Raw genomic sequence first — 57,671 nt, 5'->3', positions numbered from 1 at the left:
AATTACTTGGGTCAGTTTGATATTGGTATGGCTCAGTCCGAACTCTTAGCGATCGCTCCTGAGTCCATCGGCTCAGTTCAAAGTCCTCTGGCAATTCGTTCCTATCTAATTGAAATTGACTGTTTGATTACTAACAACCAACTTCAGATGGATTGGACTTATAGCAAAGCCATACATCGCCAAAGTACGGTGGAGAATTTAGCCCAAGGGTTTGTGGAGGTATTGCGATCGCTAATTGCTTCCTGTAAATCTGCCGATTCTGGTAGTTACACTCCTTCAGATTTTTCAGCCGCCAAAATCGGCCAAAAAGATTTTGACAAATTACTAGCTAAACTCAACCAAGTCGGTCGGAGGTCGGCTCTATGAATGTAGCAAATCTAAAAGATATCTACGAACTTTCACACCTACAGCAAGGTTTGCTGTTCCATACAATCTATGCTCCCCAATCAGGGGTCTACTTTGAGCAGTTTAGTTGGACTCTCCAAGGTGAATTGAATGTTTTGGCATTTCAACAAGCTTGGAAACAGGTGGTTGACCGACATCCAATTTTGCGGACTGGATTCTTTTGGCAAGATTTAGAAAAACCATATCAAGTTGTGTACGAGGATGTGCAACTTCCTTGGGAAGAGCAGGATTTGCGAGAATTCTGTTCACAGGAACAACAAAAGCGGCTGGAAGCTTTTTTACAAACAGATCGCCAGCACGGTTTTGAACTGTCCCAAGCGCCGCTAATTCGGTTAAATTTGTTCCGTCTCAGTGAAGATACTTATCAGTTTGTTTGGAGTAGTCACCATCTGCTATTAGATGGCTGGTCTGAGTCATTGGTTTTTAAGGAAGTTTATGCCTTTTATCCGGCATTTTGTCAAGGGCAAAATTTATACTTAGAACAACCACGTCCTTATCGGGATTACATTACTTGGTTGCAGCAGCAGGATCTAAAGCAAGCTGAGGCGTTCTGGCGAAAGACACTCAAGGGCTTTAGTAAACCGACTATTTTGCAAGTTGACCGCGCTCCTGGTATCTTGCCCAGCCAAGATGAAGACTACGATCGCCAACAAATTGAGCTATCAACAGAAACTACAGCCGCCTTACAGTCACTAGCTCGACAGCACCAGTTAACTATTAATACGTTGGTGCAGGGGGCTTGGGCGTTGCTTTTGAGTCGCTACAGTGGCGAGTCAGATATTATTTTTGGCAGCACCTCTTCTGGTCGCCCTGCTACCTTGCCGGGGGTAGAGTCGATGGTAGGATTATTTGTCAATACTCTGCCATTCCGTGTGCAGATATTGCCAGATGCTTTGTTGTTACCTTGGCTTTTAGAGTTGCAAAATCACCAGATAGAAATCATCCAGTATGAGTACAGCCCACTGGTACAGGTGCAAGGGTGGAGTGAGGTGAGCCGGGGTTTACCTTTGTTCGAGATTGGCTATGTACTGGAAAACTATCCAGTTGATGCGGCGATCGCTCTGGGAGTAGATAGCCTGAAAGTGCAAAGCAGCCAGTCTTTTGAAAAAACCAATGAGACTTTGAGTTTGTTGGTGATACCAGATCAAGCCCTGAGATTAGAACTGTGGTATGATATCCGCCGATTTGAGCATGAGGCGATCGCTCGGATGTTAGGGCATTTACAAACTTTGCTGACGGGTATGATAACTCATCCCACAGCCCGTTTAGCAGAGTTACCCATGCTCACACCAGCAGAACAACATCAATTGTTGGTGGAATTTAATCAAAATTCTTCTAGAGAAAATTCTCAATCTCAGACTGAGCAATGTATTCACCAGTTATTCGAGCAACAGGCAATTCGTACCCCAGATGCGATCGCTGTGGTTTTTGCTGACCAGCAACTTACCTATGCACAGTTATTAGATAAAGTCAATAAACTTACTGTTTATTTACAAACTCTGGGAGTTGCACCCGGAAAACTGGTAGGGATTTGCATTGAGCGTTCCTTGAATATGATCATTGCACCCTTGGCAGTCCTGAAAGCTGGAGGAGCATACTTACCCCTTGATTCTGCTTATCCCCAAGAGCGTTTAGCATTTATGCTCGAAGACGCTCAAGTGCAGGTGTTGTTGACTCAGGAAAAACTGTTAAACTCTCTTCCTGTGCATAGCGCCAAAGTTTTGTGTTTGGATACAGATTGGGAAACTCTACCAGTTTTAAATCAAATCTCACAGCCAGAGCCTTCTGATTTGGCTTACGTTATTTACACTTCCGGTTCCACGGGAAAATCTAAGGGCGTAAAGATTCAGCATAGCAGCCTAGTCAATGCCTATCTAGCTTGGGAGGATGCTTACCAACTGCGTTCTAGTGCTAGTTGTCATTTGCAGATGGCTAGCTTCGCCTTCGATGTATTTGCCGGAGATTTGATTCGCGCTTTGTGTTCTGGGGGAAAACTGGTTTTATGTCCCCGTGAATTTCTGCTAGAACCCCAGAAACTTTATGCGTTGATGCTTCAGGAAAAAGTAGACTGTGCGGAATTTGTACCGGCTGTGTTGCGAAACTTGGTGCAATATCTAGAGCAAAGCGGACAGCACCTCGAATTTATGCAGCTGCTTATCTGCGGTTCTGATAGCTGGTACGGATCAGAATACTCTAAATTCCGCAGCTTTTGCGGTTCCCAAACCAGGCTGATTAATTCCTTTGGCTTAACTGAAGCTACTATTGATAGTTCCTATTTTGAAACTATAGGAGATTTAGCGAGCGATCGCTTAGTACCGATTGGTCGTCCTTTTGCCAATACGCAGTTTTATATTTTAGACTCCCACTTGCAACCCGTGCCGATTGGGGTTCCTGGTGAATTATACATTGGCGGCGCTGGTTTAGCTCAAGGCTACCTGAACCGTCCCGATTTAACCGCACAACGATTCATTATCAACCCTTTTGAGAAGATAGAAAGTCGCCTTTACAAAACCGGAGACTTAACTTGCTGGCTACCTGATGGCAACGTGGAATTTCTCGGTCGAATTGACTACCAAGAGAAAATTCGCGGCTATCGAGTGGAATTAGGGGAAATTGAAGCTACTCTTAATCAACACCCAGCAGTGCAAACAGCTGCGGTGGTGGCGCAAGCGGATGCGTTTGATCAGAAGCGCTTGGTAAGTTATGTGGTACAAAATACCCAATATCAAGGTACGGGGGAACAATCACAAAAGTCACAATGGGAAACTGAGCAGATATCCCAGTGGCAGATAGTTTATGATTCTGAGGCAGATAGTTATCAACGAATCTCCTTAAACCAAAATCCCACGTTTAATATTACTGGCTGGAACAGCAGTTACACTGATTTGCCCATTCCAGCCGAGGAAATGCAAGTTTGGCTAAACAACACAGTTGAGCGTATCCTCTCACTCAAACCAAATCGAGTATTAGAAATCGGTTGCGGTACTGGTTTAATCTTATTTCGGATTGCACCTAGCTGTACCCAATACCAAGGCACGGATTTTTCTCAAGCTGCTTTACACTACATCCAAAAAGTCCTCGAAATACCGGAGCATCATCTATCGCAGGTAACTCTAAGTCAAAGAATGGCAGATAACTTTGCAGGTTTGTCAGCAGCAACTTACGACACAATAATTATTAACTCAGTTATCCAGTACTTTCCTAGCATCGATTATTTGTTACGTGCGATCGCAGGTGCAGTGGAGGTAGTAAAACCAGGGGGAGCTATCTTCGTCGGGGATGTACGTAGTCTACCGCTACTAGAAGCATTTCACACGGCAGTTATCCTGCATTCAGCTAGCGATTCCTTATCTACTGCCCAAGTGCAACAGCAGGTGCAAAAACGCCTCGCTCAAGAGGAAGAATTGGTAATTGATCCCGCCTTTTTCCTGGCATTGTCTCAATATCTACCGCAGATTACAAATGTAGAAATTCTACCTAAGCAGGGGCGCTACAATAACGAACTAAGCAAGTTCCGTTATGATGTGATTCTTCATGTTGGCAGTCGAGTTAGCACTCCAACAGATGTGACTTGGTTAGACTGGCAGCAGCAAGGCTTAACGCTAAATGCTCTCATCGAGTTACTAGAATCAACCCAGCCAGAAATATTGAGGCTGTGTCGCGTACCTAATGCACGATTAGTAACAGAAGTCAAGTCTGTAGAATTGCTCAAGCTGGAGACAGCATATACAACAGTCGGTGAACTCCGTTCGGTTTTAAGGGCGATCGCTCTTAATATGGGAGTTGAACCAGAAGATTTTTGGACATTAAGCGAAATCTTACCTTACTCTGTGGACATCAGTTGGTCAGCAGCTCACGCAGATGGCAGCTATGACGTTCTGTTGCAACAAAAACAGAGCATTTCCACAGAAATGCATGACCCCTCTCCAAACCTCTCCCCGAAGCGGAGAGAGGCTTTAATTCCCCCTTCCCTTGTAGGGAAGGGGGGTAGGGGGGTTAGGTCTGCGCGTGAATTTAAGGTTTCTAAATCTTTTCCAGAGATGTCTATTCTAAAGCAACTTGATTCTCCCCGTCCTTGGCAGACTTACGCCAATAATCCCCTACAAGGGAAAGTGGCTCGTGAATTAGTACCACAACTACGCCACTATTTACAGTCAAAATTGCCAGAATACATGGTGCCATCGGCTTTTGTATTGCTGGATGCTTTACCCCTGACACCCAACGGCAAAATAGATCGCCTATCTCTACCAGCACTTGAAACAATTCGAGCCGACGAGCCAGCAGCCAAAGATGTAACTGCACAAACTCCTATCCAAGAGATGCTCATCGGAATTTGGACTCAGGTTTTAGGAGTAGACAAGATTGGTATTAGCAACAATTTCTTTGAGTTAGGAGGGCATTCTCTACTAGCAACACAGGTAATCTCTCGTGTGCGCGAAGCATTCCAGATTGAATTGCCCCTGCGCTGTTTGTTTGAGTCTCCTACCATTGCCAGCTTGTCTGAAGCTATCGACAAAGAAATCAAGACACAGCAAGGTTTACAGACTCCAACATTTTTAAGCGTGTCACGAGATGAGAAATTACCTCTCTCTTTTGCTCAACAACGACTATGGTTTTTGTGTCAGCTAGCACCAGACAACTCTATATACAATGACGCAGAAGCCTTAAAAGTCACAGGTGATCTGGATATTGCTGCCCTTGAACAAAGCATTAATGAAATAGTGCGGCGACATGAAGCTTTGCGGATGACATTTCCTGTAATACTAGGGGAACCGACAATAGCGATCGCTCCTACCCTAACTATTAACTTACCAGTAATAGACCTACGCCGCATAGATGAACAGCAACGAAAGGTAAAAGCCTTACAAATAGCCACTGAAGAAGCAAAATCCCCCTTCGACTTAACTCAAGGGCCATTATTGCGAACCACCTTACTATGGTTAGATCAAACAGAGTACATACTGCTGTTAAGTCTGCATCACATAGTCTCCGATGGTTGGTCGATGGGTGTGTGGTTGGAGGAACTTGCCGGACTGTACACAGCCTTTTGTGCAGGGAAGCCCTCACCACTACCACCATTGCCGATTCAGTATGTTGATTTTGCGGTTTGGCAGCGTCAATGGTTGCAAGGAGAAGTGTTACAAAAACAACTGACTTATTGGGAAAACCAACTAGGTCAAAATCTGCCGCCTTTACAGTTACCCATAGACCGACCTCGCCCTGCACAACAAAGCTATCAAGCTAAAGTGGAAAACTTTTTGCTACCGCTAGATTTGACCAAACAGTTACAACTGCTGAGTCAACAAGAGGGAGTAACTTTGTTTATGACACTGTTGGCAGCTTTTAAAACCTTATTATATTGCTATTCAAGGCAAGTTGATATCCGAGTTGGTTCTCCCATCGCTAACCGCAATCGCGCTGAAATTGAAAAATTGATTGGTTTCTTTGTTAACACGCTAGTTTTACGCACTGACTTATCCGAAAATCCGAGCTTTTGTGAATTATTAAGACGGGTACGGGAAGTTACTTTAGGCGCTTACGCTCATCAAGACTTGCCATTTGAAAAAATTGTTGAGCAACTGCGACCAGAACGGCAGCAAAATCATTTACCTTTATTTCAAGTATGGTTTGTTCTCCAAAATGCTCCATTAGGAACTTTAGAATTACCGAGTTTAACATTGCAATCTTTAGATATTCATAACGGAACATCTGAGTATGATTTGGGGCTTTTCTTAGTAGAGACACCAGAAGGAATTAGCGGCTGTTTTGAGTACAGTACAGACTTATTTTTTGCTGACACAATTACTCGCATGGTCGGTCATTGGCAAGAACTTCTGAAAGAAATTGTGACTACAGCCGACCTGAAAATTGATGCGATCGCAGCCAACTTTGCTCAAGCTGAAAAACTCCATAAAACAGTTAAAGCTAAAGAAATAGAAGTAGCTAATATCCAAATGTTAAAGAACATTAAACGTCAGTCTGCCCATCGTTCATAATCATCAAGGAGAAACTTCTGATGAACAATCATAAAATCGAACAATTAAGTTTAAAAAAGTTAGAAATTAACCGTAAAGCTGTCAAAATTTCACCAGTAGAATTAATTCGGACAAGCTATTTTTCTAATAGCAAACATATTCCTTTAATAGTTCAGCCTGCTGTAGCAAATGTCAATCTTATAGAGTGGGCAAGCAAAAATCAAGAGATAATCGAGGAGCTTTTACTTAAAAATAGAGCCTTACTCTTTCGAGATTTTAATATCAACACAGCAGATCAATTAGACCAGTTTATTAAAGTAACTGCCAAGGGAGAACCGATGAGTTATTGCGATCGCTCATCGCCACGTCACGAGGTAGATACTAAAATATACACTTCCACCGATTATCCTGCTGAAGAAAGTATTTTTCTCCATAATGAAAGTACATATTGTTTAACTTGGCCACAAAAAATATACTTTTGTTGTCTGACAGTAGCCCAGCAGGGAGGAGAAACACCAATTGCTGATTGTCAAAAGACTTTTGAGCGTCTTTCTCCTCAGATTTGCGAACAATTTATCAAAAAACAAGTATTATATGTTCGCAATTATAACGATGGATTTGGACTACCTTGGCAAAACGTATTTCAAACTACAGAGAAAACTGTTGTAGAACAGTATTGCCGTAGCAATGCTATTGAATTTGAATGGAAAGATAGCAACCGCCTCAGAACTCGCCAAGTTCGTCCAGCCGTCGTTAAACATCCAGTTACAAGTGTAACATCTTGGTTTAATCATGCTGCTTTCTTTCATGTCACAAGTTTAGAAACTACAATCCGTAAAGCATTATTAGCAGAGTTTTTAGAAGAAGATTTACCTCACAATACTTATTATGGTGATGGCTGTACGATTGAAACTTCAGTATTAGAAGAAATTCGTGCAGCTTATGCCCAAGAAACAGTAGTTTTTCCTTGGAAATCAGGTGATATTTTACTACTCGACAATATTTTAGTTGCTCACGGACGCAACCCATTTCAGGGCAGTAGAAAAGTAATAGTAGGCATGGCTGAACCATTCAACCACAAACTGATTAACCAGTAAGTAAGTTGGCATGGATAATTAAAGGTTTGTAGTAAGGGCTTTAGCCCTACTTTTAAGGGCTAAAGCCCTTACTACGAGCCAATTGAATTAATTTTATATTGCGTAATATAGTTTGATTTATTCTTGCCCACGTACTTAAAGTTTTTTCTTTTCTCTGCGTAAGCTTTTTATCAGACAGAATTCTGACTTCTGACTTCTTCTTCAAAAAATTATGTCAAGGCTAAAAATATGCAAGAAACACTTGAAGGTTATCAACTATCTCCACAACAAAAATATCTATGGCAGTTGCAGCAAATTGATAATCCTCAAACTTACCGTATTCAATTAGCTGTAATGATTCAAGGTAATCTCAACCGCAAAATTCTTAAAGTAGCGATTGAGCAAGTTGTTAATCGCCATGAAATACTCCGCACAAATTTTAAAACATTGCCTGGGCTAACAATACCTCTGCAAATAATTGGCGAAGGAAATATATCATGGCATAGTGAATTAGATTTAAGCCAGTTGAGTTTACAAGCACGACAAACAAAGGTTGACGAGGTTTTTCAACAATTAAAAGTTAAATCTTTTAATTTTGAACAAGGGTCGCTGTTACATATATCTTTGTTATTACTATCGGCCAATCAACAAATCATGCTGCTCTGCTTACCTGCGCTTTGTTCTGATGTTACATCGGTACAAAATTTAGTTGATGAAATCAGCCGTTCTTATAGAGCTTGTTTACAATCAGAGGAGATAGCTAAAGAACCGTTGCAATATGTAGATATTGCTGAATGGCAAAATGAATTACTGACAACAGCAGATGGAGAAATTGGTAAAACTTATTGGCAGCAACAAAATGTTAGTATTGGGATAAATGTTAAGCTAGCTTGGGAAAAAGAAATTATTAAATTCAAGGAATATCAACCGCAAATTATTAGTATAAAGATGAATCCAACTCTAGAAGAAAGTATTAACAAGTTTGTTGAAAAACATGAATTTTCTTTAGAAAAGCTTTTACTTGCTTGTTGGCAAACTCTGCTTTGGAGACTAACAGGTAATGCAGAATTCATAATTGGTACGGCTTTTGATGGTAGGAGATATCAAGATTTACAACCAAGCATTGGATTATTAACTAAATACTTGCCATTTCAGGTTAAATTAGACAATAAACAAACAATTAGTCAGGTAACACAACAAATAATAGATAATAGTAGAGAGGCTAATCAATGGCAGGAATATTATCACTGGGAACAAATTAAGAATTTTAATGAGCAATCAGTTTTTCAGCCATTACCGTTTGGTTTTGATTTTTACCAAATAAGTATTGAACAAGTTAGCAAAAATATTATTTGGTCTATTTCCCAAATTAATTTTTATTTAGATAAGTTTAAACTGAACTTATCTTGTATTTACAAAGATGATCTTCAACTAGATTTTTATTATGATGCTCATCTATTTACGGCTGAAAATATTCAGAGTTTGGCAGCACAATTTGAGAGATTGTTAGAAAGCGCGATCGCTAATCCCGATATGAGCATTAGTCAGTTGGATATTCTCACTGCAAGAGAACGCCAGCAACTACTGTATGGATTCAACAACACCCAAACAGATTTTGAGCGAGACAAACTCATCCACCAACTATTTGAAGCAGAAGTAGAAAGCTACCCGAATCACATCGCCGTTGTCTATGAAAGTCAACAACTCACCTACACCGAACTGAATCAACGAGCTAACCAACTAGCACACTATCTGCAACAGTTGGGAGTCAAACCCGAAACAGTTGTTGCTATCTGCTTAGAACGCTCACTAGAGGCAATTATAGCCATTCTTGGTATACTCAAAGCAGGTGGTGCATATCTACCATTAGACCCTAATTTTCCCACAGCCAGTTTGATAGAGCGGTTACAGGATGCTCAGGCACAGGTATTGTTAACTAATAGTGCTATTCAACAGCAGCACTCCGCACTCAGCACACCTATAGTACTTTGTTTAGACACAGCTGAGGAAAAAATTACCAGCCAAAGTCATGAAAATCTACTAAGCAACGTCACAACAGAAAACTTAGCTTACATTATCTACACCTCTGGCTCCACAGGCAAGCCCAAGGGAATAACAATTGAACATCAGCAAATTCTCAATTACCTGCACAGTATTCAACAAAGGTTAAAATTGCCAACAGGTGCAAGCTTTGCATTGGTTTCCACCTTGGCGGCAGATTTGGGCAATACAGCTATTTTCCCGGCTTTGTGTAGTGGTGGTTGTTTGCATATCATCTCAGGTGAGTGTGCAACTAATGGACAAGCATTAGCTGATTACTGCCGTCAACATCCGATTGATTGTCTGAAGATTGTACCTTCACACCTAGAAGTACTCCTAACTTCCCCATCTACTTCAGATTTATTACCCAAGGCGCGATTGATTTTAGGAGGGGAGACTTGCAGTTGGGAGTTAATTAAAAAGGTACAACAATTTGCTCCTGATTGCATGATTTTCAATCATTACGGACCTACAGAAACAACAGTAGGGGTATTAACTTATCGGGTTGAGCAGATTGATTTGAGTTCTCAGACTGTACCACTGGGTAAAGCGATCGCCAATACGCAAGTTTATGTTTTAGATTCGCAGTTGCAGGTTGTACCAATTGGTGTGCCCGGTGAACTGTATATTGGTGGTGCTGGATTAGCTAGGGGTTATATAAATCAGCCAGAATTGACAGCCGAGAAGTTTATTGATAATCCCTTTGACAAGTTGCGATCGCCACGCCTATATAAAACTGGAGATTTAGCCCGCTATTTACCCAACGGAAATATTGAATATTTGGGAAGAATCGATCATCAAGTTAAAATTCGTGGCTTCCGTGTAGAACTAGGAGAAATAGAGGCTGTTTTGAGCCGACATCCAGCTATTTATAACAGTGTAGTTGTGGCTCATGAGGATGAATCTGGTAATCAACACCTTATCGGTTATGTAGTTCCCAATTCAAAATTAGAAATTCCCAAATCCAGTAATTTACGTGACTTCCTCAAACAAAAGTTACCTGATTATATGGTGCCAGCAGTCTTTGTGATGCTGAAGACCCTACCCATAACATCTAACGGTAAAGTTGACCGTAAAGCCTTACCTGCACCGGAACAAGTCAGACCAGAATTAGAAGCAACATTTGTACCACCTCGTACTGAAGTTGAGCAAATGGTAGCAGTAATTTGGAGTGAGGTTTTGGGATTAGAGAAAATTGGCATCCACGACAACTTTTTTGATTTAGGGGGACATTCTCTGCTGTTAACCCAGGTTACTTCTCGGCTTTATAACGCTTTTGGGTTGGAACTATCTTTACGCCAAATGTTAGCAACTCCTACAATCGCCGAGTTAGCAATAATTATTGCTGAAAAACAGCTAGAGCAGGCAGATAACGAATTACTAGAGCAGATGTTAGCAGAACTAGAACAAATGCCAGAAGACCAAATCCCATCTATTCTCAGTGCTGAAAATATTGGCGTTGCTGAATTAAGGGATGAAATATTAAGTATTGAAATCTAAAATTTAAATTCTTCGCGTCTTTGCGCCTTTGCGCGAAACAAAATTCATACTGCAATCAGCAACGAGGGAGAACGAAAACCATGACAGACCTTACTAACCGAATTGCGGCTCTTTCTCCTGAAAAGCGCGAACTACTACTCCAACGCCTGAACCAGCAAACAGAAAAAGTTGCACCCACAATTATCCCAGCCCAAAGTCGAGAATCTAACTCTTTTCCTTTATCTTTCGCTCAAGAGAGGCTATGGTTAATCGAACAACTGCAACCAGGGAACCCCTTTTATAACATTTCTGGTGCTGTGCGATCGCAAGGTAAGCTAAACGTAACGGCACTAGAACAAAGCATCAATGAAATTATTAGACGGCATGAAGCTCTACGAACTACATTTACTTCTGTAGATGGCAAACCAGTTCAAATCATTGCTTCATCTTTGAGCTTGAAAGTATCTGTGGTTGATTTGTGCGGCATACCATCGTTAACGCAAGAGCAAGAAGTAAATCAGTTAATTAATCAAGAGTCGCTTCTTCCCTTTGACTTGGTGCAGGGGTCGTTATTACGGGTGAGATTATTACATCTGAGTCAGACAGAATATGTGATGTTGTTTACAATGCATCACATAATCTCTGATGCTTGGTCGATGGGGGTGCTAGTAGATGAATTAGCTGCACTCTATCCAGCTTTTTCTAATGCCAAACAGTCGCCTCTACCAGAATTGTCAATTCAATACCCCGACTTTGCAGTTTGGCAACGACAGCGCCTACAAGGTCAGGTTTGGGATACTCAGCTAGCTTACTGGAAGCAGCAACTAGATAATCTTTCCATGCTGCGCCTACCTACTGACCGACCACGACCAGCAATTCCCAGTTTTCGAGGTGCGACTCAATCGTTTGTTTTACCACAAGATTTAACTAAGGCGTTACATTCCCTAAGTCGCAGTGAAGGGGTAACTCTGTTTATGACCTTGCTAGCGGCTTTTAAAGTTTTATTGCACCGCTACACGGGTCAAGATGATATATGCATTGGTTCGCCTATTGCCAATCGTAACCGAGGCGAGATTGAAAAACTCATTGGTTTTTTTGTCAACTCTTTGGTGTTGCGTACTGAGCTAAGTGGAAACCCAACATTTCGAGAGTTGCTAGTTAAAGTACGCGAGGTGACATTAGGAGCTTATGCCCACCAAGATTTTCCTTTTGAAAAATTAGTAGAAGAAATTAAACCAGAGCGCAACCTCAGCTACAACCCTCTGTTTCAGGTTGTTTTTCAACTCCAGAATACACCTATGCAAGCTCTGGAGTTACCTGATTTAACTTTAAGCATGGTGGATGACGAAAATCAAACAGCTGCATTTGATTTACATCTTTCCTTGGCAGAAACCGATGGCGAAATTATTGGGAGTTTAGAGTACAGTACTGAATTATTTGAGCCAGCTACAATTGCACGAATGATCAAGCATTTCCAGAACTTGCTTTCTGGTATTGTTGCTAATCCTCAAGCCAAGCTCTCTGAGTTACCATTATTAACCGCATCTGAACAACATCAACTGCTTGTGGAGTGGAATGATACTCAAACAGACTGGACAGAGAATTTGTGTATTCATCAGTTAATTGAACTACAAGCAGAAAAAACACCTGATGCGATCGCTATAATATTTGAACAGCAGCAGTTAACTTACCGCGAATTAAATCAACAAGCTAACCAACTAGCACACTATTTGCAAACTCTGGGGGTAAAACCAGAAGTATTAGTTGGGATTTGCATAGAGCGATCGCTAGAAATGGTGGTAGGTTTATTGGGTATTCTCAAAGCTGGTGGTGCTTACGTTCCCCTAGACCCTACCTATCCCCAAGAACGCCTAGCTTTCATGGTGGAAGATGCCCAAGTACAGGTATTATTAACCCAAAAGCACCTATTAAAAAAACTTCCCGCCCATCAAGCCAAAGTTCTCTGCCTTGATGCAGATTGGGAAATTATTCAATCTCATATCTCAAATTATAAATCTCAAACTTTCAATTCTTCCCACCTTGCCTACGTCATCTACACCTCTGGCTCAACAGGTAAACCCAAGGGCGTTTTAGTCAATCACTCTAATGTAGTACGTCTGTTTGCAGCGACAAACTCTTGGTATCACTTCAATCAAGATGATGTGTGGACACTGTTCCATTCATACGCCTTCGACTTCTCCGTATGGGAAATTTGGGGTGCATTGCTGTATGGTGGACGACTAGTGGTAGTGCCATACTTAGTGACGCGATCGCCCAAATCCTTTTATGAATTATTGTGTCAAGAAAAAGTCACAATTCTCAATCAAACTCCTTCAGCCTTCCGTCAGTTAATTAAAGTAGAACAGGCGATCAGCTACGCTGGGCGGAACGCCATCGCGACTATTGACAACTTGAACTTACGCCTAGTAATTTTCGGTGGAGAAGCCTTAGAACTCAAGAGTTTGCAGCCTTGGTTTGAACGCCACGGCGACCAGATGCCCCAATTGGTAAATATGTACGGGATTACGGAAACCACTGTACACGTTACCTATCGCCCCTTGAGTAAAGCCGATTTGCATGGTACGGCAAGTGTAATAGGTCGTCCAATTCCCGACTTACAAGTGTATGTGCTAGATGAACATAAACAGCCAGTACCAATTGGCGTTTCTGGTGAGATGTACGTTGGTGGTGCTGGGGTAGCGCGTGGTTATCTAAATCGTCCCGAATTGACACAACAACGGTTTATCTCTAATCCTTTTAGCAAGAACCCCCAAGCACGACTGTACAAAACAGGAGATAAGGCACGTTATCTGCCCAATGGCGAGTTAGAGTATTTAGGACGCATAGATAACCAAGTCAAGATTCGGGGCTTTCGCATTGAGTTGGGAGAAATTGAGGCATTACTGGCGCAACACCCAGGCGTGTGGGAAAAGGTGGTGGTAGTAAGAGAGGATGAACCGGGCGACAAACGTTTAGTGGCTTATATAGTGTCAAAGGTGGAACAATCTCCCACAGTCTCAGAACTGCGTCACTTTCTGAAGGCAAAGCTACCAGAGTACATGATACCAAGTGCTATTGTACTGCTGGAATCCTTACCCCTGACTCCCAACGGTAAAATAGACCACCGCATCCTGCCAAAACCAGAGTTAGACAGCACTCTGCTAGAAAAATTTGTTGCCCCACGCACACCCATTGAGGAAATGCTGGCGCAAATTTGGTCGCAAGTGCTGAAAATAGAGCGAGTTGGTATTTACGATAATTTCTTTGAACTCGGAGGACACTCGCTGCTAGCAACTCAAGTGATGTCACGGGTAAGAGACGCATTCAATTCGGAAGTGCCGTTAAGTTGGTTATTTGCATCACCCACTATTGCTGAGTTAGCCCAAAGCATCAATACACAGTTGCAGACTGCACAAATTATTAAATATCCTCCTATTGAACCTGTTTCTCGGAATAGAGATTTACCCCTCTCCTTCGCTCAACAACGGCTGTGGTTTGTCAGTCAGCTAATGCCAAACAGCCCTCTTTACAATATGTCTGCGCCTGTTCACCTCATTGGTGTACTTGATATAGCCGCCTTAGAAAGTAGTTTCAATGAAGTTGTCCAACGGCATGAAGTTTTGCGAACTTATTTTGTTGCTGTAGAAGGGCAACCAATTCAAGTTATTACTCCTAGCTTGAATTTGCCATTGCCAATTGTAGATTTGCAAGCACTCGAACCTATAGAGCAAGCAGCCCAAGTGCAACTATTAGCAACTGAGGAAGAATTGCAGCCTTTTGACTTAAGTTGTTGCCCGTTGCTACGCATCAAGCTACTACAGTTAAGTCAGAAAGAATATGTGCTGCTGCTAACGATGCATCACATTATCTCTGATGCTTGGTCAATAGGAGTGTTAATTCAAGAACTCGCAACTTTATACGAAGCCTTCTGTGCTGGTAAACCTTCCCCGCTTCCATCCTTAAAAATTCAGTATGCTGACTTTGCTGTATGGCAACATCAATGGTTACAAGGAGAAGTTTTAGAAACTCAATTAGCTTATTGGAAACAACAGTTATTAGGAGGTAATTTACCGACATTGAAGTTACCCACACGACAATCTCAACCAGAGATTCCTAGTTTTGAGGGTGCTACTTACGATTTTGAATTAACCGTAGAACTATCGCAGAAAATTCAAGAACTCACTCGCCAGGAAAATGTCACTTTGTTTATGACTTTACTGGCAGGTTTGCAAACTTTACTTTATCGCTATACCAATCAAGATGATATTGTTGTCGGTACTGATATTGCTAATCGTAATCAGAGTAAAACTGAATTACTAATTGGTTTTTTTATTAACCTATTAGTTTTACGTACAGATATGCGCGGTAATCCTAATTTTCGAGAGTTATTGCAGCGAGTGCGCGAAGTGACTTTACAAGCTTACGCTTACCAAGATTTGCCATTTGAGAAACTGGTAGAAGAGTTACGCCCAGAGGGAGGGTTACAGCAAAATCCTCTGTTTCAAGTATTGTTTGTTTTGCAGAATACCCCAACACCAGAGATTGAACTTTCTAATTTAACATTACATCCTTTGGAAGTTGAAGATGGACAGTCAAAATTTGATTTAGCTTTATTTGCGGTAGAAACAGAAGAGAAAATTTCCCTTGGCTGGAAATATAAAACAGATTTGTTTGATACTGATGCGATCGCTCGGATGTCTAGTAATTTTATCAGCCTCCTGAATAACATTGTGACACAGCCAGATACCAAGATTAACTCTTTAGAAATGATTACTCCAGACGAAAGAAAACAACAAATTAGCGAACAAACAAAACGTCAAGCGGTTAACTTTCAAAAATTCAAAACGGTCAAGCCAAAAGCAATCAGTTTGGCTCAAGAGAAATTAGTCAAAACTGATTATCTCCAAGCAGGAGAAACTTTACCTTTACTTTGCCAACCGAATGTTTCTGACCTCGATGTAAGCGATTGGGCTAAAAGCGATCGCCAATTTATCGAAACTAATTTACTTAAACATGGTGCTATCCTTTTTCGAGGATTTAATCTCAATTCAGTAGCTAATTTTGAAAACTTTGCTCAAGCTATTTGTCCAGAATTATTTGGTGAATATGGCGATTTACCCCGTGAAGGATTAGGTGGGAAAGTCTACGGTTCTACTCCTTATCCAGCAGATAAAGCGATTTTATTCCACAATGAAAGCTCCCATATTCACAGATGGCCAATGAAAATTTGGTTTTACTGTGTACAACCAGCGCCAGAAGGTGGAGAAACACCAGTTGTTGATTGTCGAAAAGTTTATCAGTTATTAGATGATCAAATTAGAGAAAAACTTGCTCAAAAGAAATTAATGTATGTCCGTAACTACACAGAAGGGCTAGATGTTGGTTGGCAAGATTTCTTTCATACCACTGACAAATCAGCAGTAGAAAAGTTTTGTTTTCAGAATGGAATTGAGTGGGAATGGAAAGCAGACGGCGGTTTAAAAACTAGAGAAATTCGGCAAGCGATCGCTAAACATCCTAAAACAGGTGAATGGGTGTTTTTTAATCAAATTCAGTTACATCATATTGCTTATTTAGATACATCAGTACGCGAATCTCTGTTGTCGTTATTTGACGAAGACAACCTACCGCGAAATGTTTATTACGGTGATGGTACACCAATTGAACAATCAGTAATTGACAAAATTAGTGCTGTTTACAAGCAAGCTGAGATTACTTTCCCTTGGCATAAAGGGGATGTGTTAATGCTCGACAATATGCTAGCTGCACACGCGCGCAATTCCTTTGTGGGAGCGCGAAAAATTGTCGTAGCAATGGGCGAAATTGTCAATGCTCAAAATATTTAGTACTTAGGTAAAACTACGCGCTGTAGGGGCAATTCATGAATTGCCCCTACCTGAAAATTATTCTATTCGGCTATTGTTTGAGTAAGTCAAGATATTAAGTTAAGAGAGGTTAAATAAAAAATGCAGTTAGAAGAAAAAGTGATTAATGGTTTTCGACTTTCACCCCAACAAAAACATCTTTGGGAGTTACAAAAAGATAACTCTGCTTATTGTGTTCAAGGTGCAATTTCTCTAGAAGGCAACATAAATACAGAAATTCTGCAAGCTGCTTTAGAGAAACTTATTAATCGACACGAAATACTTCGGACAAAATTTATCCGTCCCAAGGGTATAGCTACACCTCTACAGGTGATAGCAGATGAAAGTAAATTTGTTTGGCATGAAGTTAATCTTAGTAGTTGGGATACACAACAGCAAAAGTCAGAAATTAATAGTCTATTCGAGCAAGAAAGAGTCCAATTTTTGCAACTTGAACAAGGATCTTTATTACAAGCTTGCTTAATCAGCCTATCAGCAACAAAGCAGATTTTATTACTTACTATATCCGCCCTTTGTGCCGATGCTTGCTCACTTCAGAATTTAATAAAGGAAATTGCATATTTTTACAAAGGTGAAGAATTAGAGGAAGTTGTGCAGTATGTACAGTTTTCAGAATGGCAGAATCAATTGTTAGAAGATAATGAATTAGCCGATGAAAACTATTGGACTCAACAGGATTTTTCAAATTTTCCTCATGTTAAATTGCCTTTTACGTCTAAATCATTAGCTGATTCAGAATCATTTATAGTTAACTCTGTTGAATGTAAAATTTCTCAAAGTGCAATCACCAAAATTGAAAAGCTGACTCAGCAATACAGTACAGAAACCTCTACATTTTGGTTAGCTTGCTGGTTAGTGCTACTTTGGCGATTTACCCAACAGCCAAATATGATTGTTGGCAAAGGGTATAATGGTCGTCAATACCAAGAGTTAGAGACAGCAATTGGTTTATTTGCCAAATATTTACCACTGCAATGTAGTTTGCAAGCAGACTGCAAATTTTCTGATATATTAATGCAGGTTACTCAAGGGACACAGGATATATCTCAATGGCAGGAGTATTTTACATGGGAAAAATTAGCAGAGTTATCTTGGTTTCCATTTAGTTTTGATTTTCAAGAGCAATCAGTAAAGTACTCTGCTGAGGAAGTATCATTTTCCCTCTACCAGCAGTATGTCTGCACAGAAAGATTCAACGTTAAATTATCGATTCAGCAAGAAGATATTTTGTTAGCAGCACTGCATTATAATGCTAACTTGTTTAAAGCAGAGGATATGCAACGCTTTGCTGGACATTTGCAGACTTTGGTAGAAAGTGCGATCGCTAATCCAGAACTTAGTATTAGTCAATTGGATATTCTCACAGAATGCGATCGCCAGCGATTACTATATGAATTCAACAATACTCAAACAGATTTTCCCCAAGACAAATTAATTCACCAACTCTTCGAGGCGCAAGTAAAAAGCACCCCTAACAATATTGCTGTTGTATTTGAGCAGCAACAACTTACATACACCGAACTTAATTGTCGCGCCAATCAAATCGCCCATTACCTACAACAACAGGGCGTTAAACCAGAAACAATCGTCGCTATCTGCATGGAGCGAACGTTAGAAGCAATTGTAGCAATCCTCGGCATTCTCAAAGCAGGTGGTGCATATTTACCATTAGATCCGAGCTTTCCCACATCCAACTTGATAGGGCGGCTACAAGATGCTCAAGTACAGATATTGTTAACTAATAGTACCATTCAACAGCAACACCCTGCACTTAGCGTTCCTATTGTTCTGTATTTAGACACAGATGAAAAAGAAATTACTAGCCAAAGCCATGACAATCCACTTAGTAATGTCACAGGTGAAAACTTAGCTTACACCATCTATACTTCTGGCTCTACAGGTAAGCCCAAAGGAGTAGCGATTGAACATCGCCAAATCCTCAATTACCTATACAGTATTCAACAAATATTAGACCTACCAACTGGTGCAAGTTTTGCATTAGTCTCAACTTTAGCGGCGGATTTGGGTAACACAGTTATCTTCGCTGCTTTGTGTAGTGGTGGTTGCTTGCATATTATCTCAACTGAACGTACTACCAATGGACAGGCGTTAGCTGATTATTGCCGTCAGCATCAAATTGATTGTTTGAAGATTGTACCTTCCCATCTAGAGGCATTACTGACTGATTCTACTCAAGATTTACTACCAAAAGCGCGGTTGATTTTAGGAGGAGAAGCTTGCAATTGGGAATTAATTAAAAAGATTCAACAATTTGCCCCTGATTGCAAGATTTTAAATCATTATGGGCCTACAGAAACGACAGTTGGGGTATTAACTTATCAGGTTGAGGAGATTGATTTGAATTCTCAAACTGTGCCTTTAGGGAAAGCGATCGCCAACACGCAGGTTTATGTTTTAGACTCACAGTTACAACCTGTACCTATTGGTGTACCTGGTGAACTTTATATTGGTGGTGATTGTCTAGCGCGAGGTTATTTAAATCAGCCAGAACTGACAGCCGAGCGATTTATTTCTCATCCTTTTAGCCAACAGCAAGAAGCAAAGCTATATAAAACTGGCGATTTAGTACGCTATCAAGCAGATGGCAATCTAGAATTTTTAGGCAGAATTGATAACCAAATTAAGATTCGGGGTTTCCGAATTGAATTAGGAGAAATTGAGGCAGTACTATGCCAACATCCCAGCATTCAACAAGCTGTAGTGTTGTTGCGAGAAGATGAGACAGGCAATCAACGACTTGTGGCTTATATAGTACCACGTAAAGATATATCTACAACTATTCAAGATTGGCGTAATTTTCTTAGAAATAAACTACCAGAATATATGCTACCTGGCGTATTTATCCGGTTAAAAACCTTGCCACTAACGCCCAATGGTAAAGTAGATCGGAAAGCATTACCAAATCCCGATTTCCTAAATTCAAAATCAGAAAATTCTTTTGTAGCCCCGCGTGAAGGGCTGGAACTTCAACTTAAACATATTTGGGAAGAACTTTTGCAAGTGCGCCCAATAGGGGTAAAAGATAACTTTTTTGATATCGGTGGACATTCACTTTTAGCAGTGCGTTTAGTTGCTCAAATTGAAAAGCATTTTCAGCGAAAAATAGCGTTATCTGATTTATTACAAGAGCCTACAATTGAGCATCTAGCCGCTATTCTTCGCCAGCAGCCGGAATCAAAATCTTGGCTGCCTTTAGTACCTATTCAGCCTTTGGGTAGCAAGAAACCTTTTTTCTGTGTTCATCCTAGTGGGGGAAATGTAATTTGTTACTATAACTTGGCAAGTCATTTAGGTAGAGAGCAACCTTTGTACGGTTTAGAATCACCAGGATTCTATGGAGAATGTGAACCTTACCATCGAATAGAAGACATGGCAAGTTCCTACATTCAAGCATTGCGTAACATACAACCACAAAGCCCTTATCTATTAGGTGGATGGTCTATGGGAGGGTTAATAGCTTTGGAAATGGCTATACAGCTACAACAGCAAGGAGAGAAAGTTGCTTTGCTTGCTTTATTAGATACCAAACCACCAATTGTTATTAATAAATTTCAGAATAATAAAGTTAATGATGCTCAATTGTTAGCTGATATCGCTATAGCTACAGCTAAATTTTTTGGTAAGGACTTGTTGATTTCAGAAGTAACTCTCCGAGAATTTGAGCCAGAAAAGCAGTTGAACTATGTTCTAGATATGATGAAACAAGCTAATTTTGTACCTCCAGATATCGGATTACAGCAAATTCGCGCTTATTTGCAAGTTACTAAAAGTCATAAAAGAGCTTTGATGGACTATGTAGCTAAATTTTATCCTGGGCAAATTACATTATTTCAAGCCGAGCAGCAACTATCTATTGATAAAAATGAGCAGATGAGCGCAAATATAATTGAGCCTAATTTAGATTGGAGCCACTTTACTTCTCAGCCTTTAGATGTTCATGTTATTCCAGGTGAACATGGCACAATTCTAGCTGAACCTAACGTCAAAGTTTTAGCAGAAAAATTAAAATATTGTTTAGATAAAGCTCAGTAAATTTATTATTTGTTAACGAGCATCTTAGGTGTGTGGAAACGTGCCACACACCTAAAAATATATTTACTTTTTTAACTAATTTTGGAGGTTTAAGTCTCCCGCTTCTGAAAGCTGTAAGTTTTGTAGCGGAGTCTAAACCCCCCGTTAAAAAACTGGCGTTGCTGAATTAGGTATGAAAGTTAATGTTTTAACAATAGAAAATTTAAATTCTTTGCGCCTTTGCGCGAAACAAAATTCATACTGCAATCAGCAACGCCAAAAAACTTAATTACGAATTACGAATTATTTTAATATGCGTAACTTTACTATTATTTGGCTTGGTCAAATAATTTCGACTATCGGTAGTTATATGACTAGTTTTGCCATTACAATTTGGCTTTGGGAACAGACTAATCAAGTAACTACATTAGCACTTTTGGGATTTTTTACATTTCTACCTAGCATCTTCATGACTTTAGTTGCTGGGCTAATTATAGATCATGCTAACCGCAAGTTTTTGATGATGATTGCTGATACAGTCGCAGCTGTATCGACTGTTATTATTCTTTGTTTATATCTCACTGATAATTTGCAAATTTGGCATTTTTATGTATCGAGTGCTGTCAACGCAGCTTTTAGTGAAATTCAAGAATTGGCATATTCAGCCACCATGTCCACTTTAGTATCTAAAAAGCACTATACCCGTGCAACTACAATGAATTCCGCCCTGCATTATAGTTCCATAACTATTGCTCCTGCTCTTTCAGGTTTTCTCTATCCTCTGATTGATTTTAGTGGCATTTTGATTATCGATCTTCTTAGTTTTGTAGTAGCCATAACTATTCTATTAAAAATACCTATATATCAACCAAAATTTAGCGATCGCAATCTGAAAGACCAAGACCATAAAGGTTTTTTTTGGCAAATTACCTTTGGATTTCGCTATCTTCTCACACGCCCTAGTTTGCTAGCTATGACTATTACTGGAGCGTTGTTTTGGTTTTTTCACGATATTGGTAGAACATTATACGCACCCATGATTTTGGCACGTACAGGTAATGATGCTACTGCTTTAGGTAGCATCTCTTCTGCTGCTGGAATTGGTGGTGTAATTGGAGCTTCACTGTTAAGTATTTGGGGCGGTTTTCAGCCCCGGATTCATGGTTTTCTCTTAGGAATGGTGGGGGCTGGTGTTAGTAAAACGATTTTTGGTTTAGCTCAAGGTTTACAAATTTGGCTACCCGCCCAATTTTTTTCTTCCGTAAACTTTCCTTTACTCATAAGTTCCAACACATCGATTTTATTGACAAAAGTCAAGCCCTACGATCAAGGTCGAGTATTTGCCACCCTTTCTACAATTCAGCAATGTGTTTCAGCGATCGCTATCTTAATAGCTGGGTCACTTGCTGACAAAGTTTTTCAACCAGCAATGATGCCGGGAGGTCATCTCATGCCCTTATTTGGATGGTTAGTCGGGACTGGTAGTGGTTCGGGAATAGCATTATTGTATACTATCTCTTCACTAGGTTTATTAATGATTGGTTTGGGTGGATATGCCATCAATAATTTGCGTGATGTTGAAATTCTCTTGTCAGACTACGATGAGGAAGAGGTATACCAGGAAAAAAGGTAACTGCCTAACTAGTGGGATTTGAAGAAAGGAAATTTGCTTCTTCCGGTAGTTTTATGGTAGTTACTAAAGTTTAGTAAATTATTGAACGGTTGTGTTATCAACGTCTCCCAATTCCCCCATTAGCTACCTTACCTCGAAAAAGTCCTCCACCTGCCACTGCTTCACTAAAAAAACGAACGCAGATAGAGCAACAAATTGAGTTCTTCCGTGTCACTGTGTTCTCAACTTGAGAGGCCGGAAAGTTTTCTGCACTATTAAGCACAGCACCACATACCCCAGAAAATATTTTTCTCTAGACACATACAACCATTTGAGGGTACAATTTAATAATGCCACAGGTAGAGTAACCGCTAGCACAAATGGATAACCAACCCCAAAACGACTGGCTAGGAAAAAATAATGGATAGTGGGTAGCGAAACGCCACGATAAAAAAAGCCTTAATGCCAACGAGCATTAAAACCAGTGAACACACTATTTATTGATTGGAAAAAGTACGGTAGGGCATACCGGAACTAGAGAAATAGTTCTCTAACGCTTAGGGAGATGAAGCCCACTGGAATTATTTAAATTAGACTCGATATTTTGTTCTATTGAACGGGTATCAGGTTTAAGTATTGCCGCAAAGATAGATAATTTTAAGGCACGTCAATGAACTAAGAATCCCCGTTCCCTTTAGGGCGGGGAGTGTCAACATGACAGTATAATAAATAAGTATTCCACATTTTTACCTACATAGGTTTTCAGTCGAGTGAGGTACAACAGATATCTAAAACCTTACATGGCAAAGTCTCTGATGTACTTCATCCATGTCGAAACCTAATTATTAGTTTTTCAATTTTTTGGAGGAGAGGAAAATGAAGAAGTTCACATGTTTAATGATTGTCGGGGCAGCATTGTCGATTAGTGCGCCGGCTGTAGCTGAAAGTCGTGCGGTTAATATCAGTATTGGCAGTATTGGTGGTTCCTTAGATAATGCCGCTTTGCGAACAATTCGCCAGGTTATCGGGTTTGCAGTCGGCACTAGCACCGTCGATAAATTTATTGTATATAGTCCCAGAGTCGGATCTCCTATTCCCATCGAAGGAGGTTTATCTGCTTGTGCTGAAGCTGGCTTCGGCACAAGCAATACAAGATTTAATGCTTTTATCCAGGAGTTGCGTTCAATTAAGCCCAAACCAGGGACTTTCTACAATGTAGAACTTACCACAAGCTGCGAACAGATATAAGAACGAAGAATGTCGTTTGCATTCAAGAAGCGCGGTAGGATGGGCTGAGGTATGAAGCCCATCCATTGATTAAATTGGAGATTTGACACTCCCCGCGATAAATCGACGGGGATTCTTGGTTCAACGAGACCACGATAAAATTCCAGACGATCGGCTCAGGTTGATCTTTACTTGCTGCCACCCAGCACTGGCGATCGCCACATCCCCAACTCTATGATTAGAAGACTGGTCAAGCGACTAGAGCAACTGGGTCATCGAGTTACTCTTGAATCTCAAACCTCTACTCAAGTTGTTACCTGCGGTGAACAAGAAACTTCAAAAGTAAATCGATCGCCCCGAAAATGAGTGACTGTGTATTCAAATAAGTGGTCATGCTGGTCACAAACTTGGCTTTTAGTTGTTAGCATTGGTGCACCAGAGGGAATTTTTAAAAGTTTCGCTTCTTCTTTGTAAGCCGCCTGGGTTTCAATCTGAGTACGAGTACGACGTGGCTCAATCCCATAGTGATTTCGCAGCAAACTGTAGAGAGATTGAGACTTATAAATCAGTATAGGTAAGTCGGGAAATTTTTCTGAGAGTAAATAAGAAACACTGATACATAAAGGATTCCATTCGGGTACAGTAGTATCCGTCATTGTCAGCGATGCCACGCGGAGAAATTTTACTTGGAATAGAGAATTTCCGATATTAGTTTCTAGTAAATTGGCAAGTTGTTCACTGGCATTAATAATTTTGCTACTAAGGATTTGGATGCAGGGAAGATAGCCTAAGTTGAGCAAACTTTGAGTAAAGTTAGTTTTAAAGTTGAGAGAATAATCAATTTTTTGTTCTTTTACAAAAGCACCGCGCCCTTGTATTCTATATACTAAATCTTGTTCAACTACAGATGTAATTGCCATGCGAGCGGTAAAGCGATGAACACCGTAGTGTGCGGCTAACTCGTTTTCTGAAGGTAAGCGATCGCCCGGAAGATAATCTCCAGCTTGGATATCTGCAATTAGCTTTTCAGCTATTTGATGGTAAAGCGATTCACCTTTTTGCTGTTGCTTTATAGACTTCATGAAGATACCATTCTAATTCAATAATCAAACTTTTCTTAGTTACCTGTACTTTTTATGATCTACTCTTTTTATCAGATATTCTTCTAATGGTTGACAGGATCTGGAGCGTAACTGTTGTGTTTATTGACTAAAACGGTTTCTACGGATTCATTTATGCTAATAAATGAATTAAAATCAAACTGAAAACTTTGCTTTTTAGGGCTTATACTGCTATTTCATCTAAAATGGTTCCCAAAAGATACCTTTAGAACTTTTGAATCCTATTTTGGATAAAGGATACATAAAGCTCTAAAATTCAAATGTTATTATCTATTTAGATTTATGCTGAGATTAACAATAAATTATTAACAAATTTATAAAAATAAATTAAATTTTGGTTAATATCTTAAAAAGTTTTGAATAAGATTTTAGATAAATCGGGCTTTTCAATCTCAGTATGTTTTCAAAAATCAAATCGGAACTTTATCATCGATCACAAGATTAGGTCATTAACCATTTGTCAATAAGCAATAATGCTTAAAATTTAGTCAAAGATCAGGCTAGGAAACACCATTTTTAAGCCAATACGCTTCAGTTAAGCCTTTTTTCTCCCCCTCTCTGCCCGCCTCAACAGATAAATTTCCTTAACTGTAGCGTAGCTACTCGAATCGTTATGTTTACAAGCCAATTCACTCTATACAAGTAGAGTAGCTTGTATAGTTCAGCTCATAAGTAACTTTTAATATAACTGCCCCTTTGAATTTAAGAAACGAACTGTAGATTGAACATAAGACAAATCGAGGTAACAACTTTCGCATGGTTATCAACGGTTCCTGCTCCATAGTATGACCTCTGACTTAACAAGCTTAATTCGATAGTAGATAAGCGCCAGATTTGATGGGTTTAGCCAAAAAATCAATGCCTTAGTTAACTTAAACTATTTCACTTAATTTGGAGATTTTAATCATGTTTCGCAGAAAATATATAACTACCATTGCAGTCTTGCTATCCTCTTTAGCAGTTGGGAGTCAGGTCAGCCATCAAGCAATAAGCTCGTTGCTGCAAGGTCAATTCAACTTACCAGTGGCTTCGGCTCAAAACCGTCCCATTGTTTTGGGATTAATTCCTGCTGAAAATAACCAAGAAATGGTGCAAAAATTTGAGCCAATGCGAGTCTATTTGGAGAAAAAACTTGGTCGCTCTGTCAAAGTCTTCACTGCTACTGACTATGCAGGTGTGATTGAAGCTATGAGAAAAGACCGGGTAGATGTCGCTTGGTTTGGGCCGTTATCTTATGTGCTAGCCCAGCAAGAAGCAGGGGCAGAAGCTTTTGCAGTAGGTGTTCGTAAGAATGGTCAATCTACATACAAGAGTATATTTGTTGTGCCTGGTGATTCTCCAGCCAAATCTCTGAAAGATTTAAAAGGTAAAAATGTTGCTTTTGTCTATCCAGCTTCTACTTCTGGAGCATTAGTACCCAGCTATATAGTTAAGAAAAGCACGGGTAAGATGCCTCAAGAGTTTTTCGGTAAACTGACTTATGCTGGTTCTCATGATGCTGCTGAACTAGCAGTTAAAAACAAAACAGTAGATGCAGCAGCTGACAACGACATCACCTACGAAAAGATGCTTTCTCAAGGGTTAATTACCAAACAAAGCAATCGTATTCTGCTTTCTTCTAACCCCTTACCTGGTTCTCCTCTAACATACCGGAATGACTTGGATGCAGCCACGAAAAATAAAATTCGGGAAGCTATTTTAAATGCCCACAAAGAAATTAAGGTAACTGGCTACGGTGATCTTCTGCGTTACGATTCTGCTATTCCTAGTGACTATCAACCAATCCGAGATATGGTTAAGGATTTGGGACTAGGACGCCAACAATTACTTAAGTAATTTCCTTAAGCAAGTGGACAAAATTATTAAGTTTCACTTGCTTAATCAAACCATGCTCAAGGATGACATTTCTTCTTTACAAGACGCTACGCAAACATTTTGAATTTTGAAGTTCTTATGTCTTTGATACAAATTAAACAAGTTAGTAAACGCTATGAAAATGGCTTTCAAGCTCTACATCCTACAACACTGACAATCAATTCAGGTGAATTCACAGTTATTTTAGGGCCTTCAGGTGCAGGTAAATCTACACTTTTGCGTCTTTTGAATGGTTTAGAAACCCCTAGTAGCGGTGAAATTATCATTGCCAATTGTCAACTTACAACAGAAAATTTACGTCGCCTTCGCGCTCAAGTTGGCATGGTCTTTCAACAATTTAATCTGGTGGGTCGGTTAAACGTAATGATAAACGTCCTCACTGGAAGACTTTATCACCGTTCTTGGTGGGAAAGCTTAGTTTACTTGTTCCCAAAAAAAGACTATGAAATAGCCCATTGGGCATTAGCGCGGGTAGATTTGACAGAAAAAGCCTGGAATCGTGCTAGTAGATTGTCTGGAGGTCAGCAGCAGCGAGTAGCGATCGCTCGTGTCTTAGCTCAACAACCAGCAGTAATTTTAGCAGATGAACCTGTAGCGAGTCTCGACCCAGTAACCTCCGAAGAAATTATGAAATTGCTGCAAGGAATTTGCCAAAAAGATGGGGTTACTGTTGTTGCTAGCTTACACCAAGTTGGCTTGGCTATACAGTTTGCCGAGCGGATTATTGGCATTAATCAGGGTCACGTCGTCTTTGACGGTACAGCTGGGGAATTATTTCATCAACAAGAGATTTTGGAAACCATTTATCGACGTGCGGATGGAAGTTTAGATGAAAACTTTAACATGGAAATGGCGTTGGCCAAGTCCTGATGGTCTACCTCCTCTTTCACTGGTTGCTTTAGTGTTAGTTATTTTGCTAGCTCTTGGCAGTAACGCTACTATTGTGGAAGTGGATTTAGTGAGGATTTTTCAATCTACAGGAAAATTGTTTGAATTTATCCGACAGTTATTCGCTGTTCCTGATTGGGATTATTTTCCAACTCTCGGAACAAAAATGTTGGAAACTTTAGAAATTGCCTTTTTAAGCACAACTTTTTCTCTGATTCTGAGCCTACCTTTAGGAATACTTGCAGCTCGCAATAGTAGTCCCAATCCGGTCGTTTACCACATCAGCCGCAACTTACTTTCTCTAATGCGTGCTTTACCAGAAGTGGTATGGGCATTGGTATTTGTCTCAGCTGTAGGATTGGGTGCATTACCTGGAATAATGGCACTTACTTTTGTTACCACTGGCTTTATGGCAAAGTTTTTTGCTGAAAGTATTGAGGTGGTAGATCCCAAGTCTATTGAAGGGGTAATATCAACAGGTGCGAGTTGGTTACAGTTAATAACTTTTGCAATGCTTCCTCAAGCTTTCCCCGATTTAATTGGCACACTTCTCTACATTCTTGACCATAATGTGCGTTCAGCAACAATTGTTGGTTTGGTAGGTGCTGGAGGAATTGGATATGAGTTAGTGTCATCTATTCGACTGTTTAACTACAGTCAATTAATGATGATTATAGTGTCAGTTTATCTCGCTGTAACCGTCCTAGATAGATTATCTAACCAATTACGATCGCGGGTGATTTAAAGATGGTATTTAAAACTTCTCAACTCCCCCCATTGCCGAAAAAGCCTGCAAATTTAGTTTTCCTGTGGTTGGGATTGTTGTTAATTTTTGTCGGATTAGTAATTGTCCATTTGGAGATTTCATTTACAACTTTACTCTGGGGTTTTAGCGATATTTTTGAATATCTAGGACGGTATCGATCGCCTAATTTCACTGATTTGGTTAAGTATCTAGGATTGATGGGACAAACTTTAGCGATCGCACTTTGGGGAACAGTGTTAGCTTTTGTGATTAGTGTTATCTTTACCCCACTTGCTGCCAAAAATATTTCTCCTCATCCCTTGATTTATCGCACCGTGCGAGAGTTACTGACTTTCTTATTGGCATTACCAGATCTAGTATTAGCCCTAATATTTGTAGCTGCTTTAGGGCTTGGGCCTTTACCTGGAGTTTTAGCTTTAGGGTTACATACATCAGGATTCTTAACAAAATTTTTTTCTGAGAGTATGGAGCGAGTTAATCCAGGAATTTATGAAGCAATTAATGCTACTGGTGCTAACTTTCTTCAGGTCGTTATGTTTGCAGCTTGGCCTTCAATTCTTCAAGAGGTAGTTGGTTACACGCTTTACATTTTTGACCGAAATGTCAGAGTTGCAACAGTATTAGGATTGGTAGGAGCGGGAGGAATTGGTTTAGAGTTAAACGCCAATTTGCGCTTTTTCCAATATGACCAAGCCGGTGCTTTAATTCTGATCATTATTATTACAATCGTTGCCATTGATTACCTTTCCGCTTTGTTAAGAAGTAAACTTTCATGACCAAAACAAAGCTCTCAGAACAAGCGACTGAAAGTCGTCGGGACAATCCAAAATCTAAAATCCAAAATCCAAAGTAGAATGACAATTCCTTCTCGGAGCCTTTGGATTAAAGCTTTAACTGCTTATTCACCTGAAAAGCTGCAATCTTTAGCAGAAGATTTAATTTCTGGTTGGCAAGTAAACTATAAATCTTTACCCCAAGCTGGCTTGAGTTTGCTGCAAATGGAAGATGGGGTGTTTCATGAACCATACTACTTAGGAGAAATTCCTATAGCAAGTGCATGGATAGAACTCACCAATTCAAGCAATGAAAACTTTGAAGGTGCAGCTCAAGTAATGAGTGATTCTGCTGACTTAGCTGTAGCTTTAGCTATATGTGATGCGGTGATAGCTCATCAATTACCTGGTTGGCAAAGAGTTGCAGATTTAATTCAACAAGGCATAGAAAAACGTGCTTGGGAAGAACTACAACAAGGTGCAATGTTGGCAAAAACTAAAGTAAATTTTTCTTTACTCAGCCAGGAGAAAGATGATGCTGAAGATTGAAGCTATCTGGCAAGGAGAAAGTCAACAAAAAATTTTTCGTAATTTGTTGCATTGTATGAGTTTGCCGGGAGAAATTGCTGATTTAAGCCAGTATTTAGGAAGGTCTTCAGCTTTGGTGGGAGTATTAGCAACGCTGCTCGATAAAACCGTAAGTTGGAGTGATCAAGATGGGTTGGTAGATAAGAGCGATCGCTATCTCCTCCAAGCACCTATAGCCTGTGAAGAAACTGCAAAATTTGTAATTAAAGATGCTACTAATCCGCCTAACATGAATTTATCTCTTAACTTAGGAGAATTGTCTAACCCAGAAAAAGGAGCTACTTTAATACTTCAAGCAACAGCACTTAATCTCGGAAATATATCATTTCAATTATCAGGGGCTGGCATCAAAAAAACGCGCCTTATTCATCTCGCTGGGTTTCATCCATTATGGTTTGTGCTTCGTGAAAATTGGGTAGAAAATTTTCCCTTGGGAGTAGACATGATTCTGGTAGATTCAACTTGTATTATGGCATTACCGAGAACTACTCAAATCAAACTGCATGATTTCACTGATACTCAAACCTTCATTAACTGATACTGAATTCTGACTTCTACATTCTTCTTAAAAATTCTGACATGGGTTACATTGCGATTAAAGGCGGCGAAACGGCTATCGAAGAAGCAATTAAATTACTAGACTACTTGCGAACACGAAATAGCACCGAGTCTCCCCTATCTTTAGAAACAATTCGTCATCAATTGCACTTTTTACATAGTCGAGTTTTATCAGAAGGAGGCTTGTATCATCCAGATTTAGCCTCACTAGCAATTAAGCAAAGTGCTGGTGATACTCTAGAAGCCGCTTTCTATTTGAGGGCTTATCGTTCAACTCGTCCTCGATTAGGTGAAACTCCTTTGCATAATGGCAAAAGCATGCGTCTTATCCGTCGCATTTCTGCCGCATTTAAGGATATTCCTGGTGGGCAGATGTTGGGGCCGACATCGGATTATTTACAGCGTTTATTTCGCTTTGAACTGCTAGATGAATCGCCCGAGCAATTTCGTAAAATAGCTAAAACTTGGCTAAAAGAAACACCAGAAGAAATATTACCGACTACCTTTCCTAAGGTATTAGATAGCTTACGTCAGGAAGGGCTATTACCACCAATTATTGAATGTTATCAACCACCGTTTGATATTACACGGGAACCCCTAATTTTCCCAGTTTCACGTTCTGCGGCATTAGCAACAATGGCACGTGCGGAGACAGGTTCTATCTTAAGCATCGCCTATTCTAATATGCGCGGCTACGGCGATATTCACCCCACTGTTGCCGAGTTACGAGTCGGTTATCTGCCAGTTCAATTACCACATCCCATCACAGGGGAATTAATTGAAATTGGAGAGGTACTGATGACGGAATGTGAAGTCATCGCTATGTATGAACTGGATGAAAATAAAGGTAAACCTACCTTTGGGTTAGGATATGGAGCTTGTTTTGGGCATAACGAAGTAAAAGCGATCGCTATGGCTATTTTAGACCGCGCCCTCCAAAAAGGCATAAAACAAGGCCCTAGTAACCCCTCTGAAGACCCCGAATTTGTCCTTCTGCATATCGACGGCATTGAGTCAATGGGTTTTGCTTCCCACTACAAAATGCCGCACTATGTCACCTTTCAATCTGACTTAGATAGGCTTCGTACTACTCAAAATAATTACAAAAATGAGAAATGAAACCACAAGCACAATCTTTAACCAACCAGAATTTAGAAATAGAAAAATCGGTATTTACAGAACAAAAAAATGGCATTTATGTATCTCAAAAGAATGCTTATGCTTATCAGTTTGGCTTTCTAGATGAAGAGGCCAAAAAAGAGATTCGCCGTAGTCTCCTCAAAGCTGTTGCTATTCCTGGTTACCAAGTCCCCTACGCCTCCCGCGAGATGCCAATTGCCAGGGGATTCGGCACAGGCGGATTACAAATTAGTCTCTCCCTAATTGGTGCTGATGATACTTTCAAAGTTATAGATCAGGGAAGTGATGATTCTGTTAATGCCGTCAATATTCGTAAATTTACTACTACAACTTGTCCAGGAATAAAACTAACTAAGCACACCCAAGAAGCAACCCTAATTCAAACGCGCCATCGCATTCCAGAAATTCCTTTAAAGCTTGGGCAAATTTTAGTTCTGCAAGTTCCCTATCCTGATCCTTTAGTAATTGTAGAAGCGAGTGAAGAAAAGCGTAAAATCATGCATAGTGAGGGAGATTATGCGCGTCTTTGGGTGAAGTTATATGAGGACATGGTAAAATTTTCTGAAATTACTATCTCTCACCGCTATCCCACACGTATTAACGGATTTTATGTAATTGATCCTTCACCAATTCCCCGTTTTGATGTGCCAAAACTGCACCAATCTGAATGCTTGTATCTATTCGGGGCTGGGAGAGAAAAGAAAATTTATGCAGTACCTCCTTATACCACTGCTCAACCTCTTTCCTTTAGTGATATTCCCTTTCGAGTAGAAGATTTTACTGATGAAAAAGGTCATCGCCGTGCTTGTTCTAGGTGTGCTTCTACCACTACTTTTCTGGATGAAGTTATCAGTAACATAGGAGAAAAAGTTTATCAATGTTCTGATAGCGACTACTGCGATGTAACATTGAGTATAAAGAATAAAAAATAAAGAACATCAACTTCAGTTGCAAACTCTCAATATGAGTAACAATCTTCCCCTCAAACAAATATTTGCAATGGGTGGAGGCGGCTTTTCAATGGAACCCAAAAACTTTCTGTTAGACAAATACATTTTGGGACTGGTGGACAAACAAAAGCCGCGAGTTTGCTTTGTCCCGACAGCTAGCGGTGATTCTGATCACTACATCGTCGAGTTCTATTCAACCTTTGGAAAATTATCCTGCACTCCCTCTCATTTGTCGTTGTTTAACCCACCAGCTACCGACCTTAAAGCTTTTGTGCTAGAGCAAAACATTATTTATGTAGGAGGAGGCAGCCCCAAAAATTTAATTGCGCTTTGGCGAGAATGGGAACTAGATAAAATTCTCAGAGAAGCTTGGGAAAAAGGCATTATTCTTTGTGGCTTGAGTGCGGGTTCGATGTGCTGGTTTGAAGCAGGAATTAGTGCCTATGCTCCAGGCTCGCTGAACAACCCAGTAAAGTGTCTCGGTTTCCTAAAAGGTAGCCACTGTCCTCACTATGATAGAGAGCCAGAAAGAAGACTAGCTTATCATCGGCTGTTATCTGAAGAGTTACTAGATGATGGTTATGCAGCTGATGACGGAGTTGGTCTATATTTTGTAGGCGATCGCCTGGAAAAAATCGTCAGTTCTCGCCCCAATGCCAAAGCCTATCGCGTTGAAAAAATTGGTGAAACTGTTAAAGAAACTCCTTTACAGGCTACCTATTTAGGTAATCTATTTAAGGATTAATTCTAAATTCCTAATTCTAAACTCTTCCTATGAACAAGATTCTACAAGTTCGTGATTTGACAAAAATATACGGTTCTGGTTGCCCAAAATGTCTTTCTTCAACTGGGCCAGAAACTAATACGAATATTTGTCCTTATTGTGGAAGTATTGTTGCTGCTTTAGATATTTCTTTTGACCTTTATCAGGGCGAAATTCTGGGAATTATGGGAGAATCTGGAAGTGGCAAGTCCACTTTAGTAAAGATGCTATATTTTGACCAAATTCCTACCCAAGGCAGTGCCAAGTTTTTTGATAAGGACAGAAATTTTGACTTATTTGCCTTGAATCCTGCTCAAGCTAGATGGTTGAAAAATCATAAGTTTGGCATGGTTTATCAAAACCCTCACTTAGGCTTAAACTTTCATGTGTCGGCTGGAGGAAATATTGCTGAACGGTTATTAATGAGCGATGTATTGGATTATAGAGAAATACGTCAACGCTCTCAAAAACTTCTTACCCGCACTGAATTCCTAATTGAACGTATTGATGAATTACCCAAAAACTTTTCTGGAGGAATGCAACAGCGCGTCCAAATTGCTCGTGCTTTAGCTACAGAACCACCGTTATTATTTCTTGATGAAGTAACAACTGGATTAGATTTATCTGTTCAGGCAAAAATCCTAGATTTAATTCTAGAACTTCAGCAAAAATTGAGAATTGCAATGATTGTTGTTACTCACGATTTAGGAGTTATTCGCCTTTTATCATCACGGACTATTGTGATGAAATATGGTCGAATTGTCGAATCAGGTTTAACTGATCAAATACTCGAAGACCCTCAGCATAGTTATACTCAGCAGTTAGTAACTTCTGCTTTATAAGAAGGTGAAAAACATGTATTCAAATCTCATTTTACGCACAGAAGGGTTAAGTAAAAGCTTTATCCTCCATGAACAACGAAAACATATCCCTTCGGCTCAAAATGTTTCCTTGGAAGTGAGAGCAGGAAAACTTACTGCCTTAACAGGTGCTTCTGGTACTGGAAAATCTAGTTTTTTGAAGTGTATTTATCGGACTTATTTACCTACTAAAGGAGCAATTTATTATCACACAGATGATGGTGAATGGCTGGATTTAGCAAAAGTTAGTGAACGTGAAATTTTAGAACTTCGACGGGCTGAAATTAGCTTTGTTACGCAATTTCTTCACTGTCTTCCTAGACAATCCACAGTGGATGTTGTAGCCAAACCTTTATTGGATTTAGGAATAGAACGCATTGAAGCTATAGACAAAGCTAAGGATTTATTAAGTCAAATTAAGCTTCCAGAAAGACTGTGGGAAATCTCTCCAGCTACTTTTTCGGGTGGAGAGAAACAACGGGTAAATTTAGCGCGGGCGATGATTCTTCATCCTCGTTTGCTATTACTAGATGAACCTACGGCTAGCCTTGACCAGGTTTCAATTGCACGAGTTATTGAGATGATTCGCTCTCTTAAAAAAGCTGGTACTGGCATTTTAGCGATTTTCCATGACCAAGAGCTAGTTAAAGAGTTAGCTGATTTTGAAATTACTCTTGTCCCTACGAATTGAGAGAATGTTAGGTGTTAGTGGGACTTAGACAAAAAGCAGCCAGAAAAAAGCCTCAAATTTATATGCAGAGAGACTTTGACATTAGACCTCTTGCATAAATAATTTTTTGTCTCACGCAAAGGCGCAAAGGCGCAAAGAAGAAAGTGAAAAGAAGAGCATTTGGTATATTTCCTTGCCCTATATGGGTTTGAGGCTTGTTTATGCCTTAAAAATGTTTAAGTCCCGTTAGCAAATAATTGAAGATTGCGGGAGATATGTTGTCGGTGATTTCGTTAAATGTTCTGAAAAATTTAAAGAGTTAGTAAATGTTATGAGGACTTATTTAACAAATGCGCGGATTGTTTTATCAGATGAGGTACTAGATGATGCTTCACTGCTTATAGAAGATGACGCGATCGCTGCTATTAATCCAGTATCTACCCGTGGCGCTAAAACCATTGATTTAAATGGTAAAATTCTGATGCCGGGGATGATTGATTTACACTGCGATGCCATTGAAAAGGAAATAGAACCGCGTCCTGGTGCTTTATTCCCGATGAATTTTGCTGTAGCACAAATTGATAAACGCAATGCAATGGCAGGGATTACGACTCCCTTTCATGCAATTTCTTTTGCTCATGAGGAATTAGGAGTTCGGAATAATGATATTGCATCTCAAGTTGTGCAGTCAATTTATGCTTACCAGCCCTATGCGCTAGTTGATAATCGTGTCCATTGTCGCTACGAAATTACTGATCCTACTGGCTTACCAATACTTTTAAATTTGCTAGCTGAAAAATATATTCATTTAGTTTCTTTGATGGATCATACACCGGGACAAGGACAATTTAAGGATTTACAAGCTTATCAGAATTATATTTCTCGAACTTACAAGAAAAGTGCTGCGGAAGCCGAGGCAATGGCAAATAATAAAGTTCAAAATGCTGAAGGTGCAAAGTCACGGATTGAGACTTTGATTTCTAAAGCTTTGCATCAAAATGTTCAAGTTGCTAGTCATGATGATGATACCCCAGAACGAGTGCAGACTATAGCAAATATGGGAGTGCGATTAAGTGAATTTCCCATCAATTTAGAGACAGCAAAAGCTGCTAAAGCTGCTGGAATGTTCACAATTTTTGGCGCCCCTAATATTCTGCGAGGTCAAAGTCAAAGTGGCTCAATCAAAGCGATTGAGGCAGTTCATCATCAAGTTGCAAGTTGTTTATGTTCTGATTATGCTCCTGGAACTTTACTTGCTGCTGTATTCCGGCTTTTAGATATTTCCGAGTTAAATTTACCGCAAGCGATCGCTTTAGTTACTCATAATCCTGCTCAAGCCTTAGAGTTAAGCGATCGAGGACAAATTTCAGTGACTAATCAGGCTGATTTATTAGCAGTAGAAATTGTGAATGGATTGCCTCAAGTTGCAATAACTTGGGTAGCAGGGAAAGCGGTTTACATCTGTGATTTTTAGTCTAAATAAGTTTAGATGAGTAAGTCAGGACTTATGCATAGGTAACAGATAACGATATTAATGGCCGTAGAGATTTAGCTATGTGAGACTAAGCCGAATCAGTCAAAGGCTTAGTCTAATAGGTTTTTCAGTACATAATATACTAATTTAACTGAATACATCAATCTAGAAACTAATATTGACTCAAACATTGATAATTCAGAAACATTTCCTGACTTAGAAGTGCTGATTTATAGAGCCACCTCCTTATATAGTTTGTTACAAAACTATTATGGAATTCAGCCGCGACGTGCTCATATCCAGATTGAAACTGAAGTTGCTTCTAAAGAAGAGGCAAAACTTCTAAAGATTTCCCCTAGTGTGCCTTTGCTAGTTACTAAGAGCCAAGTTCGCGATCAGCATGACTACTTGTTTGAGTATACAATTAGTCGTTTTAGAGGCGAACGCTTTTCCTTAGAAGTCTCTTGTTTATAGGTGAAACTATGAAAGTTGGTGTTGCAATGGTTCCAAGCCCCCAGATGAATCAATATCTTGTGGAGTTACAGAAAAAAATAATGCCTTTTTGCCCACTTCACCCTTTATTGGGAACTGAATTTAATCTACCACACATTACACTTCTTCAAGGTCGATTTAAAAATAACTTTAATTGGCTTAACTTGATTTCTGATCTGCGTGATTATTGTACACAGCAAAAATACTCTTTAGAGTTTAATTTGTCTGAATTAGAATATCAGCCACCTGGCTGGTATTTTTTGACATTAAGCCCAAATGTAATCTTTGGTGAGGCTCATATATTTGTTTTTGAACGGCTCAAAGATTCGATATATCTCACAGAGGAAGATAGACAAAAAGACACTATTAACTACAGTAGTTTAGAAAAAGAAAATTATTTTAAATATGGATATAGATATATTGGAGATGCCTTTTATCCTCATATTACTTTGGGCAGAAGTATCGATAAGTCTCGAATTCAAGACGAAGCATATATGATAAATACTGTTAAAGTATTTACTTCAAAAAATATTGTAGGTACAATCCAAAAGATTACCATTTATGAAATGGGCGAGAATGGGAGCCATGCCAATACGTTATATTATGTCAACATCTGAATATAGACACCTCCTCCTCATCTGTCAAACATTTAATTTGCATAGGACTTTCATCTCTAACTAATAACAGCTTGGGTAATCCTAGTTCTATTCACAACAAAAATGTTGCGATTCCGGTTACCAACCCGTTCATAGATGAACTTATCAACGCCATGAATAGCCAGATACACTCCCAACCCACCTATATGTCGCTGTTCCAATGGCTGATTTAGGTCATTCGGGATTTCTGTTTGGCTAGAGTCATAAGGTACACCAGTATCTTCCATTGAGATTGTTAGGGTTTGTTCGTTGAATTCGGCTTGCAAATCTAATACTCCTGAGTGACCTGCTTCTTTATAGCCGTAAACGATGATATTAGTGGCGATTTCGTCCACCGCCAAACGCAATTTATAGGAGGCTTTTTTATTTAAGCCAGCCGCCGCCGCCGCCGCCATCACATAGTCGGCGATCGCTTTTAAAGAATTCAAAGAATCTGGTACAGTTAATAGTTCCATCATTATTAAGTATGAGTCGTTATTTATCCCTGTTCTGTCACTCTCCGAAAGGGTAATTCCTATAAGCCTCATCAGGTAATCAATACAAGCTATCTTATTAGAAAAAAATGGGTGTTGTATTTGTTATTAGAAAAAAATCGTGTGAACCCTTGGTAGATAAAAGCTCTAGATTTCAGAAATGGGAAATTTTTTCGGAGAGTGACAGAATAGGGTTAGACGCAGAGAGTAAGAGTTTGGAATAGCAGTTTTGATTTATTTAGACCGCACTATGAAGGACTTCTTCTTGGTCTCTCTGCGTCTGGAGTGTCTGGAAACTAATTTACATTTCTATTCAACAACGCCAAAAAATCAAAGGATTTTTTAGATTTTGACTTTCCTAAACATGTTCTATCTCAGGTTCGTTATACTCATTGAGCATTTCTACACTATAGTGGAAGCCAGTATTCTCAATAGTATCTTTCACCATTTCTTGAGCGCCGACTATATAAATTACAACCTTGTTTCCGATTTTTTGTTTAGCAAAAATTAGCACCCTTAAACCCGCACTGGACATATATTCCAAGTTTTGCACTAGCAAAACCAAACGTTTGACATTTTGCCTTGCTGCTTCCTCTACCTTCTCCTTAAATACTGGTGCTGTAGATGCATCAAGTTCTCCAGACAAAGTTATTTTAGCGACATCGTTACTTATTTCTAGAGTTGCGTTGAAAGCCATAATTTTCTCCTTTAAATTTGTAATTAGCTTTTGATTCGTGAGCAATTTCATTTGCCCACCAGAATGACCACAGAGCGATCGCCTATAATTAATCCAGATTGATTTTCTAATATCGGTTCCCTTCCAGGCTGCCAAATATCCTCCGGTGGAGTGACACCTGTGTTGGCAAACACATGCCATTTCATCGAGTCTCGTAAGCCGGGAATTTCAAACCAATGCGTTCGATGATGCATATTCATCGCCACATAAATGTAGTTGTCTGAAACCGTCCCTTCCTTGGCGTGTTTCCCACAGAGCATAAAAGCCAGGGTGCGACTGTGAGTTGACCAGTCAGCATTCCAAGCTTGGGTGCCATGCCAGGTAATATCTGCATAGCCGCTACCAACATAATCTACATTGCGAAAATGGTACTGATTTCTCAGAATCGGGTGAGCATTGCGGAAAGCAATGCAGTGTTTAAAGAATCGAAATAGGTTGGCATTTAATTCCAACAGATTCCAGTCTAGCCAGTTCAACTCATTGTCGTGGCAATAAGTATTGTTGTTGCCACACTGAGAGCGCCCCATCTCATCGCCCATGAGAATCATCGGCACACCCTGACTTACCATTAGCATAGCGATCGCATTTTTCATCTGCCGTTGGCGTAAGGTCAGAATTTCCTGATCCTCAGTCCATCCTTCTGCACCACAATTCCAACTGTCGTTATCGTTACACCCATCATTGTTGTTTTCACAGTTAACTTCGTTGTGCTTCTCGTTATAAGAAACCAAATCCGTTAAGGTAAACCCGTCATGGGCTGTAACAAAATTAATCGATGTGGCAGGGCCACGACCCGCCCCAGCATAGAGGTCTGGCGAACCTTGTAGCCGTTGTGCCATGTCTCCTACCCTGCCCGGATCTCCCTTAAGGAATTTCCGAATCCCGTCACGATATTTGCCGTTCCACTCTGCCCACCGACCAAAAGCGGGGAAGGAGCCAACTTGATAAAGTCCGCCTGCATCCCAAGCCTCAGCAATTAGTTTGCACTTAGCTAAAATTGGGTCAAATGCTAGCAATTCCAGTAATGGTGGGTTAGCCAGTGGCGCACCCCAAGGATCACGCCCCAAAATCGAGGCCAGGTCAAAGCGGAAGCCATCGATGTGATATTCACTTGCCCAGTAGCGCAAGCAGTCAAGCACCATATTGCGAACAATTGGGTTGTTGCAGTTGAGCGTATTACCAGTGCCACTGAAATTATAGTAATACCCATCCGGCGTCATCATATAGTATATTTTGTTGTCAATCCCCCGAAAAGAAATTGTCGGGCCACGCTCATTTCCTTCCGCCGTATGGTTGAAGACAACATCCAGAAACACCTCAATGCCGTTTTTATGCAGTGTTTTGACGAGGGCTTTCAGCTCATCAACCTGCATCCCGAACTTGCCAGTGGTCGCATAACCAGCCTTGGGGGCAAAAAAGCCCACAGTACTATAGCCCCAGTAATTTAAGAGTAATTCCTCACTTTCCGGTTTGGGACGGCTGTTTTCAAATTCATCAAATTCATAAACAGGCATCAATTCAATACAATTGACCCCCAACTCTTTGAGGTAAGGAATTTTTTCGCGGATACCAGCAAAAGTTCCCGGATGCTTCACCCCAGAGGAAATATGGCGGGTAAAGCCACGGACGTGCATCTCATAGATAATCTGATCCTCCGGTGGGATTTCTAGAGGTCGGTCATCTTCCCAGTCAAAGTCGTCGAACGCTAAACGGGCGCGATGCTGATAAATATCATTCCAGTTTGCGGGAATTCCCCAAACATCCCGACCACCAATGATTTTGGCGTAAGGGTCTAGAAGGATTTTGCTCTTATCAAACCAGTGACCTTCTTTAGGATTAAAAGGCCCATCCATCCGGTAGCCGTATTCGATGTTTTCGTAGTCCAAATCAAATACAACCATGCAAAAGACATTGCCAATGCGAAATTCATCGGGAAACGGAATTTCTACCATTGGTTCAGGAGCGCGCTTTTTGAAAAGTACTAACGTACAGGATTTGGTGTAACTGGAAAAAATTGAAAAGTTCACACCTCCCGGTACCAGAGTGGCTCCAAAAGGAAATGGTCGCCCACGGCGCAGTTTGAATTTATCGTAAGTATGGGTGGGATGAATATCGATTCGTTCCATTCCAAATCCTTCTTGTTACTAGCTTTTAATAGATTAGGGATTGGGAAATAGTAATTTTCACTTCATTTGTTTGGCGCAAGAAACTTCTTATCCAGTCCTTAGTTTTCATCCCAAATTGGGATAGTTAGTATTGTTTAAATGTCCTGCAACAACCTTGTGGTAAAGACTTTTAATCCAAAATCCAAAATCTAAAATCCAAAATCTAAAATCCAGAATTGGTATCAGTCCCCTACTTGAGTGCTTTTAATCCTGACTCAAGTGTGTTGCAAGTTGTAAAAAAATCGAGAAATCCTGTCACGGACATAATCTCTTGAATCTCTTCCGAAAGCCCTAACAGCACCAGTTTTCCGTCTTGAGCGTGTGTCTGACGATACAGCAGCAGCAACATTCGCAAGCCAGTACTGGACATATAGGGCACCTTGGTAAGATCCAAAAGAATCTTGCTACCTGGCTGGGCTAGGGGTAAAATCTTTTCCTGAACCATAGGTGCTGTATTTGTGTCCACTTCACCTGCCAGTTCTACCAAGGTTACTTCTTCAACTGTCAGGGTATTGATTTCCATCTTTAAGAGTCCTGAGGGTATTGTACTTAGAGCCAATCTTAACCCACATCACTGGTTGAGTCGCGATCGCCTACTCTGGCTTTCGACCAGTTACAATACTCCAGTAGCCAAATGTTGGTTTAATTTCAATATTAACAAACCCAGCTTCTGCAAGCAGGGTAGACAACTCCAGACCTGAATATTCTTGTCCGCCAGCGCACCATATCTGCATCATCACATTGTATCCTGCTGTGCCTAATGGCCCTGTGCGGCGATCGTTAAATAGCCACTGGTGAAGGATTATGCGTCCACCAGGCTCTAAACTATCAAAGCTTTTTTTTGTCAGAAAACGATTTTTTTCAAGGTCGTAATTATGATAAATCAGCGAATAAAAGTGCAAATCAGCAGAGGGGAAAGGATCATTCCACATATCGCCAACTTCAGTGCTGATTTGCTCTAGTAGTCCATACTCAGCAATATACTCTTGAGTAACTTCGCACACTGGCGCCATGTCGAAAATTGTCGCTTTCAAGTTAGACCACTTCAGGGTTGCACCGATGCTGTGAGCGCCAGAACCCCCAGCAATATCCAGCATCTGTCTATTGTCAGAAAGGTCTAGAGTTTCAGGCCACACCAAAGCGGGAGCAACACTAGCAGAATGCATACCTCTTGTAAAGGTGCGGGTGACTTGATCTTTATCTTCTTGTTCGTGAACTTCGTAGATAGAATCGCCCTCGTAAACAATCGGAGCATCTGTCAAAATAGATTTCTTAATTCCGGCGAAGGAGAAAGAATTGGCGTTAGCAATCATCATGTCTAACCACCCACAAAAAGAAGTAGGGCTAGTTTCTAGCAAATACTCTTGGGCAACGGTTGTCAGAGAGTAGTACTCATCTTTTAATTCGATAAAACCTACAGATGCACATACAGATAAGAGCGTTCCTGCTGCTCGTGGCGCAAGGTTAAAACTCTGACAAATTTCTGGTAAAGTGCGTGGCGTTTCTGCTAAGAGTAGAAACAGTTTCAGTTCATGAGCAACTAGTACAGTTGGGTAAGTATGCAGACCAACGATCGCATCCCAAACCTCTGTACCATCTGTTTGTGGTTTATGAAGCTTATTAATTGTAGCTTGAGTCATTGTTATTCTCCTAGTAATTGCAAAAACAGAATGATGAAAATTGCCTACTAACTTAAGGAGCTACTCTAAAATGTCAACGGAAGCGAATGGGAACCATGAAACATCAAACTTTCTTGTTTCCAGAGAATGTCGCCTGCAATTTGCAGTTTGGGGAAACGTTCAAATATTGTCGCTTGACTCATTGTTTATGGAGAACTGGCTTGAAATAGGGATTGGGGATTGATTAATATCATGTCCGGTAAATTACTTGTGATTTCTGCGTGACCTCTCCCCCAGCCCCTCCCCTACTAGGCTAGGATGTACACAAATCTCTTGACCTGCACCTTTGATGCATCGACTTGCACCTTTGATGCATCGCCCTGCACCTTTGATGCATCGCCCTGCACCTTTGATGCATCGACGTGCACCTTTGATGCATCGACGTGCACCTTTGATGCATCGACGTGCACCTTTGATGCATCGCCCTGCACCTTTGATGCATCGACGTGCACCTTTGATGCATCGCCCTGCACCTTTGATGCATCGCCCTGCACCTTTTATGCCTTACCTTAACCTGCTAAAAGTAGCCTACTCTACGTTATGCAGTAACTTTAAAAGACTTATGTGTACGCGGTAGCCTTACTAGTACTCTGCCAACCCAAAAATGCTGGGTGGAAGTCGGCAGAGGAGCAGAGGAGAAATTTCTCCTTCAAAAGCTTTTAAACATTCTGTAGAGCAGGAACCCTTGTGTGTGCCAATCCTAGCCTTGGTTGCGTTACTACATATAAATCATCACCCGCCCCTGGTGTTGTTCGTGATAAGAAACCATCAACAGCCTCGAAAAATTCGGCATTTATTTTGAGCAAATCGCTACTTTTATCTTTAATGTCATCGGACACCTGTTGGTTGTGTAAAATATTAAGTCTCTCCCTCAACTGCTGGGGTATTTCTCCAAAGACGGAGTTGGGTATGGGGTTTTTAGCATCCGCCATATCTTCAGTACCACAAGCTAGATGCATGAACGCCACAACCTGGTCGGAGGATAGCCGAGTCAGTTTTTGACCCATTGAAAGATAGTTCTCCGATTGACAGTTCTTGTCATAAAAGGCTCCGATCAGCATCATAAAGCGCAGGTAAGCTTGACTCAAACTTTTTTCAAAGAAACCTATTGCTTGTTCCTCTTTGATTTCACCACGCTGCAAACTAGTTAGGCTGGCTGCTGCTAATAGTGCGCTATAAATAGCTAAATGCACACCAGTCGATAACAAAGGATCTAAAAAGCACGCCGCGTCTCCCAATAAGAAGTAGCCTGGCCCAGAAAAACTGTCGGCTGTGTAAGAGTAATCTTGCTCTACTTTCACTTCTGAAACCAACTCGGCTTGTGCAAGCATTTTTTTGACTACGGGACTATCTGCGATCGCTCCTGCATACAATTCTTGCAATGATGCATTGCGTTTTTGTTTGTAGGTTGACTTGTGCATCACCACACCCACGCTCATTGTTTGATCAGAAAGTGGAATTGCCCACATCCAGCCATCGGGAACGGTAACGGTAGCGATGTCTACGACGGGCTACGCCTACGCACCATCGAAACCGTCAGGTAATCTTTCGGCATTCTTCCAGTATCCCCAAGTGGCAATGTTCTGGAATGTGCTAGGAAAGTGGCGGTTTTTGAGGTACTGTGTTGCCATAACTCCAGCACGACCTGACGCATCAATCAGAAAATCGAAAGACACTTCACCAGTATTGCGATCGCCAACGGTTTGAGACCAAGTAGCACTCCGGGGTCGATCGCCCTCAAAAGACACACTCTTGATTTCAGTTCCCTCAAAGACTTTTACTCCTTGGCTTTTAGCGTGTTCCAAAAGCAATTGGTCAAATTCGTCGCGGCGAACTTGAAAACTGTAGGTTTGGTTCTCGTTTAAGCGTTCAAATTTAACATTCCATCCCTCAGAGTTCCAATCTATATGAGCGCCAGGTTTGTGTTGAAAACCATGAGCTTCGACTTTTTCACGCACACCTAGCAGATCAAATATTTCCAAAGCAGCAGGCAAAAGGGATTCGCCAATGTGATAGCGTGGAAAGACTTCCCGCTCTAATAGCGTCACATCAAAGCCCTCACGAACCAAAAGAGTAGCAGCAGTAGAACCAGCAGGGCCGCCACCGATGACCAATACTTGTGTAGAACTTGGCACAATAGACATGATTTTTATCCTTAGAATAAATTACTCAGTTATTAACGCGATGTGCGACTTATTCTTAGAACCCCTCTCCAAACCTCTCCCCGAAAGGTCGAGAGGCTTTGAATCTTGCTCCCCTTCCCTGGTAGGGAAGGGGTTGGGGGTTAGGTTTGAGAGAAAGTTGCACACCGCGTGTTATTAATTAGGGACAATCCGAACCTTGACTTTGATTTGTTCTGATGTTTCTGGTAACTTCACTGTCAAATTTTCGGCATCAAAGTCGGTGTAAGTTTCCCCATTGATTTCACAAGCACCAATCTTGATACTTCCAGGGGGTAAAATATCCGGTGACACCCGCAGAAGATGATCGGGAAATGCTCCTGGTAAAGGTTTAAAGTAAAAGTCCATCGGATGCTTGTGAATCAAGAGATTGGTGTAGACAGCCGCCAGATAGCACAACTCGGTGGAGTGATAAGCACTCATGGAGTGTGAACCTTTGCGCCGCTCATTTCCACTAACTAGATAGGGAATACCATTGGCGAGAACGTTAAAGTAAACACCACCATCTTCGTTATCCAGAAACCAAGCGTTATAAAAAGCAGCCGATTCACGAGCCAAACGCAGATATTCGTCGTTTTTCAGTAAACCTGCCAAGATTAGGTAGGCTAAGATAGCTTGTTCTTGCTGCCACCAAGCTTTGCGATCGTGCCAAACGAAGCGGTGATTAGTTTGACCAGGTTCGAGAATGCGTTCCACCACGTCGTACCATCCGCCACGCTGTTGGTCACTACCAACTTCGGGCATGATCGCGGCAATTTTTTCTGCTAGTTGAATATACTCGTCTTTGGATTTGAGACTGTACATCCGCATCAGATTCCAGACAATTTTGAGATTGTGACCAATGACAGCGCGGTTTTGCTGCCATCCCCAACCGGGATCAGCCGTCCAATCTTCGTGGAACCGTTCTTGAACAAAGGGGCTATTTTCTGGATCGGGGAAACGTTTAGCGATCACATCAAAAGTATACTCCAGCATCTTGGCATATTTCGGATTTCCGGTAGCCAACCAAAGATTAATCAAATAAGCTGGAGCATGGTCGCCAACTGAATTCCAGTTCTTTTTCGCTTTGTTGTTACCTAAAGAATCGCTATGAGAGTCTAAGGTTACGGGGTCAATATGCGAGAAGTAGCCGCCATGCTCACTTTTATCGAGAAAAAAGTCGTCAAATAGCTTGACTGTTAATTCAGCGTCGCTCAAAATGCGCGGATCGCCCGTAATTCGGTAAGTTTGCATCGGCCCGGCTAGAGCATAAATCTGCTCATAAGCTGGGATAGCGTAATAGTCATCACCAAATTCAGAAGCAAAGATTTTCTGTTCGCGCAGCCCGAAGGGCGAGACGGAGCGATCGCTCTGCACATCAATGCCATGATACCAATAAACAATCCCTTCATCTAAATCCACAAACCGCATATGTTCACGCAGATATTCGCTACCTTTTTCGGCAGCTTCTAGAAACTTATCTTCGCCAGTCAACATATAAGCAGTGGCAAATCCATACACCATCCGCGAAATGGTATCAGTTTCTTGGCGGTAATTATAGGTTTGTTTGGCACCGGCTAAAGTCAGATCGGTGCGATAGTTGCGGTAGTCAATTTTTCCTTCCCCGAACTGAGCTTTGAGGTAAAAACTTGCTACCGATTGAATCTGATTTACCCACCAGTGGGGTTTCTCAAAAACATAATCGTTTTCCGTTCTACCGACAAATACAATTTGTTTGGCTTCAAATTTAGAACTATCGGGATAGAAAATTCCATAGCTAAACAAATATCGACCTGGCACAAGCATTGACCTCATTGCACCAGTCGCATCTGGGTAAGGTTCTTCTAAGTTCTGCACCAGTTTGGCATAAGTCATGTGGCTCAATGCCGCATCGAATTCTCTACCATCTGATGTTTTAATACCAAAAATGTCATTCTCCGGGTCGTAGTAAGTAACATACCCAGCGATTAAATCTGAATAAGGGAAATGCATGTGTCCCATAACTAAATGTTCTTTAGTCTTTTAGTAAATTTCACTTTCAAATCATTAAAGGAACCCTTTTTCCATCAATATCCTTGTTCACGCAATGATTTCAGAAATCACGTGCGTTTGCCCTGGTCGTTAAAGCAAACAAAGGTAACATTTTGTCCCAATAATGGCATAGGTTCAAAGATAAAGTTCACTTAATTTTATAAGATAGTTGTTTTTCCTACTCCATCAGCCACTTTATCTTTGAATTTTCTGCTTGAGCTTTACTGCCTCAACCTACTATAGCGGGGGTAGTTAACTGTTTTTTATTTTCAATTTTCTCTAAGAATGCCTGCATAAATTCTTCGACGACTCCTGGGTGTTGTGACGAGATAAGGTTGCCATCAATATAAACGCCTGGGGTCTGATTCCCCTCGTATACAACAATTCCTCCAGCATTTTCGACATCACAAATAATGTTGTGAGCGCAAGTAACCTTACGACCTTTTATAAGTTTTGGATCTGCACAAAACAGCCACAGACTATGACAAATTGTGCCAATCTTCAAATTATCAGTATCCATCGCTTTCACAGCTTTGCGGAGAAATTCTACTGCTGGGGATTGGTTAGGTTGGCCAGGTTTAGGATGGACTTGATAACGCAGTCTATCCATTGCATACCCACCAATTAGAAGAATACCTTTGTAATCAGCCAGATTGATATTGTTAACATCTACTGTCACGGTTACTTCTGCTGTATGGTCATTTCCCTTGAAAATGAGTTTTTCTTGATTCCAAAGATTAGAAATATATTCTACTTCATATCCATGTTCTGGAAAAAAAATGTTGAAGCGTTGATATTCACTTTCATCGAAGTGTTCTTCAATGAGTACACCAATTTTGCCTTTTGTTTGGGTTGTCATAACGTTCCTAAGTTGTTGTATTTTGTATTTTTAAAAAGTGACACAAACATTGAATAATGTTTGTGTCTAATGCCAACATCCTGTCTGCACTATTGTTCCAGTTATCAGCCAAAACATGAAATATTGCATCAAACAAAAACAGTGTAGACTGCTCGAATAAAGAATCACTAAACTGTTTTGACTGCTGATTACTGTTGCTTTGTTTAGCTGCTGCTCTAATCTCGATCAAGACATCAGCCATTTTTCCTAAAACAGATTCTGGCTGAGTAGTTACAACAACAAGGTGTGCACCTATGTTTTTAACTTTTGCAGCCATCGTTGTCACACTACTTGTGCTACCAGAACCAGAAAAAGCAATGAGTAGATCGCTTTTTTTTAGCGATAATATAGTAGTATCACTTAGAACATTAATTTGATATCCTAAATGTATCAGCCGCATCGCTACCATACGAATAACTAAGCCGCTACGGCCTTCTCCAGTGACAAATATTCTTTCTGCACCCGTAATTTCTCCCATGAATAGTTCAATAGCAGAGTAACTGATTTTTTCTAGTACTTGTTTGTTCTCTGTTAAAACTAATTCAATCGCCTGAGTAAGGTTTTGCTTGAGGGTGGTTGTAATAACAGTTGTATTGTCAAAAGGGCTTTGATATATTTGTGCCATGCACTCTTTTTTCCTCGTAATAAATAGTTTAAGAGGGTATTGGTAAACTCTGTCTTGATCTAGCTGCTGTCATTAAGTCATCCCTCTTTTCAAGCTCCTTTAAAAATACTCTTAGAAATTCATCAATAACCCCAGGATGTCGTGCCGATATCAGGCTAGCATCAACATAAGTAGCTTGGGTTTGTCCATTCTCATACATAACGATTCCTCCAGCATTTCTTACGTCATCAATGATGTTATGAATGCAGGTAACCTTGCGACCCTTTAAAAGTTCTGGAGCAGCGCAAAACAACCACAGGCTATGGCAAATAGTGCCAACTTTCAATTTATTGGCATCCATTGCAGTCACAACTTTACGGAGAAACTTTATAGCTGGGGACTGGTTGGGTTGACCAGGCGCAGGAGTAACTTGATATCGTAGGCGATCCATTGCATACCCACCAATGAGGATAATGCCGTTGTAATCAGTCGGTTCAATATCCTTGAAATCAATTGTAACTGTTGCTTCTGAGATATATTCCTGACCTTTGAAGGTGAGTTTATCCTGATCCAAAAGATTAGAGATGTATTCGATCTTATATCCATGCTTAGGAAAAAAATAGTTAAATTGTTGATACTCAACTTCACCAAAATACTCTGCAATGAGTACACCAATTTTGCCTTTAGTTGTAATTGTCATATCGTCTTAGCTACCTTTATTAATATAGTTAAACCTTGCCGATTTACACCCGCAGTTGTAGAGTAAATCGTCCAAAAACTGCGGATGATATCGGTACAGTATAAAGACAGAAGCCTTGAGTGGGGCTGTAGCTTAGATTTTGATCAATCTTACGAGTTCATCAGGTGCGTAAACGTCACGATAAAAGGTCAACTGCTCAGTTTTTAAGTAAACAGCACCTCTGTGACCACGCCGAACAAAGGTCACGTTTCCCTTAGCAATAGTTTCGTTAGTCTCATCATCTAAACACTTCCATTCAAAGTAGACATGTTCGTGATGAAACATGACAATTGGCCAGGTCATGGTGACTCCTGGTTGTGCAATTAATGCCCACCAATGTATCTCTCGCTCTTGTTGTTCCTTCAAACCAAAATAGTGTCCATCTTGGCATAAATAAACCAGATCATCACGATATTCACCTGTTAGCAAGTCGCCTCGTCCTTGTCTCAATGCCTCACAATGAGTAGGCCACCAATCTTTATTTTCTTCTTCTATTTTTTCTGCTGGGTAATCAGATCCAATTTGTGGCAAGGTAGCTTCTTTTTTGGTGATTAATTCTTCAGATTGTTGAATAAGCTTTGCTTTTAAATCATTAGAAATTAGACCAGGTTTGGAATAGTCAGCAGATAATTCCTTGTAGTAGTTGACTCGCTGGCGCATGATAGTTAGCTCCTGTTTGTTATAAAGTAAAAATTTGGTAAATGCAAATCATTGATGCATAGGTTAGAAGCGATCGCATAGATTTACTAGCGAACAAGTTCTATACTTCAACCCTATCTTTTTGAAAATTCTCTTGTGCAGTTTCAAAAAGAACTTTAGCTTTATGAAGCACCTGATTAAATTCCAGTTGCTCCCCGTTAGGCCCTTTTAAGTAAACTAATGTCCATCCTTCAAAATCTCCGAAGGAAGGGTCAAATAGTTTGCACGAATTGGACTCAAGATTAGCGTTTTTCCTTTCTTCTTCTGATTTAAGACGAACGATGCGGTTACACCGAACCTGATCCATCCCACGCTTTTGACACTCTGCTTCTAAATTTTTTACAAACTCATCAACATTCACATCATCTTTTAAATAAAAGGAGATGTGCATTGAATTTACAAAAGCAGGGCTAGAATAAGGATTTTTCGCCGGAAAAGCAACTGAGCCATTAGGTTGTGCTGAAGCATCTCTATATTGTAGAAGTTCCAGGACAACGTTATCAAACTGAATAAAGTAAATGTCTAAATTCTCCTCACCATCTCTTAGGTTCGGTATACCAATGCTTTTTGGATCAACTCCTTTTTCTATCGCTTCAATCTCCTCTTTTTGAAGCAGAGTATTGTGCATGACCTCACCAGCAAGACCAATTTCGGGAATGATGATTTTTCCCCCTAATACTTCAGTGTAAAATTCAAGGGCTTTTCCCATATCCTCAACGGTGAGACCTATATGATGAACCCCCCTCAAATCTTTGCTTAGAGCAGAAGGAACTTTTTGTTCAACAGCGTGAGCTTTTTGTAATGTAGCCATACTTTCGTCCTCTCAAATGGCAAATTTGATTAAAACTTTGGCAAGCAGTACTCACTGCTATCCAGTTAACTTCAGACTTCAAAGTCCAACCACAAACCACACGTACCAAGCTGCAATACGCTAGCTCTACTCGGCTAAAGCAGTGGCGATAAAAGTCTTGGTTAATTAGTTATTTCATGGTATTTTTCAAAGCATCAGTGAGTGCCTTGGAATGCAGACTTTAACGCTTAACTTGATATGCTTAGATGAAGCATAGAAAAATAATCTATGTGCCCGTCTAAACACCTTCTTGGCTTGTTAAGCTAAGGATTACCAAGCCGAGAACCTTTGAGAAGTATCTAGCACAGTTAACCTCGATTCGTCTTATGTTTAATTTACGGTTCGTTGCTTAAATCCAAAGGTGCAGTTCTATTAAAGATTACTTATGAGCTTATCTATACAAGTGAGCCGACTTGTATAGTTTTACAAAATATTTAAATCTTGGATAACTCTGGTTTAACTTTAGATTATTTCTTGATTAAGAAAATTATATTAAAATATCCTGACATACATTGCTCTTTTTAAGAGTATGTTAGGCAAGAAAGCATTACTATCTGACTTTACAATACCTTTGCCAATTTACGAGGGTGAGTTGATATCTGAACTCCCTTTTCTCTGAGGCTTGGCAAAAACAATAAGTCCTAAAAATTCCTTCAAGGTTTCCCACAAGGTTTTTTAACGTATTGTCCGTAGTATCAAGGGTTTGATATTCCAAGCTACCTTATAAGCTAAACGCTTATGTATGGGTCATTTTGCCATTTTTGCCCAAATTTTTGTTGGCTCTTATTTTGGCAAAGGTATTGATATACATCAATTATTAGTAGCTCAAGCTCACATTCATAAACTAGCAACACGTCTGATAAATCAGCAAACCAATCAACTTACCAAGGCCAAAAAAGCGCTTGACGATGAACTAGAAAAAGGCAGGCAGATTCAAATAGATTTTCTGCCCACTGAAATACCAAAATTGCCCAATTTCCAGATTGCAACGTGTTTCTATCCAGCTCGTCAGGTAGCCGGTGACTTCTACGACGTTTTCATGCTTCCGGGTGACTACTTGGGGTTGGTGATTGCTGATGTTTGCGATAAGGGTGTGGGTGCTGCATTATTTATGGCTTTGTTCCGCAGCTTAATCCGAGTTTTTTCTGGACAAACTAGCTTATACGGATTGTCTATAGTTAGCAACGACGAATTATTTTGTTGTGAAATTGAGACACTTTCTACAACTTGTTTAGACCAAATTAATGCACTCAAAGCTGTGGAACTTACAAACAACTACATTACCCAAAATCATGCTCAGATGGGTATGTTTGCCACGCTCTTTTTTGGAGTGCTGCATCCCTTAACAAACTCGCTGACCTACATTAATGCTGGACATGAACCTCTCTTTATTATCAACTCCCAAGGAGTAAAGGAGAGTCTTAAATCTACCGGGCCAGCTGTGGGAATGATGACGGATGCGAAGTTTAAAATACACCAGGTTCAGCTAGAACAGGGTGACATCTTGATTGGCTATACCGACGGGGTAACAGAAGCTCGCGCCCCTAAAGGTGAGTTTTTTACTCTTAAACGACTGCTATCACTGCTGGAGCAGCCTGTTTCTTCACCATCTGACTTACTGGAGCGCATCAAAACTAATTTGTTCAATCATATTGATCAAGCACCACAGTTTGATGATATTACCATGCTGGCTGTGCAGCAAATAGCTCATTAAGTAACATTTGCAAGTCGGTGTAGTAAATTGGGTTGTATTACAAGAACTGGTTGAGGACAAAAGCTTCCAATAGACCAGAATTTATTATGCCTGAAAATCTTATTATTTTTTAATAAGATATGTTGCGTGGGTGATTTGATGGTGATCTCAAAATTGAGAAACAACTTTTATAAAATATGAAATTTTGTAACAATAAATCAGAACCACTGTTTAGCGTACCAGAAGATTTGGTTTTGCTCCCAAATTAGCGATTAGTAAGCAACCTGGAAGTTTTACACATAGTTAGATTGAATATCAGGTTAAAGGAATCGTAACCCACATATATAAGTAACCGTACTTGTATAGGAGGTCTGTTAATCAACTCTTAATATAAATACTTCTTTGGATTTAATAAACTCTCTCTAATGTGAGAAGCAGCAAACAAATTGATGTAAGTTTTTCTAAAAAGGAAATTTATCTATCGAAGCCAAAGTGGGAACTTATGCACTTTGAACTTTCTCTTCCTGCTGTTTAAGGAAAAGTAAATATGCTGTATTCTCTGAATACAATTACCATTAAAAGCTTCAGACCCCGAATTCAAAAATCAACGAAGAGAACTTTACTAACTTCAACAGTTAAAGCATCTATAGATACTGCTGAGCGTGCCTTAGTCATCAAACCAGGAGATATGGCACTAGCTTTGCTAGAAGAAATGGCGGCTGATCTGGATGGGAAGTGGGGTGGTGGAGAAATAACAGCTTCTGCTTACGATGCTGCTTGGGTGGCAATGGTACGTGACCAATACAACCCCCAACAACTTGCTTTTTCAGATTCTTTAAAATGGCTTCTCATCCATCAAGCAGTGGATGGTAAATGGGGGGATCTATTTCCATACACGCTTGTATCTACTTTAGCCGCACTCCTAGCCTTGCTGAAAGCTCCTGAGCAAACAGAGCAGATTTGCTATGCTGCAAAGCAGGCTGAAGCTTACCTCCAACATGCTCTTTGCCAATGGTCAGTTAAAGAGCAGGAAAGCATTGACATTGAAATCTTAGTTCCTAATCTTCTACGAGAACTAGAAAAGCTAGGAGTAGTGTTTGAGTTTCCAAAAAAGGACGAACTATTGCAGTTGTCTTCACAGAGGTTGTCGATTGATAATCCAAAGTTAATTTACAACGGTCAGTCCAACCTAATTTCTTCTTTAGAAGCTTTCGCTCCTTTTCTCGATTTCCAAGGTTTAAAACAACAACAAGCTAAGAATGGTAGTTATGGCTGTTCCCCTGCTGCCACAGCTGCCGTCCTGATTTATAGTCCAGAGTGGGATAGTGCTGGTGGTGAGTGGTTAACCTATTTATCCAATCGCGCTTTTGATGACACAACAGGTGCCGTACCTACGGCTTATCCAATTGATACCTTTGAGGGCGCTTGGGTTTTATACAATTTAGCTCAAGGTGGCTTTAACCTTAACAAAGACTTTCCTCAACCTCTGTTACAAAAATTGGTGCGATCGCTCCAAGATAGCCTTACACATCAAGGTGTAAGCTTTAACTGCGCTCTCGGAGAAATATTTACCAACTCAGACAATACTGGCATCGTCATGGCGGCTCTCAACAAACTAGGTGTGGAGATTCCGACGGAGTACTTAGTGCATTTCGATCGCCTGAATTATTTTGCTTGTTATGACCAACAAAAGGGAACTTCAGTGAGTGCCAATGCTCATGTTCTGGCGGCACTATTAAGCCTGTCAGATTCTGCACGGAGCAACTTGCTTACTAATATTACAGGAGTAGTTAACTTAGTATACAGCCTTAGAGATAGTAGAGGTTTTTGGGAAGACAAAAATCACCTCAGCCCTTTTTATGCCACAGCTTGCGCTGTCATGGCTATTGCAGAGCATGAAGAGTTTTCCTTACGCTACAAGTTGCAACCGACTATTGAATGGGTTTTGCAAACTCAGTCAACCAGTGATGGTGGTTGGGGTTATGGGGCAAGCTCAACTTTAGAAGAAACAGCTTATGCCCTCCAGATTTTACAGTCAGTTCCAGACTTGGTAGAGCTATCAGACCATCGAGCCTATAAAAGGGCAATTCACAGAGGCATAGGTTACTTGTGGCAACACTTTGATGACTTTTCAGCTAACTACGGTAGTAAACTGCCTAAGTTATGGTGGTGCAAAGAGCTATATGTACCTGTGCGGGTAGTGTATTCAGCAGTAGTAGGAGTGATGCATCGATTTGGCGTTTAGGAGTAAAAGGATATCAAAAATCTGCCGATTGCTGACTCATTTACTCAAACTAATCGTTCACAGTCAAAGTTTTAATTAGCATCACATTTATGACAACGGGAAAAGCTCAGATGTTAGATTCCTTCAATCAAACTAACTCTACAGAGTTAATACCTGCAATTCAAGTGTCAGCAGGAGAAACCTCTACTTCGCCATCAATGCGATCGCCAGTTACCTCTCCTATTGACAACGAGGAAAGACCCTGGACGCAAAGGGTAGTTCGGGAAGCGCAAATATTTTGGCATACTACCAAGCGTGATCTTACAGCCTCCATTGTACCTGCGCTGTTATTTATGATCGCCGCTTGGAGTGTCAATTCTGGGTCCTTCGGCGACTTGTTCATCTACATGGGACGCGGCGTGCTGTTTTTTGCGTTCTACATTTACACATTTTGTTTGTCGAACCAATTAAGAGGCCTTGAAGAAGACCGGATCAATAAACCCGATCGCCCACTTGCTTCTGGAGCCATCTCTTATGAAGGAGCGCAGATTCGGTACTCGATTTGTTTGGTTCTATATTCCCTAATCGGATGGTGGTTCGGAGCTCTAGAATGGGCGTTGCTCTGGCAAGTAGGTACTATTTTGCACAACGAATGCAAGTGGGACAAGAACTTGTACGGTAAAAACTTCATCATGGGACTTGGCACACTTGCACAACTAGCAGGAGCTTGGCAAATGGTGACACCGATTACACAAGATGCCTGGCGTTGGATTATTGTCATAGCGATCGCCATAATGCCACTGATGCCGCTTCAGGATCTCCGCGATATGGAAGGCGATCGCCTCATGAACCGCAAGACATTTCCCCTTGTGTATGGGGAAACGGCAACCAGAGTTCTGATCTGCGTGGGCTTTGCACTATTTCTGCCACTGACTGTCCATTTTACAATGATGGTGCCCATCGGCCTTAGTTGGGCTACTACCCAGTGGGAGATTGCAATGGGGGTAGTTTGTTGGATCATTGCTGCACGAGTTGTCTTTTATCGCTCTCCAAAGGCTGACAATCTTACCTACGCGCTGTTCCCCTTGTGGTATTGTATTGCGCTCATTAGTCCGGCCTTTGTTTTTTAAAGTCAAAAGCTTTCTATCTCTGGGAAGGACATTGCTGATTGACGAAAGATTCATTAAAAAACGTCAACGGTTAAAGTGCTAAATCATTCCCTAGCTTCAGGAATGCCGAATACTAACCTCGAAGTCAAAGTTTTCACGCTTAGTACAACACTACATACCTAAAAGAATAGAAACAAATGACAAGCATTCTTGAAAAAGGTACACAGTCCAATCAAACAAAATCGGCAACTGTTGTCGATAAAAATCCACTAAATCTTGCCGCTAGCTGGTACGTTGCTATGCTCTCCAAAGAGTTGGGGAAAAAGCCAAAAGCCATACAGTTATTCGGTCAGGACTTGGTAGCTTGGCGAGATAAAAATGGCACACCAGTGATCATGGAGCGTTACTGTTCGCACATGGGTGCAAGTCTTGCAATTGGTGAGGTCAAAGACGGTTGTATTCAATGTCCGTTTCATCACTGGCGCTACGATAACGAAGGCAATTGTGTTTCTATTCCTGACATAGAAAACATTCCCCCAACGGCTCGTCAGGCGACTTATGTCATAGAGGAAAGGTATGGTTACATCTGGGTCTGGTATGGTACCTCATCACCTCTGTTTCCTTTGCCAAAGTATTCCGCCGCTGAAGATGAGAAGCATAACTATATGTCTTGGCGCTTTTCATTCAACACTAAAGGGACGGTGCCCCTCTTGGTTGAAAACCTCCATGACTCTCATCATTTAGACCCAGTACATACCTTGCCCTGTGACTCCATTCAACTTACCATACTTGATGAGCAGCACTCATCACCACAGTTTGAACCACTCCTGAAAAAAGCAGCCTGGTTTAGCAGCTTAATTGAAGCCAGAATCAAGAGTTATGTTGGGCCACTAGGTGCAATAGCCCAGGTTCTAGGTTTCAAGGGTATTGACTATTCACATCGAACAGAAAGCTGGCCTACTGGACATATAGGGACATCTTTTCTCAACGGTGAAGTAGCAGTTAAGGCGCTGATTGGCACTACCCCGGTGGCTGAAAACCAAATAATCCTTCATGAGTTGTTCATGATCAAGAAATCTGGCTTCTTCTTGCTGAATATATTTTACTATCTGTTTTTTGGTTGGCAAAACCAACTTAGTGTTTGGGAGGATGTAAAACATTGGAATACCATGAAGCTACGCAGAGACGGGGCTTATGTCAAGCACGACCGGGGTGTCTTGAAGTTCAGAGAATTCTATCAAAGTTGGGTGAATAAGGTCGAAGTTTAGACAAAATAACGAATTACTCTAGTTAGCTCAAGTAGCTCAAGCGAAGAATACAACCCATCATTTTTTACTTCAGATATATAGGTGTCAAAATCAATGACAGGTATTTTTGAGAAAGTCACACAGCAAAGTCAAACAAAATCGACGGCCGTTGTCGAGAAAAACCCATTAAATCTTGCCGCCAGTTGGTATGTTGCTATGCCCTCCAAAGATTTGGGCAAAAAACTCAAACAAATTGAGTTATTTGGTCGGCAATTGGTAGCTTGGCGTGATCAAAACGGTCAACCGGTGCTCATGGAAGCTTACTGTTCGCATATGGGTGCTAGTCTGGCGCTGGGTAAGATAACAGACGATTGTATTCAATGTCCGTTTCATCACTGGCGCTACGATAACTCTGGAAACTGTGTTTCTATTCCTGACATAGAAAACGTTCCGCCAACAGCTCGTCAGGTTACTTATAACACTGCCGAAAAGTATGGTTACATTTGGGTATGGTATGGTTCTGTGACACCTCTGTTCCCTTTACCGGAGTTTTCTGCCGCCGAAGACGAGAAGCATAACTATATGCCTTGGCGTATTCGTGTAAACACCAAAACCACTGTGCGACGGGTGCTGGAAAACATTTATGACCATTATCATATAATTGCACTGCACCATATGCCCGTTAACGGATACTGTTGGCGAAACATTACTTAACATAAAAACGCCGATTTTACCGTGTATTACATGGGAAGGGTAATTCTACCTTCCCATGTAATACACGGAAAGAAAAAAATTAAGTTAGCTGCCTCAATAATCAATAAACTAGAAGAAATACCTGTGGAGGCAGTATATGTGCTTACATCCTGAAGAAATTCCTCCTATTCCCGATGAAACGGTACGTGTAGCCAAGGCCGCATTTCCAAAAGGTAATTTATATATGCGCTTGCGTGATGAACTTGGGGTCTTTTATCAAGATGAAGACTTCGCTGCACTTTATCCGCAACGCGGTCAGCCAGCGCAAGCACCTTGGCGGTTGGCGATGATACTGGTGATGCAGTAT

General features: G+C 40.6%; 41 protein-coding genes and 2 pseudogenes (1 of these 43 running past the window's edge). 29 read left to right on the top strand and 14 right to left on the bottom strand.

The window, feature by feature from the left end:
- From F8S12_RS29870 to F8S12_RS29825, 8 genes are all read left to right on the top strand, one after another.
- On the top strand, nucleotides 1–366 hold the 3' end of the coding sequence (locus F8S12_RS29870) for a non-ribosomal peptide synthetase (protein WP_196519880.1). 4,260 nt of this gene lie to the left of the window's left edge; only the last 366 of its 4,626 coding nucleotides appear in the window; the start codon falls outside the window, past its left edge; its stop codon occupies nucleotides 364–366.
- Nucleotides 363–6,401, top strand: a complete 6,039-nt coding sequence (locus tag F8S12_RS41150) for a non-ribosomal peptide synthetase (protein WP_230968367.1) — start codon at nucleotides 363–365, stop codon at nucleotides 6,399–6,401. The genes F8S12_RS29870 and F8S12_RS41150 overlap by 4 nt, the downstream gene beginning before the upstream one ends.
- Nucleotides 6,402–6,421: 20 nt before the next feature.
- Entirely contained in the window at nucleotides 6,422–7,477 is a 1,056-nt protein-coding gene (locus tag F8S12_RS29850) for a TauD/TfdA family dioxygenase (protein ID WP_196519879.1), read from the top strand.
- Between the two features lie 228 nt (nucleotides 7,478–7,705).
- On the top strand, nucleotides 7,706–10,996 hold the full coding sequence (locus F8S12_RS29845; RefSeq protein WP_196519878.1) for a non-ribosomal peptide synthetase: 3,291 nt from the start codon (nucleotides 7,706–7,708) through the stop codon (nucleotides 10,994–10,996).
- A 101-nt stretch (nucleotides 10,997–11,097) separates the two neighbouring features.
- Nucleotides 11,098–16,821, top strand: coding sequence for an amino acid adenylation domain-containing protein (locus F8S12_RS29840; protein ID WP_442946837.1), 5,724 nt, complete (start codon nucleotides 11,098–11,100; stop codon nucleotides 16,819–16,821).
- 120 nt (nucleotides 16,822–16,941) lie between these two features.
- Nucleotides 16,942–20,913, top strand: a complete 3,972-nt coding sequence (locus tag F8S12_RS29835; protein WP_196519876.1) for a non-ribosomal peptide synthetase — start codon at nucleotides 16,942–16,944, stop codon at nucleotides 20,911–20,913.
- Between the two features lie 292 nt (nucleotides 20,914–21,205).
- Nucleotides 21,206–22,525, top strand: a complete 1,320-nt coding sequence (locus F8S12_RS29830) for an MFS transporter (RefSeq protein ID WP_196519875.1) — start codon at nucleotides 21,206–21,208, stop codon at nucleotides 22,523–22,525.
- An 855-nt stretch (nucleotides 22,526–23,380) separates the two neighbouring features.
- Complete coding sequence (locus tag F8S12_RS29825) at nucleotides 23,381–23,752, top strand: hypothetical protein (protein WP_196519874.1); 372 nt, start codon at nucleotides 23,381–23,383, stop codon at nucleotides 23,750–23,752.
- 284 nt (nucleotides 23,753–24,036) lie between these two features.
- Here F8S12_RS29825 and phnF read toward each other — a convergent pair whose 3' ends face one another.
- Nucleotides 24,037–24,813, bottom strand: a complete 777-nt coding sequence (gene phnF, locus F8S12_RS29820) for a phosphonate metabolism transcriptional regulator PhnF (protein WP_196519873.1) — start codon at nucleotides 24,811–24,813, stop codon at nucleotides 24,037–24,039.
- Between the two features lie 945 nt (nucleotides 24,814–25,758).
- Here phnF and phnD point away from each other — a divergent pair.
- The 14 genes from phnD to F8S12_RS29750 all read left to right on the top strand — a co-directional run bounded on the left by phnD (nucleotide 25,759) and on the right by F8S12_RS29750 (nucleotide 37,266).
- Complete coding sequence (gene phnD / locus F8S12_RS29815; RefSeq protein WP_196519872.1) at nucleotides 25,759–26,688, top strand: phosphonate ABC transporter substrate-binding protein; 930 nt, start codon at nucleotides 25,759–25,761, stop codon at nucleotides 26,686–26,688.
- Nucleotides 26,689–26,805: 117 nt separating this feature from the next.
- Complete coding sequence (phnC, locus tag F8S12_RS29810) at nucleotides 26,806–27,597, top strand: phosphonate ABC transporter ATP-binding protein (RefSeq protein ID WP_196519871.1); 792 nt, start codon at nucleotides 26,806–26,808, stop codon at nucleotides 27,595–27,597.
- Nucleotides 27,557–28,360, top strand: coding sequence for a phosphonate ABC transporter, permease protein PhnE (gene phnE, locus F8S12_RS29805; RefSeq protein WP_196519870.1), 804 nt, complete (start codon nucleotides 27,557–27,559; stop codon nucleotides 28,358–28,360). The genes phnC and phnE (F8S12_RS29805) overlap by 41 nt, the downstream gene beginning before the upstream one ends.
- Before the next feature lie 2 nt (nucleotides 28,361–28,362).
- Nucleotides 28,363–29,157, top strand: a complete 795-nt coding sequence (gene phnE, locus F8S12_RS29800; RefSeq protein WP_196519869.1) for a phosphonate ABC transporter, permease protein PhnE — start codon at nucleotides 28,363–28,365, stop codon at nucleotides 29,155–29,157.
- A 78-nt stretch (nucleotides 29,158–29,235) separates the two neighbouring features.
- A complete protein-coding gene (gene phnG, locus F8S12_RS29795) occupies nucleotides 29,236–29,703 on the top strand; it encodes a phosphonate C-P lyase system protein PhnG (RefSeq protein ID WP_196519868.1) in 468 nt (155 codons plus the stop codon).
- Nucleotides 29,687–30,280 carry a phosphonate C-P lyase system protein PhnH gene (gene phnH / locus F8S12_RS29790; protein ID WP_230968366.1) on the top strand — a complete coding sequence of 198 codons (594 nt, stop codon included), beginning with the start codon at nucleotides 29,687–29,689 and terminating at the stop codon, nucleotides 30,278–30,280. Before phnG ends, phnH begins: the two co-directional genes overlap by 17 nt.
- A gap of 41 nt (nucleotides 30,281–30,321) precedes the next feature.
- A complete protein-coding gene (locus F8S12_RS29785) occupies nucleotides 30,322–31,419 on the top strand; it encodes a carbon-phosphorus lyase complex subunit PhnI (RefSeq protein WP_196519867.1) in 1,098 nt (365 codons plus the stop codon).
- Nucleotides 31,416–32,372, top strand: coding sequence for an alpha-D-ribose 1-methylphosphonate 5-phosphate C-P-lyase PhnJ (locus F8S12_RS29780; protein ID WP_196519866.1), 957 nt, complete (start codon nucleotides 31,416–31,418; stop codon nucleotides 32,370–32,372). The genes F8S12_RS29785 and F8S12_RS29780 overlap by 4 nt, the downstream gene beginning before the upstream one ends.
- A gap of 31 nt (nucleotides 32,373–32,403) precedes the next feature.
- Nucleotides 32,404–33,135 (top strand): peptidase E, encoded by a 732-nt coding sequence (locus F8S12_RS29775; protein WP_196519865.1) that lies wholly within the window; start codon nucleotides 32,404–32,406, stop codon nucleotides 33,133–33,135.
- A gap of 29 nt (nucleotides 33,136–33,164) precedes the next feature.
- Nucleotides 33,165–33,995, top strand: coding sequence for an ATP-binding cassette domain-containing protein (locus F8S12_RS29770; RefSeq protein ID WP_196519864.1), 831 nt, complete (start codon nucleotides 33,165–33,167; stop codon nucleotides 33,993–33,995).
- A 13-nt stretch (nucleotides 33,996–34,008) separates the two neighbouring features.
- Entirely contained in the window at nucleotides 34,009–34,704 is a 696-nt protein-coding gene (gene phnL, locus F8S12_RS29765) for a phosphonate C-P lyase system protein PhnL (RefSeq protein WP_196519863.1), read from the top strand.
- 310 nt (nucleotides 34,705–35,014) lie between these two features.
- Nucleotides 35,015–36,157 (top strand): alpha-D-ribose 1-methylphosphonate 5-triphosphate diphosphatase, encoded by a 1,143-nt coding sequence (locus F8S12_RS29760; RefSeq protein WP_196519862.1) that lies wholly within the window; start codon nucleotides 35,015–35,017, stop codon nucleotides 36,155–36,157.
- Between the two features lie 159 nt (nucleotides 36,158–36,316).
- Nucleotides 36,317–36,631 (top strand): UTRA domain-containing protein, encoded by a 315-nt coding sequence (locus F8S12_RS29755; protein WP_331001462.1) that lies wholly within the window; start codon nucleotides 36,317–36,319, stop codon nucleotides 36,629–36,631.
- An 8-nt stretch (nucleotides 36,632–36,639) separates the two neighbouring features.
- Nucleotides 36,640–37,266, top strand: coding sequence for a hypothetical protein (locus F8S12_RS29750; RefSeq protein WP_196519860.1), 627 nt, complete (start codon nucleotides 36,640–36,642; stop codon nucleotides 37,264–37,266).
- A gap of 56 nt (nucleotides 37,267–37,322) precedes the next feature.
- Here F8S12_RS29750 and F8S12_RS29745 read toward each other — a convergent pair whose 3' ends face one another.
- The 6 genes from F8S12_RS29745 to F8S12_RS41140 form a co-directional block, all read right to left on the bottom strand.
- Nucleotides 37,323–37,763, bottom strand: coding sequence for an ATP-binding protein (locus F8S12_RS29745; RefSeq protein WP_230968365.1), 441 nt, complete (start codon nucleotides 37,761–37,763; stop codon nucleotides 37,323–37,325).
- A 373-nt stretch (nucleotides 37,764–38,136) separates the two neighbouring features.
- Nucleotides 38,137–38,475: an anti-sigma factor antagonist gene (locus F8S12_RS29740; RefSeq protein WP_196519859.1), complete on the bottom strand. Its 339-nt coding sequence runs from the start codon at nucleotides 38,473–38,475 to the stop codon at nucleotides 38,137–38,139.
- A gap of 47 nt (nucleotides 38,476–38,522) precedes the next feature.
- Nucleotides 38,523–40,640, bottom strand: a complete 2,118-nt coding sequence (gene glgX, locus F8S12_RS29735; RefSeq protein WP_196519858.1) for a glycogen debranching protein GlgX — start codon at nucleotides 40,638–40,640, stop codon at nucleotides 38,523–38,525.
- A gap of 229 nt (nucleotides 40,641–40,869) precedes the next feature.
- A complete protein-coding gene (locus F8S12_RS29730) occupies nucleotides 40,870–41,202 on the bottom strand; it encodes an anti-sigma factor antagonist (RefSeq protein WP_196519857.1) in 333 nt (110 codons plus the stop codon).
- Nucleotides 41,203–41,272: 70 nt separating this feature from the next.
- Nucleotides 41,273–42,319: a methyltransferase gene (locus F8S12_RS29725; RefSeq protein WP_196519856.1), complete on the bottom strand. Its 1,047-nt coding sequence runs from the start codon at nucleotides 42,317–42,319 to the stop codon at nucleotides 41,273–41,275.
- 65 nt (nucleotides 42,320–42,384) lie between these two features.
- Nucleotides 42,385–42,501, bottom strand: coding sequence for a cytochrome P450 (locus F8S12_RS41140; RefSeq protein ID WP_230968364.1), 117 nt, complete (start codon nucleotides 42,499–42,501; stop codon nucleotides 42,385–42,387).
- A gap of 146 nt (nucleotides 42,502–42,647) precedes the next feature.
- Here F8S12_RS41140 and F8S12_RS41135 point away from each other — a divergent pair, with 146 nt between their 5' ends.
- Nucleotides 42,648–42,935 (top strand): hypothetical protein, encoded by a 288-nt coding sequence (locus tag F8S12_RS41135; protein ID WP_230968363.1) that lies wholly within the window; start codon nucleotides 42,648–42,650, stop codon nucleotides 42,933–42,935.
- Between the two features lie 82 nt (nucleotides 42,936–43,017).
- Here F8S12_RS41135 and F8S12_RS29715 read toward each other — a convergent pair.
- The 7 genes and pseudogenes from F8S12_RS29715 to F8S12_RS29685 all read right to left on the bottom strand — a co-directional run bounded on the left by F8S12_RS29715 (nucleotide 43,018) and on the right by F8S12_RS29685 (nucleotide 50,299).
- A pseudogene (locus F8S12_RS29715) lies at nucleotides 43,018–44,502 on the bottom strand (NAD(P)/FAD-dependent oxidoreductase).
- Between the two features lie 174 nt (nucleotides 44,503–44,676).
- Nucleotides 44,677–46,518: an AGE family epimerase/isomerase gene (locus F8S12_RS29710; protein WP_196519854.1), complete on the bottom strand. Its 1,842-nt coding sequence runs from the start codon at nucleotides 46,516–46,518 to the stop codon at nucleotides 44,677–44,679.
- 259 nt (nucleotides 46,519–46,777) lie between these two features.
- The gene (locus tag F8S12_RS29705) at nucleotides 46,778–47,407 is read right to left on the bottom strand and encodes a DJ-1/PfpI family protein (protein ID WP_196519853.1); all 630 of its coding nucleotides are present in this window, start codon (nucleotides 47,405–47,407) and stop codon (nucleotides 46,778–46,780) included.
- 7 nt (nucleotides 47,408–47,414) lie between these two features.
- A complete protein-coding gene (gene hxlB / locus F8S12_RS29700) occupies nucleotides 47,415–48,071 on the bottom strand; it encodes a 6-phospho-3-hexuloisomerase (RefSeq protein ID WP_196519852.1) in 657 nt (218 codons plus the stop codon).
- A gap of 28 nt (nucleotides 48,072–48,099) precedes the next feature.
- Nucleotides 48,100–48,750, bottom strand: coding sequence for a DJ-1/PfpI family protein (locus tag F8S12_RS29695; RefSeq protein WP_196519851.1), 651 nt, complete (start codon nucleotides 48,748–48,750; stop codon nucleotides 48,100–48,102).
- A gap of 132 nt (nucleotides 48,751–48,882) precedes the next feature.
- Nucleotides 48,883–49,449: a hypothetical protein gene (locus tag F8S12_RS29690; protein ID WP_196519850.1), complete on the bottom strand. Its 567-nt coding sequence runs from the start codon at nucleotides 49,447–49,449 to the stop codon at nucleotides 48,883–48,885.
- 100 nt (nucleotides 49,450–49,549) lie between these two features.
- Nucleotides 49,550–50,299: a VOC family protein gene (locus tag F8S12_RS29685; protein ID WP_196519849.1), complete on the bottom strand. Its 750-nt coding sequence runs from the start codon at nucleotides 50,297–50,299 to the stop codon at nucleotides 49,550–49,552.
- Between the two features lie 781 nt (nucleotides 50,300–51,080).
- On the opposite strand from F8S12_RS29685, the gene F8S12_RS29680 reads away from it, so the two are divergent.
- From F8S12_RS29680 to F8S12_RS29655, 6 genes and pseudogenes are all read left to right on the top strand, one after another.
- Nucleotides 51,081–52,052 carry a PP2C family protein-serine/threonine phosphatase gene (locus F8S12_RS29680; RefSeq protein ID WP_196519848.1) on the top strand — a complete coding sequence of 324 codons (972 nt, stop codon included), beginning with the start codon at nucleotides 51,081–51,083 and terminating at the stop codon, nucleotides 52,050–52,052.
- 526 nt (nucleotides 52,053–52,578) lie between these two features.
- Complete coding sequence (locus F8S12_RS29675) at nucleotides 52,579–54,276, top strand: hypothetical protein (RefSeq protein WP_196519847.1); 1,698 nt, start codon at nucleotides 52,579–52,581, stop codon at nucleotides 54,274–54,276.
- A gap of 89 nt (nucleotides 54,277–54,365) precedes the next feature.
- Nucleotides 54,366–55,385, top strand: coding sequence for a UbiA family prenyltransferase (locus tag F8S12_RS29670; RefSeq protein ID WP_196519846.1), 1,020 nt, complete (start codon nucleotides 54,366–54,368; stop codon nucleotides 55,383–55,385).
- Between the two features lie 176 nt (nucleotides 55,386–55,561).
- Nucleotides 55,562–56,632: an aromatic ring-hydroxylating dioxygenase subunit alpha gene (locus F8S12_RS29665; RefSeq protein WP_196519845.1), complete on the top strand. Its 1,071-nt coding sequence runs from the start codon at nucleotides 55,562–55,564 to the stop codon at nucleotides 56,630–56,632.
- A 93-nt stretch (nucleotides 56,633–56,725) separates the two neighbouring features.
- Nucleotides 56,726–57,325 carry a Rieske 2Fe-2S domain-containing protein gene (locus F8S12_RS29660; protein ID WP_196519844.1) on the top strand — a complete coding sequence of 200 codons (600 nt, stop codon included), beginning with the start codon at nucleotides 56,726–56,728 and terminating at the stop codon, nucleotides 57,323–57,325.
- A 136-nt stretch (nucleotides 57,326–57,461) separates the two neighbouring features.
- Nucleotides 57,462–57,671 (top strand): annotated as a pseudogene (locus F8S12_RS29655) (IS5/IS1182 family transposase); the annotation flags it as partial.

The sequence above is a fragment of the Nostoc sp. WHI genome, assembly GCF_015714725.1.
Lineage (GTDB): Bacteria > Cyanobacteriota > Cyanobacteriia > Cyanobacteriales > Nostocaceae > Nostoc.
Note: the sequence above shows the minus strand (reverse complement) of the source record. Positions and strands in the feature narration are given on the sequence as shown.

What these genes read in the sequence shown, in the direction of transcription:
- F8S12_RS41150 (WP_230968367.1), top strand. Translation starts at nt 363, where the DNA reads ATGAATGTAGCAAATCTAAAAGATATCTACGAACTTTCACACCTACAG.
- F8S12_RS29850 (WP_196519879.1), top strand. Translation starts at nt 6,422, where the DNA reads ATGAACAATCATAAAATCGAACAATTAAGTTTAAAAAAGTTAGAAATT.
- F8S12_RS29845 (WP_196519878.1), top strand. Translation starts at nt 7,706, where the DNA reads ATGCAAGAAACACTTGAAGGTTATCAACTATCTCCACAACAAAAATAT.
- F8S12_RS29835 (WP_196519876.1), top strand. Translation starts at nt 16,942, where the DNA reads ATGCAGTTAGAAGAAAAAGTGATTAATGGTTTTCGACTTTCACCCCAA.
- F8S12_RS29830 (WP_196519875.1), top strand. Translation starts at nt 21,206, where the DNA reads ATGCGTAACTTTACTATTATTTGGCTTGGTCAAATAATTTCGACTATC.
- F8S12_RS29825 (WP_196519874.1), top strand. Translation starts at nt 23,381, where the DNA reads ATGAAGAAGTTCACATGTTTAATGATTGTCGGGGCAGCATTGTCGATT.
- phnF (WP_196519873.1), bottom strand. Translation starts at nt 24,813, where the DNA reads ATGAAGTCTATAAAGCAACAGCAAAAAGGTGAATCGCTTTACCATCAA.
- phnD (WP_196519872.1), top strand. Translation starts at nt 25,759, where the DNA reads ATGTTTCGCAGAAAATATATAACTACCATTGCAGTCTTGCTATCCTCT.
- phnC (WP_196519871.1), top strand. Translation starts at nt 26,806, where the DNA reads ATGTCTTTGATACAAATTAAACAAGTTAGTAAACGCTATGAAAATGGC.
- phnE (WP_196519870.1), top strand. Translation starts at nt 27,557, where the DNA reads ATGAAAACTTTAACATGGAAATGGCGTTGGCCAAGTCCTGATGGTCTA.
- phnE (WP_196519869.1), top strand. Translation starts at nt 28,363, where the DNA reads ATGGTATTTAAAACTTCTCAACTCCCCCCATTGCCGAAAAAGCCTGCA.
- phnG (WP_196519868.1), top strand. Translation starts at nt 29,236, where the DNA reads ATGACAATTCCTTCTCGGAGCCTTTGGATTAAAGCTTTAACTGCTTAT.
- phnH (WP_230968366.1), top strand. Translation starts at nt 29,687, where the DNA reads ATGATGCTGAAGATTGAAGCTATCTGGCAAGGAGAAAGTCAACAAAAA.
- F8S12_RS29785 (WP_196519867.1), top strand. Translation starts at nt 30,322, where the DNA reads ATGGGTTACATTGCGATTAAAGGCGGCGAAACGGCTATCGAAGAAGCA.
- F8S12_RS29780 (WP_196519866.1), top strand. Translation starts at nt 31,416, where the DNA reads ATGAAACCACAAGCACAATCTTTAACCAACCAGAATTTAGAAATAGAA.
- F8S12_RS29775 (WP_196519865.1), top strand. Translation starts at nt 32,404, where the DNA reads ATGAGTAACAATCTTCCCCTCAAACAAATATTTGCAATGGGTGGAGGC.
- F8S12_RS29770 (WP_196519864.1), top strand. Translation starts at nt 33,165, where the DNA reads ATGAACAAGATTCTACAAGTTCGTGATTTGACAAAAATATACGGTTCT.
- phnL (WP_196519863.1), top strand. Translation starts at nt 34,009, where the DNA reads ATGTATTCAAATCTCATTTTACGCACAGAAGGGTTAAGTAAAAGCTTT.
- F8S12_RS29760 (WP_196519862.1), top strand. Translation starts at nt 35,015, where the DNA reads ATGAGGACTTATTTAACAAATGCGCGGATTGTTTTATCAGATGAGGTA.
- F8S12_RS29750 (WP_196519860.1), top strand. Translation starts at nt 36,640, where the DNA reads ATGAAAGTTGGTGTTGCAATGGTTCCAAGCCCCCAGATGAATCAATAT.
- F8S12_RS29745 (WP_230968365.1), bottom strand. Translation starts at nt 37,763, where the DNA reads ATGATGGAACTATTAACTGTACCAGATTCTTTGAATTCTTTAAAAGCG.
- F8S12_RS29740 (WP_196519859.1), bottom strand. Translation starts at nt 38,475, where the DNA reads ATGGCTTTCAACGCAACTCTAGAAATAAGTAACGATGTCGCTAAAATA.
- glgX (WP_196519858.1), bottom strand. Translation starts at nt 40,640, where the DNA reads ATGGAACGAATCGATATTCATCCCACCCATACTTACGATAAATTCAAA.
- F8S12_RS29730 (WP_196519857.1), bottom strand. Translation starts at nt 41,202, where the DNA reads ATGGAAATCAATACCCTGACAGTTGAAGAAGTAACCTTGGTAGAACTG.
- F8S12_RS29725 (WP_196519856.1), bottom strand. Translation starts at nt 42,319, where the DNA reads ATGACTCAAGCTACAATTAATAAGCTTCATAAACCACAAACAGATGGT.
- F8S12_RS41140 (WP_230968364.1), bottom strand. Translation starts at nt 42,501, where the DNA reads ATGAGTCAAGCGACAATATTTGAACGTTTCCCCAAACTGCAAATTGCA.
- F8S12_RS41135 (WP_230968363.1), top strand. Translation starts at nt 42,648, where the DNA reads ATGCATCGACTTGCACCTTTGATGCATCGCCCTGCACCTTTGATGCAT.
- F8S12_RS29710 (WP_196519854.1), bottom strand. Translation starts at nt 46,518, where the DNA reads ATGGGACACATGCATTTCCCTTATTCAGATTTAATCGCTGGGTATGTT.
- F8S12_RS29705 (WP_196519853.1), bottom strand. Translation starts at nt 47,407, where the DNA reads ATGACAACCCAAACAAAAGGCAAAATTGGTGTACTCATTGAAGAACAC.
- hxlB (WP_196519852.1), bottom strand. Translation starts at nt 48,071, where the DNA reads ATGGCACAAATATATCAAAGCCCTTTTGACAATACAACTGTTATTACA.
- F8S12_RS29695 (WP_196519851.1), bottom strand. Translation starts at nt 48,750, where the DNA reads ATGACAATTACAACTAAAGGCAAAATTGGTGTACTCATTGCAGAGTAT.
- F8S12_RS29690 (WP_196519850.1), bottom strand. Translation starts at nt 49,449, where the DNA reads ATGCGCCAGCGAGTCAACTACTACAAGGAATTATCTGCTGACTATTCC.
- F8S12_RS29685 (WP_196519849.1), bottom strand. Translation starts at nt 50,299, where the DNA reads ATGGCTACATTACAAAAAGCTCACGCTGTTGAACAAAAAGTTCCTTCT.
- F8S12_RS29680 (WP_196519848.1), top strand. Translation starts at nt 51,081, where the DNA reads ATGGGTCATTTTGCCATTTTTGCCCAAATTTTTGTTGGCTCTTATTTT.
- F8S12_RS29675 (WP_196519847.1), top strand. Translation starts at nt 52,579, where the DNA reads ATGCTGTATTCTCTGAATACAATTACCATTAAAAGCTTCAGACCCCGA.
- F8S12_RS29670 (WP_196519846.1), top strand. Translation starts at nt 54,366, where the DNA reads ATGACAACGGGAAAAGCTCAGATGTTAGATTCCTTCAATCAAACTAAC.
- F8S12_RS29665 (WP_196519845.1), top strand. Translation starts at nt 55,562, where the DNA reads ATGACAAGCATTCTTGAAAAAGGTACACAGTCCAATCAAACAAAATCG.
- F8S12_RS29660 (WP_196519844.1), top strand. Translation starts at nt 56,726, where the DNA reads ATGACAGGTATTTTTGAGAAAGTCACACAGCAAAGTCAAACAAAATCG.